This is a genomic window from Trinickia sp. (genome assembly GCF_051953405.1).
Lineage (GTDB): Bacteria > Pseudomonadota > Gammaproteobacteria > Burkholderiales > Burkholderiaceae > Trinickia.
The window spans coordinates 1-57,671 of record NZ_JBQCIV010000152.1; the positions used below are offsets into that span (position 1 = coordinate 1).

At 62.0% G+C, this 57,671-nt stretch carries 46 protein-coding genes (1 of these 46 running past the window's edge); 21 read left to right on the forward strand and 25 right to left on the reverse strand.

Annotated features, from left to right (window positions below):
• Positions 1-40 precede the first annotated feature (40 nt).
• Together ACTHN9_RS27370 and ACTHN9_RS27375 are read left to right on the forward strand one after the other, a co-directional pair.
• A complete protein-coding gene (locus ACTHN9_RS27370; protein ID WP_440540048.1) occupies positions 41-1,147 on the forward strand; it encodes an aromatic ring-hydroxylating oxygenase subunit alpha in 1,107 nt (368 codons plus the stop codon).
• 184 nt (positions 1,148-1,331) lie between these two features.
• Positions 1,332-2,204: a sulfurtransferase gene (locus tag ACTHN9_RS27375; protein ID WP_440539963.1), complete on the forward strand. Its 873-nt coding sequence runs from the start codon at positions 1,332-1,334 to the stop codon at positions 2,202-2,204.
• Between the two features lie 122 nt (positions 2,205-2,326).
• Here the strand turns inward: ACTHN9_RS27375 and ACTHN9_RS27380 are convergent, their stop codons facing one another.
• The 3 genes from ACTHN9_RS27380 to polA form a co-directional block, all read right to left on the reverse strand.
• A complete protein-coding gene (locus ACTHN9_RS27380) occupies positions 2,327-2,878 on the reverse strand; it encodes a hypothetical protein (protein WP_440539964.1) in 552 nt (183 codons plus the stop codon).
• 209 nt (positions 2,879-3,087) lie between these two features.
• Positions 3,088-4,434, reverse strand: a complete 1,347-nt coding sequence (locus tag ACTHN9_RS27385; RefSeq protein ID WP_440539965.1) for an NAD(P)/FAD-dependent oxidoreductase — start codon at positions 4,432-4,434, stop codon at positions 3,088-3,090.
• 160 nt (positions 4,435-4,594) lie between these two features.
• Positions 4,595-7,372, reverse strand: coding sequence for a DNA polymerase I (gene polA / locus ACTHN9_RS27390; protein WP_440539966.1), 2,778 nt, complete (start codon positions 7,370-7,372; stop codon positions 4,595-4,597).
• Position 7,373: 1 nt separating this feature from the next.
• On the opposite strand from polA, the gene ACTHN9_RS27395 reads away from it, so the two are divergent.
• From ACTHN9_RS27395 to ACTHN9_RS27410, 4 genes are all read left to right on the forward strand, one after another.
• On the forward strand, positions 7,374-8,117 hold the full coding sequence (locus ACTHN9_RS27395; RefSeq protein ID WP_440539967.1) for a TIGR00730 family Rossman fold protein: 744 nt from the start codon (positions 7,374-7,376) through the stop codon (positions 8,115-8,117).
• A gap of 245 nt (positions 8,118-8,362) precedes the next feature.
• Positions 8,363-8,824: a mobile mystery protein A gene (locus ACTHN9_RS27400; RefSeq protein ID WP_440539968.1), complete on the forward strand. Its 462-nt coding sequence runs from the start codon at positions 8,363-8,365 to the stop codon at positions 8,822-8,824.
• Positions 8,825-9,030: 206 nt separating this feature from the next.
• Positions 9,031-10,053 carry a DUF2167 domain-containing protein gene (locus tag ACTHN9_RS27405; protein ID WP_440539969.1) on the forward strand — a complete coding sequence of 341 codons (1,023 nt, stop codon included), beginning with the start codon at positions 9,031-9,033 and terminating at the stop codon, positions 10,051-10,053.
• Positions 10,046-10,774, forward strand: coding sequence for a site-2 protease family protein (locus ACTHN9_RS27410; RefSeq protein ID WP_440539970.1), 729 nt, complete (start codon positions 10,046-10,048; stop codon positions 10,772-10,774). Before ACTHN9_RS27405 ends, ACTHN9_RS27410 begins: the two co-directional genes overlap by 8 nt.
• Positions 10,775-10,828: 54 nt before the next feature.
• On the opposite strand, the gene ACTHN9_RS27415 is transcribed toward ACTHN9_RS27410, so the two are convergent.
• Positions 10,829-11,869, reverse strand: coding sequence for a LacI family DNA-binding transcriptional regulator (locus ACTHN9_RS27415; RefSeq protein ID WP_440539971.1), 1,041 nt, complete (start codon positions 11,867-11,869; stop codon positions 10,829-10,831).
• Positions 11,870-12,056: 187 nt separating this feature from the next.
• Between ACTHN9_RS27415 and ACTHN9_RS27420 the strand changes: the two genes are divergently transcribed.
• The 5 genes from ACTHN9_RS27420 to ACTHN9_RS27440 all read left to right on the forward strand — a co-directional run bounded on the left by ACTHN9_RS27420 (position 12,057) and on the right by ACTHN9_RS27440 (position 18,485).
• Entirely contained in the window at positions 12,057-13,220 is a 1,164-nt protein-coding gene (locus ACTHN9_RS27420; protein ID WP_440539972.1) for an ABC transporter ATP-binding protein, read from the forward strand.
• A 25-nt stretch (positions 13,221-13,245) separates the two neighbouring features.
• Positions 13,246-15,282, forward strand: a complete 2,037-nt coding sequence (locus ACTHN9_RS27425; RefSeq protein WP_440539973.1) for a beta-galactosidase — start codon at positions 13,246-13,248, stop codon at positions 15,280-15,282.
• Between the two features lie 63 nt (positions 15,283-15,345).
• Positions 15,346-16,599 carry an ABC transporter substrate-binding protein gene (locus ACTHN9_RS27430; protein WP_440539974.1) on the forward strand — a complete coding sequence of 418 codons (1,254 nt, stop codon included), beginning with the start codon at positions 15,346-15,348 and terminating at the stop codon, positions 16,597-16,599.
• Positions 16,600-16,709: 110 nt separating this feature from the next.
• Complete coding sequence (locus tag ACTHN9_RS27435; RefSeq protein WP_440540049.1) at positions 16,710-17,621, forward strand: carbohydrate ABC transporter permease; 912 nt, start codon at positions 16,710-16,712, stop codon at positions 17,619-17,621.
• Positions 17,622-17,633: 12 nt separating this feature from the next.
• A complete protein-coding gene (locus tag ACTHN9_RS27440) occupies positions 17,634-18,485 on the forward strand; it encodes a carbohydrate ABC transporter permease (RefSeq protein WP_440539975.1) in 852 nt (283 codons plus the stop codon).
• Positions 18,486-18,533: 48 nt separating this feature from the next.
• Here the strand turns inward: ACTHN9_RS27440 and ACTHN9_RS27445 are convergent, their stop codons facing one another.
• Together ACTHN9_RS27445 and ACTHN9_RS27450 are read right to left on the reverse strand one after the other, a co-directional pair.
• Positions 18,534-19,169, reverse strand: a complete 636-nt coding sequence (locus ACTHN9_RS27445; RefSeq protein WP_440539976.1) for a hypothetical protein — start codon at positions 19,167-19,169, stop codon at positions 18,534-18,536.
• A 258-nt stretch (positions 19,170-19,427) separates the two neighbouring features.
• The gene (locus tag ACTHN9_RS27450) at positions 19,428-19,976 is read right to left on the reverse strand and encodes a putative glycolipid-binding domain-containing protein (protein WP_440539977.1); all 549 of its coding nucleotides are present in this window, start codon (positions 19,974-19,976) and stop codon (positions 19,428-19,430) included.
• A 111-nt stretch (positions 19,977-20,087) separates the two neighbouring features.
• Between ACTHN9_RS27450 and ACTHN9_RS27455 the strand changes: the two genes are divergently transcribed.
• Together ACTHN9_RS27455 and ACTHN9_RS27460 are read left to right on the forward strand one after the other, a co-directional pair.
• Positions 20,088-20,453, forward strand: a complete 366-nt coding sequence (locus tag ACTHN9_RS27455) for a hypothetical protein (protein WP_440539978.1) — start codon at positions 20,088-20,090, stop codon at positions 20,451-20,453.
• Positions 20,454-20,543: 90 nt separating this feature from the next.
• Positions 20,544-21,251 carry a hypothetical protein gene (locus tag ACTHN9_RS27460; protein ID WP_440539979.1) on the forward strand — a complete coding sequence of 236 codons (708 nt, stop codon included), beginning with the start codon at positions 20,544-20,546 and terminating at the stop codon, positions 21,249-21,251.
• A gap of 8 nt (positions 21,252-21,259) precedes the next feature.
• Here the strand turns inward: ACTHN9_RS27460 and ACTHN9_RS27465 are convergent, their stop codons facing one another.
• Positions 21,260-21,628 (reverse strand): VOC family protein, encoded by a 369-nt coding sequence (locus ACTHN9_RS27465; RefSeq protein ID WP_440539980.1) that lies wholly within the window; start codon positions 21,626-21,628, stop codon positions 21,260-21,262.
• Positions 21,629-21,737: 109 nt separating this feature from the next.
• On the opposite strand from ACTHN9_RS27465, the gene ACTHN9_RS27470 reads away from it, so the two are divergent.
• Entirely contained in the window at positions 21,738-22,043 is a 306-nt protein-coding gene (locus ACTHN9_RS27470; protein WP_440539981.1) for an NIPSNAP family protein, read from the forward strand.
• Positions 22,044-22,122: 79 nt separating this feature from the next.
• Here ACTHN9_RS27470 and ppk2 read toward each other — a convergent pair whose 3' ends face one another.
• Positions 22,123-23,049, reverse strand: a complete 927-nt coding sequence (gene ppk2 / locus ACTHN9_RS27475) for a polyphosphate kinase 2 (protein ID WP_440539982.1) — start codon at positions 23,047-23,049, stop codon at positions 22,123-22,125.
• Between the two features lie 181 nt (positions 23,050-23,230).
• Positions 23,231-24,118: a helix-turn-helix transcriptional regulator gene (locus ACTHN9_RS27480; protein WP_440539983.1), complete on the reverse strand. Its 888-nt coding sequence runs from the start codon at positions 24,116-24,118 to the stop codon at positions 23,231-23,233.
• A 177-nt stretch (positions 24,119-24,295) separates the two neighbouring features.
• On the opposite strand from ACTHN9_RS27480, the gene ACTHN9_RS27485 reads away from it, so the two are divergent.
• On the forward strand, positions 24,296-25,195 hold the full coding sequence (locus tag ACTHN9_RS27485) for an NmrA family NAD(P)-binding protein (RefSeq protein ID WP_440539984.1): 900 nt from the start codon (positions 24,296-24,298) through the stop codon (positions 25,193-25,195).
• Here the strand turns inward: ACTHN9_RS27485 and tssJ are convergent.
• The 13 genes from tssJ to tssB form a co-directional block, all read right to left on the reverse strand.
• Entirely contained in the window at positions 25,170-25,685 is a 516-nt protein-coding gene (gene tssJ, locus ACTHN9_RS27490; RefSeq protein ID WP_440539985.1) for a type VI secretion system lipoprotein TssJ, read from the reverse strand. The two genes, ACTHN9_RS27485 and tssJ, sit on opposite strands and share 26 nt — an antisense overlap.
• Before the next feature lie 13 nt (positions 25,686-25,698).
• Complete coding sequence (gene tssG / locus ACTHN9_RS27495) at positions 25,699-26,805, reverse strand: type VI secretion system baseplate subunit TssG (protein WP_440539986.1); 1,107 nt, start codon at positions 26,803-26,805, stop codon at positions 25,699-25,701.
• On the reverse strand, positions 26,802-28,616 hold the full coding sequence (tssF, locus tag ACTHN9_RS27500) for a type VI secretion system baseplate subunit TssF (RefSeq protein ID WP_440539987.1): 1,815 nt from the start codon (positions 28,614-28,616) through the stop codon (positions 26,802-26,804). Before tssF ends, tssG begins: the two co-directional genes overlap by 4 nt.
• Before the next feature lie 27 nt (positions 28,617-28,643).
• The gene (tssA, locus tag ACTHN9_RS27505; protein WP_440539988.1) at positions 28,644-30,230 is read right to left on the reverse strand and encodes a type VI secretion system protein TssA; all 1,587 of its coding nucleotides are present in this window, start codon (positions 30,228-30,230) and stop codon (positions 28,644-28,646) included.
• Complete coding sequence (locus ACTHN9_RS27510) at positions 30,227-33,847, reverse strand: ImcF-related family protein (RefSeq protein WP_440539989.1); 3,621 nt, start codon at positions 33,845-33,847, stop codon at positions 30,227-30,229. The genes tssA and ACTHN9_RS27510 overlap by 4 nt, the downstream gene beginning before the upstream one ends.
• Complete coding sequence (locus ACTHN9_RS27515; protein ID WP_440539990.1) at positions 33,844-35,082, reverse strand: hypothetical protein; 1,239 nt, start codon at positions 35,080-35,082, stop codon at positions 33,844-33,846. The genes ACTHN9_RS27510 and ACTHN9_RS27515 overlap by 4 nt, the downstream gene beginning before the upstream one ends.
• 3 nt (positions 35,083-35,085) lie before the next feature.
• Complete coding sequence (locus tag ACTHN9_RS27520; protein WP_440539991.1) at positions 35,086-35,343, reverse strand: PAAR domain-containing protein; 258 nt, start codon at positions 35,341-35,343, stop codon at positions 35,086-35,088.
• Positions 35,344-36,159: 816 nt separating this feature from the next.
• Positions 36,160-37,047, reverse strand: a complete 888-nt coding sequence (locus ACTHN9_RS27525; RefSeq protein WP_440539992.1) for a tetratricopeptide repeat protein — start codon at positions 37,045-37,047, stop codon at positions 36,160-36,162.
• A 19-nt stretch (positions 37,048-37,066) separates the two neighbouring features.
• A complete protein-coding gene (locus ACTHN9_RS27530) occupies positions 37,067-37,873 on the reverse strand; it encodes a hypothetical protein (protein WP_440539993.1) in 807 nt (268 codons plus the stop codon).
• Positions 37,866-40,535 (reverse strand): glycoside hydrolase family 19 protein, encoded by a 2,670-nt coding sequence (locus ACTHN9_RS27535; RefSeq protein ID WP_440539994.1) that lies wholly within the window; start codon positions 40,533-40,535, stop codon positions 37,866-37,868. Before ACTHN9_RS27535 ends, ACTHN9_RS27530 begins: the two co-directional genes overlap by 8 nt.
• Positions 40,536-40,543: 8 nt before the next feature.
• Positions 40,544-42,883, reverse strand: coding sequence for a type VI secretion system Vgr family protein (locus ACTHN9_RS27540; RefSeq protein ID WP_440539995.1), 2,340 nt, complete (start codon positions 42,881-42,883; stop codon positions 40,544-40,546).
• An 87-nt stretch (positions 42,884-42,970) separates the two neighbouring features.
• Positions 42,971-44,503: a type VI secretion system contractile sheath large subunit gene (tssC, locus tag ACTHN9_RS27545; RefSeq protein ID WP_440539996.1), complete on the reverse strand. Its 1,533-nt coding sequence runs from the start codon at positions 44,501-44,503 to the stop codon at positions 42,971-42,973.
• A 73-nt stretch (positions 44,504-44,576) separates the two neighbouring features.
• Complete coding sequence (gene tssB / locus ACTHN9_RS27550; RefSeq protein ID WP_440539997.1) at positions 44,577-45,089, reverse strand: type VI secretion system contractile sheath small subunit; 513 nt, start codon at positions 45,087-45,089, stop codon at positions 44,577-44,579.
• A 600-nt stretch (positions 45,090-45,689) separates the two neighbouring features.
• On the opposite strand from tssB, the gene tssK reads away from it, so the two are divergent.
• From tssK to tssE, 6 genes are all read left to right on the forward strand, one after another.
• Positions 45,690-47,042: a type VI secretion system baseplate subunit TssK gene (gene tssK / locus ACTHN9_RS27555; protein ID WP_440539998.1), complete on the forward strand. Its 1,353-nt coding sequence runs from the start codon at positions 45,690-45,692 to the stop codon at positions 47,040-47,042.
• Positions 47,039-47,770: a DotU family type IV/VI secretion system protein gene (locus ACTHN9_RS27560; protein WP_440539999.1), complete on the forward strand. Its 732-nt coding sequence runs from the start codon at positions 47,039-47,041 to the stop codon at positions 47,768-47,770. Before tssK ends, ACTHN9_RS27560 begins: the two co-directional genes overlap by 4 nt.
• Positions 47,767-49,587, forward strand: coding sequence for an OmpA family protein (locus ACTHN9_RS27565; protein ID WP_440540000.1), 1,821 nt, complete (start codon positions 47,767-47,769; stop codon positions 49,585-49,587). The genes ACTHN9_RS27560 and ACTHN9_RS27565 overlap by 4 nt, the downstream gene beginning before the upstream one ends.
• A 95-nt stretch (positions 49,588-49,682) precedes the next feature.
• Positions 49,683-50,168, forward strand: coding sequence for an Hcp family type VI secretion system effector (locus ACTHN9_RS27570; RefSeq protein WP_440540001.1), 486 nt, complete (start codon positions 49,683-49,685; stop codon positions 50,166-50,168).
• Between the two features lie 137 nt (positions 50,169-50,305).
• Entirely contained in the window at positions 50,306-53,008 is a 2,703-nt protein-coding gene (gene tssH / locus ACTHN9_RS27575; RefSeq protein WP_440540002.1) for a type VI secretion system ATPase TssH, read from the forward strand.
• 12 nt (positions 53,009-53,020) lie between these two features.
• Positions 53,021-53,455: a type VI secretion system baseplate subunit TssE gene (gene tssE / locus ACTHN9_RS27580; RefSeq protein ID WP_440540003.1), complete on the forward strand. Its 435-nt coding sequence runs from the start codon at positions 53,021-53,023 to the stop codon at positions 53,453-53,455.
• Between the two features lie 8 nt (positions 53,456-53,463).
• Here the strand turns inward: tssE and ACTHN9_RS27585 are convergent, their stop codons facing one another.
• The 3 genes in view from ACTHN9_RS27585 to ACTHN9_RS27595 are tightly spaced (at most 45 nt apart) and all read right to left on the reverse strand, a layout consistent with a single transcriptional unit that may run on beyond the window.
• Complete coding sequence (locus ACTHN9_RS27585) at positions 53,464-54,807, reverse strand: sugar efflux transporter (RefSeq protein ID WP_440540004.1); 1,344 nt, start codon at positions 54,805-54,807, stop codon at positions 53,464-53,466.
• A gap of 9 nt (positions 54,808-54,816) precedes the next feature.
• The gene (locus tag ACTHN9_RS27590) at positions 54,817-56,787 is read right to left on the reverse strand and encodes a beta-galactosidase (protein WP_440540005.1); all 1,971 of its coding nucleotides are present in this window, start codon (positions 56,785-56,787) and stop codon (positions 54,817-54,819) included.
• A gap of 45 nt (positions 56,788-56,832) precedes the next feature.
• On the reverse strand, positions 56,833-57,671 hold the 3' portion of the coding sequence (locus ACTHN9_RS27595; protein WP_440540006.1) for a carbohydrate ABC transporter permease. Its footprint extends 13 nt past the window's final position; only the last 839 of its 852 coding nucleotides appear in the window; the start codon falls outside the window, past its right edge; the stop codon is at positions 56,833-56,835.

The following is a 57,671-nucleotide window of genomic DNA, read 5'->3' on the forward strand; positions in this document are numbered from 1 at the left end:
TGGGTTGTTCGCTGCTTTCACGTTTTCATCGGGAGTGGGAATGTCCAATCTGAGCACTGCATTGCAGCTCAAGGCCATTTCGAGCCAGCTGCCGGTCACGGCTTACTTCGACGAAGCGCTCCTCGCGCGAGAAATCGAAACACTTTTCAAGAAGGGTCCTCGCTACGTCGGGCATGATTTGATGGTGCCGGAGGCGGGGAATTATTTCGCGCTGCCAAGCGAGAACGAAGGGCGCGTGCTCGTGCGCAACCCACGTTCGCAGGTAGAGCTGCTGTCGAATGTCTGCCGTCATCGCCAGGCGATCATGCTGAACGGGCGCGGCCAGGCGGAGAACATCGTCTGCCCGTTGCACCGCTGGACGTACAATCTCGACGGCGAATTGCTCGGCGCACCGCACTTCGCCGATAACCCTTGCCTGAACCTTAGCGCCACCGCGCTGCAAAACTGGCACGGCCTGCTGTTCGAGGCGCAGGGGCGCGACGTCGCGAAAGATCTCGCGAAACTCGGCACGCAGCGGCACTTCGACTTCTCCGATTACATGTTCGACCATGTCGAAGTCCACGAGTGCAACTACAACTGGAAGACGTTCATCGAGGTCTATCTCGAGGACTATCACGTCGTGCCGTTCCATCCGGGCCTCGGCAGCTTCGTCAACTGCGACGATCTGACCTGGGAATTCGGCGAGTGGTATAGCGTGCAGACAGTCGGCGTGCACAACGGCTTGGCTAAGGCCGGCAGCCCGATCTACCGCAAGTGGCACGACGAGGTGCTGCGCATGCGCGACGGCGAGCCGCCCGAATATGGCGCCATCTGGATGGTGTACTACCCGGGGCTCATGATCGAGTGGTACCCGCACGTGCTCGTTGTCTCGTGGCTCATTCCGCGCGGCCCACGGAAAACGACGAACATCGTCGAGTTCTATTACCCCGAGGAAATCGCGCTGTTCGAACGCGAATTCGTCGAGGCCGAACGCGCCGCCTATATGGAAACGGCGCGCGAAGACGACGAAATCGCCGAACGCATGGACGCGGGCCGTCTGGCATTGCTCCAACGTGGAGAATCGCAGGTAGGACCGTACCAAAGCCCGATGGAAGACGGCATGCAACATTTCCACGAGTTCCTGCGGCGCGAACTCGGCGAAATCTGACGATGCCGATGCGGGTACAGGCAGCCGGCGCCGGCCGTCCGGCCTAGGACACGGCCGCCCCCCCCGAAACACCTCCGGTCGCGAGACGGGCAAGATGGCGAACGTGCCTCTTGCCCGTCTTTTTGTTTAGACTGCAATCATTCGCCGTCCGCGCGCGAGCGCGCTCGCCAACGAGGAGTCCATCATGCCGCACACGCACTACACCACGCTGATTTCGGCCGACAATCTCGCCGAACGCCTGTCCAATGCGCCGGGCAGCGTACTCGTCTTCGATTGCAGTTTCGACCTAACCGATCCGAGTGCCGGAGAACAGGCCTATGCGGCAGGCCATATCCCCGGCGCCCGCTACTTGCATCTCGACCGCGACCTCTCTGGAGCGAAGACGGGCAAGAACGGACGCCATCCGCTACCCGCACGCGATGCCATAGTTGCGGCCCTTGCGAAGCATGGGTTGAAGCAGCATCAGCAGGTGGTCGCCTATGACGCACAGGGCGGCGCCTATGCCGCCCGGCTCTGGTGGCTGTTGCGCTGGCTCGGACACGACTCCGTGGCCGTGCTCGACGGCGGCCTGCAAGCGTGGCAAGCCGCGGGGCAAACGCTCGACACCGCCACGCCGGCCGCGCCGGCGCCGGGCAACTTCAAAGCTGCCGCGCCGCTGGCCGTCACCGTCGACGCACAACACGTGCTCGCCAACATCGATGGTGGCGAGCAGTTGGTCGTCGATGCCCGTTCTCCCGATCGGTATCGCGGCGAGAACGAAACGATCGACCCTGTCGGCGGCCACATCCCGGGCGCCCGCAACCGTTTCTTCAAAGACAACCTGACCGCCGACGGGCGCTTCAAATCCGCCCATACGCTGCGCGACGAGTTCGGCGCGGCGATCGGGCAAAAGCAACCCGAGCAAGTGATCCTGCAATGCGGCTCCGGCGTCACGGCCTGCCACAACGCGCTCGCGATGGAAGTGGCCGGGCTGCATGGCGCGGCACTATACGCCGGTTCGTGGAGCGAGTGGTGCGCCGACGCCTCACGGCCGGTCGCTACCGGGCCGAATCCGTAGCCCCCTCCCGAGCGGGCACGCCCACATCGCTTGGTCGGCGAGCGGGCACCGTTCGGGTGTCCGCTCGCTAGCGCTTACCCCCTTGCGCAGCGAGCCGACGCCCCTTGCATCGTTGCACTTCGTCACCCGCCCGGCGTGTCTTTGAGAAACGTCACCCGGGCCGAAGACTGGCTGACGATCGACGACTGCGATCCATACAGGCCATTTTTGAACCTATCGCCGGGATTGCTCAGATTAACGATCTCCACGGCGGATCCGGCCGGCAGCGCGCACTGCCAGGGCCCTAGCGGCTCGACGGCGAGGATATTGCCGATCAGCGCCGAAGCGCATCCATAGTGAAGCGCGACACCGGCAGACGAGTGCTGCGTATCGAGCGTACGGATCGTCACGATGTCTTGCGCCACCCGCTGCAGCAAGCGTCGCGGCAGCCTGCTCGTGGTGGACGTTTCCCCGTCGAGAACATGGAGGCATTCCGGCTGGCCCGCGACCTTCAGCCATTTGACGACGACTTTCGTTCCCCTCAGTACCCATCGCGACCATGCCGGGCCGAGCGGTGTCAAGGTGATGGTGCGCTCGGGGTGCACGGATAGACTCGTGCAATAGCCGAGCGCATTGTTGCCCCGTTTGCCGTCGGGCAACGAGACCATGTGGGTGGCTAAAGGAGGATGGCTCATCGTTTCGGACACTGTGCCGGGCGCCCGCCATTCGGCGGACGACCGACATTCGATTGAAAACGAAGAGCCTATCCGGTCTATGCGGGACAGCTCACCCGGAACACTAGAATTCGGACCGAATGAATGCCCTGGCGATGCAGCCACCGGGCGGCGGCGCCTCGGCGGGCAGCCGCGACCGCCGCGCCGCTGCACCGATGCAGCTCATACAGCTAGTGCAATTTCACGCGGGGCAGCGTCGTGCGCCGCAGCCAATGCGCAACGGTATCGAGCATCATCCGCGGGTAGCCATGCAACGCCGCCACGTGCAGCCGGTACAGCGACATATACATGAAGCGGGCGAACAAGCCTTCGATCAGCATGCTCCCGCCGATAACCCCGCCCATGAGATTGCCCACGGCGCTGAAGTGCCCAAGCGACACGAGCGAACCGAAGTCGCGGTACGTAAACTCCGGCAGCGGCTTGCCGTCGAGCCGCTTCGAGAAGGCCCTCAGCAGAAAGCTCGCTTGCTGATGCGCGGCCTGGGCGCGGGGCGGAACATTGCGTTCGGTGCCGGGCCACGGACAGGCCGCGCAATCGCCGAGCGCGAAGATGTCGTCGTCGACCTCCGTCTGCAACGTTCGGCGCACGCACAATTGGCCCATTCGATTGACGGTCAGGCCATCGAGCTGGCCGAGCACCGGCGGGGCCTTGATCCCGGCCGCCCACACCGTCAGATCGGCACGCACGACTTTGCCGCTAGCGGTACGCACGATGCCCGGCGCCACCTCCGCCACCGTTTCGCCGATCATCAGCTTCACCCCGAGCTTGCGCAGCAGCTCGGCCGTCGCGCTCGATACCCGCTCTTGCAGCGCCGGCAAAATACGCGGCCCGGCTTCGACGAGGACGATGCCGATATCGTGCCGAGGATCTAGCTTGTGCAGGCCGTAGGCCGACAACACCTGCGCCGTATTGCGCAGCTCGGCCGACAACTCGACGCCCGTCGCACCGCCGCCGACGATCGCCACTTGGATACGCGGCTCGCTTTCGGGCGACGTTCCCGGCCCCGACTCGACCGTCTCGTGCGGCCGATGCTCGGCACGCATGCATGCCGCGATGAGCCGCTTGCGAAACCGGTCGGCCTGGGCCACGGTATCGAGCGCGATCGAATGCTCGGCTGCGCCGTTCACGCCGAAGAAATGCGTCGTGCTGCCGATCGCGATAACGAGCGTGTCGTACTCGAGTTCGCGTTGCGGCAAAATTTCCGCGCCGTCGGCATCGATGACCGGCGCGATCGTGATTCGCTTGGCCGCTCGGTTCAGGTTCGACAGCTCGCCCTGCTGAAACTCGAAGCCATGCCAGCGAGCTTGTGCCGGATACTCGAGTTCCTGCGTAAAGGGATCGAGACTGCCGGCCGCCACCTCGTGCAACAACGGTTTCCAGATATGCGTCGGATAACGGTCGACGAGCGTCACGAGCGCGCGTGCTTGACGGCCCTCGCGCGCGCCGTAGCGATCTCCGAGGCGCGTGGCTAACTCGAGCCCGCCCGCGCCTCCTCCCACGACAATGAAACGATGCATGCCGATTCTCCCTATGCCGTTGATAATGCGGTTCGGTCGCGCTCGCAAGGGCGGCGCGAGCGCAAGCTCGGTCCATTGTCCGCGAAGCAGCACGCTCGCGCGAGGCCGATACGGCTTATTGAAGCCATACCGGCGCGAGCATGAACGCGGGCTCAGCGCATCAGTGCGCCTCCTCCCAATTCGCGCCGACGCCCACTTCCGCCACGAGCGGCACCTTCAGTGCCGCCACGCCGCACATCAATTGCGGCAGCTTTTCGCGGACGACGGACAGTTCGTCGTCGGGCACTTCGAGAACGAGTTCGTCATGCACTTGCATGATCATGCGGCTCTTGGCCTGCTCTCGTTCGAGCCATGCCTGCACCGCGATCATCGACAGCTTGATGAGGTCGGCCGCGGTGCCCTGCATCGGCGCGTTGATCGCCGCGCGTTCGGCCGCTTGCCGGCGCGGGCCGTTGCCGCCGTTGATCTCGGGCAGCCAAAGCCGGCGGCCGAAGACGGTTTCGACGTAGCCTTTAACCTTCGCGCTCGCGCGCGTGTCGTCCATATAGCGGGCGACGCCCGGATATCGTGCGAAGTAGCGATCGATATACAGCTTGGCCGCATCGCGCGTAATGCCGAGATTCGAGGCTAACCCGAACGAACTCATGCCGTAGATCAAGCCGAAGTTGATGACCTTCGCGATGCGCCGCTGATCGTTCGAGACTTCGAGCGGTGTGACGCCGAATACTTCGGCCGCCGTGGCACGGTGGATGTCTTCGCCATGGGCGAAGGCACGCAGCAGCGATTCGTCGCCGGAGATGTGCGCCATGATGCGCAGCTCGATTTGCGAGTAATCGGCCGAGACGATCTTGCTGCCCTCGGGCGCAACGAACGCCTCGCGGATCCGGCGCCCTTCGCCCGTGCGCACGGGGATGTTCTGCAGATTCGGTTCGTTCGAGGCCAGCCGCCCCGTCACCGCAACAGCCTGCGCGTAGTTCGTGTGCACCCGCCCCGTCTTCGGATTGACCATGCGCGGCAGTTTGTCCGTATAGGTCGACTTCAGCTTCGACAAGCCGCGATGTTCGAGCAGCAGCTTCGGCAGCGGGTAATCTTCGGCGAGCTTTTGCAAGACTTCTTCATCGGTCGAAGGCGCCCCGCTCGGGGTCTTCTTGACGACGGGCAACTGCAGCCGCTCGAAAAAGATCTGCCCGATCTGCTTCGGCGAGCCGAGGTTGAACTCGCCGCCGGCCAGCACGTACGCTTCGGTTTCCAATTCGATGAGCCGCGCGGCGATCTCGTTGCTTTGCTTGCGCAAGCGTTCGCTGTCGATCAGCACCCCGTTGCGCTCCATCTTGCGCAGCACGCGCGCCGTCGGCAGCTCGATGTCGCGGTAGACGTGCAGCAAGCCTGCTTCGCGTTCGATTTGCGGAAACAGCGACTCATGCAATTGGAACGTGATGTCGGCATCCTCGGCCGCATATTCGGCCGCCTTGTCGAGCGGTACTTCGTCAAAGCCGATCTGCGCTGCGCCCTTGCCGGCCACATCTTCGTATTTGATCGTCTTGACGCCGAGATGTCGCGACGCCAGGCTATCCATGTCATGCGGACGGTGCGATTCCAGCACGTACGATTCGAGCAGCGTATCGTGCTCGACGCCGTTCAGCGCGATGCCGTGATTGGCGAGCACTTGCTCGTCGTATTTCAGGTGTTGTCCCACCTTCTTCTTGTCGCTGCTTTCGAGCCAGGGTTTGAGCTTCGCCAGCACTTCGTCGCGCGGCAATTGCACGGGCGCATCGGGCCCGCGGTGGGCAACCGGAAGGTAGGCGGCGCAGCCGGCGCCGACCGAAAACGAGAGGCCGACGATCTCGGCCGTCATCGGATCGAGCGATGTCGTTTCCGTATCGAACGACGTCAAGGCAGCCGCATCGATCTTGGCCAACCAAGCGTCGAGATGCTCCCAGGTCTGCACCGTCTCGTAGCAACGCTCGGGTGCGATGGTCGGCGCGGGTTCCGCGGCGAGCACACCCGAGGGCTCCGTTGCGCCCGCTTGGGCTTGGGCGTCCTGCGCGCCTTCGATCAGCGCTTCGACCTCGCGCAGCCAGGTTTTGAACCCGTGCCGCATGAATAGATCGCGCAATTCGAGCGGCGATTCGGGACGAGCCGGCAAAGTATCTTCGATCGAGGCGACGTGCTCGGTCAGATCGCAGGCCCGCTCGACCGTCACGAGCTTTTTGGCGAGCGGCAGGAAATCGAGCGCACGGCGCAAGTTGTCGCCCACGACGCCCTTGATCTCGTCCGCGTGCTCGACCACGCCGTCGAGCGTTTCATATTGCGCGAGCCACTTGACGGCCGTCTTCGGCCCGCACTTTTCGACGCCCGGCACGTTATCGACCGTATCGCCGATCAACGAGAGGTAATCGACGATGCGCTCAGGCGGCACGCCGAACTTCGCGATCACGCCGTCGCGGTCGAGCGTTTCGTTCGTCATCGTGTTGACGAGCTTGACGCGATCGCTCACGAGTTGGGCCAAATCTTTATCGCCCGTGGAGACAACCACGTTCATGCCCTCGCGTTCGGCGGCGGCGGCCAGCGTGCCGATGACGTCGTCGGCCTCGACGCCGTCCACCATCAGCAGCGGCCAGCCGAGCGCGCGCACGGCGAAATGGATGGGCTCGATCTGTTTGGAAAGATCCTCGGGCATCGAGGGACGATGCGCCTTGTACTCGGGGTACCAATCGTCGCGGAACGTCTTGCCCTTGGCGTCGAAGACGCACGCGCTATACTCTGCCGTGACGTCTTTGCGCATGCGGCGCAACATGTTGATGAATCCGTAGATGGCCCCGGTCGGCTCGCCGTCCGGGCCGCGCAAGTCAGGCATCGCATGGTAGGCCCGATACAGATAGCTTGATCCATCGACCAAAACGAGGGTCTTACCTTTCAGGTTCCGTTCTGCAGGCATTATGAACAAGAGAAAAGTGATTCCGAGTCTGCGATCGCTCGCAGATCAAGAACGTGCGACGGCCAAGAAGGCCCGCGCGTCGTGGCAGATGTTCACGATTATGGCAGAGTTCATCGAGGCGACCGAGTACCTCTCGGAGATCCGCCCTGCCGTGAGCATTTATGGTTCGGCCCGTTTGAAGCCGAGTTCGCCGCACTATAAATTGGCGACTCAGATCGCCCGCAAGCTGTCGGACGCCGGCTTCGCCGTCATCTCCGGCGGCGGCCCCGGCATCATGGAAGCCGCGAACAAGGGCGCGCATGCGGGCAAAGCCCCCTCGGTTGGGTTGAACATCGAATTGCCCCATGAGCAATCGGGCAACCAGTGGCAAGACATTTCGCTGCGTTTCCGCCACTTCTTCACGCGCAAGGTCACGTTCGTCAAGAACTCCGATGCCGTGATCGTCATGCCGGGCGGCTTCGGCACGCTCGACGAACTAGCCGAAGTGCTGACGCTGATCCAAACGAAGAAGTCGCGGCACGTGCCGATCATTCTCGTCGGCAGCGAGTTCTGGAAGGGGCTGCTGCATTGGTTCGAGACGGCCCTGTTGCCAATGGGGCTCATCAATCCCGAAGACATGAACCTCATGAAGGTAATCGACGACCCCGACCAAGTGCTGGAGGCCGTACTCGCCTTCTACGAAGATCGCGGGGAAGCCGAGCCGCATGCGGCCAAGTCCGACGAGGATCGGATGTTCTATTTGTAAGAAGCCGTGCCGAAGGGCCTGCGTGGCCCGTCCGCGTAACCGAGGCTGAGTCACGCTGAGACCCGCGCTCGAAAGAGGCGGGTCTGTTTTATTGGAGCCTTTCGCCTTCTTGCGTGAAGCACTTCGCTTCGCTACAGCAACGCACAATATTGCAATCCGCTTCCTTTTAGTGAAGCAAAAATTTGAATGTCGCGTCATTATAGGCTATCGTCACCATCAACTTTGATAGCCTATAGGCAAGCGCAATGGATTCTAGAACGCGGCAGCTACGCCTCGAGGAGATCCAAGCGTCGGTCGCGGCGTATTCGGATTTGACCAGCCGTCGGCCCCCGCCGCGCGGATGGCTAAAAGCCATCCGCGAGTCGTTGGGCCTTACCGAGCGCCAGCAGGCGGAAAGATTAGGCATTACCGGTTCGACACTACACAAGTCGGAGTCGGCGGAAGCCGAAGGGAGAATCACGCTCGGCCAATTGCGCAAGTTGGCCGACGGGCTGGACTGCGAGTTGGTCTATGCCCTAGTGCCCAGAACACCGCTCACTCAGGTGGTGGAAGATCGGGCGCGCTCGATCGCCCTGCAGGAGGTGAGCGGCGTTGCCCACACCATGAGTCTGGAAGACCAGCGTCCGGCAGCCGACCGACTTCGCAAACAGGTTGATCAGCGAACGGCGGAACTGCTCCGGGGCCGCTGGTCCGACCTGTGGCGATAGATCTACCGAACATGACGACCAGACACCGCTCGATCCTGACGAGCTTGCGGGTCCGATAGCCGTGGTGGGCCCCATGCGCTAACCTGCCGCCAAACCATGGCGACAAGCCCAATTAAAGAGTCCAACTCGCGTGCCGTTAGCCAGAGAAGCTCGGCGCTGTTCGAGCGGGGCAATACCGCCATCCGACAAAAAGCACAAAAATCACCATGAGAGCGTTCGTTACATTCCTGATTGGGCTGTTCATCATTGCGGCAAGCGGGGCTTGTGTCGCGCAAACCCAGGCAACGAAAGACGAACTGCAAGCCGCCGTTAAAGAAGCGAATGCGGCAATGATCAAAGGCCCCCGGAAAATCGCCGTCGTCGACGAAGCCGATTTCGCCCTGCCGGCCGACGCCGCCTTTGTTCCGGCGCCGGCGGCCATTCGGTATCTGCGCGCGCTAGGCAACGTCGTCGACGAAAAATCGCTCGTGGGCTTGATCGTGCCCGAAGCGGACGGCCAGCATTGGCTCGCCTTGCTCACGTACGAAAAGGGCGGCTATGTCCGCGACGACGACGCGAAGCATTGGGACCCGGACGGGATCCTGAAGAGCCTGCGCGACGGCACCGAGCAGGCGAACGCCTCACGCAAGGAGCGTGGGCTGCCGGAAGTCGAAGTCGCCGGTTGGGCCGAGCCGCCGGCCTACGACGCGAACACGCATCGACTGGTTTGGTCGGCGATCGTACGATCCAAGGGACAATCCGACGCCACGCAAGATGACGTCAATTACCGGACCCTCGCCCTCGGGCGGGACGGCTACCTCTCGTTGACGATGGTCAGCCAGCTATCGGCGCTCGCAGCCAATAAGCCGACGGCCAATGCATTGCTCGCGGATATCGCTTATCGGGATGGTAAGCGCTATGCCGATTTCAACGCATCCACAGACCATATCGCCGAATACGGGCTCGCGGCGCTCATCGCGGGCGTCGCCGTGAAAAAGCTCGGCTTGTTCGCGATCATTGCCGCCTTCGCCGTGAAGTTCTTCAAAGTCGGACTCATTGCGCTGCTAGCGTTCAGCACGAAGATCAAACGGCTGTTCACGCGCAAACCGAAGGCTGCGCCACCACCGTCGACGGACACGGAATTCCTTCCTCCAGCGTCGTTCGGCGACGTGGCAGGCGACGCTCACGGCGGGCAGCCTCCCGGCGATTCGGCGCAGCAACAAGGCAGCGATTCGACGCACCATGGCTAAGTTGTTGATCTTGCTGCTGAGCGGGCTGAAGCTTGGCAAGGTGCTGGCGACGACGGGCACCATGCTGCTCTCGATCGCCGTCTACGCGCTCTTCTACGGGTGGCGGTTCGCGGTGGGGTTCGTGCTGTTGCTGTTCGTGCACGAGGCCGGGCATTACGTCGCCGCCCGCAAACGCGGCCTCGACGTGGGCCTACCGACGTTCGTGCCGTTCGTGGGTGCGTGGGTTCAAATGAAGCAGATGCCGCACGATGCGGAAACGGAAGCTTATGTTGGCCTGGCCGGACCGTTCGCGGGAACGCTGGCCTCCCTCGCATGCTATTTTTTCGCGCGTCGCTTCGATAGCGGGTGGATGCTCGCACTCAGCTATGCCGGCTTCTTCCTCAATCTGTTCAATATGATCCCGCTGTCGCCGTTCGACGGCGGTCGGATCACAGCCGTGCTTTCTCCACGCATCTGGTTCGTGGGCGTGCCCGTGCTCGTCGGGCTGTTCGTCATGCATCCCTCCCCGCTGTTGATCGTCATGGCCATTTTGGCGCTGCCGCAACTTCAGCGTGCCTGGCACTATGATGCGAGCCGCCCCGAAAACAGGCGCTATTACGGGATCGCGCCGTCGGTAAAGCTCGCCTACACGTTCTACTACTTGGCGCTACTGGCCTTCCTCGCATCGATGACGTTCGGCGTCCACGATATGCTGGGATCCGTGCGCGCAGGCATGGGCTGATCCGCGAATCCGCGGATTCGCTGGTCAACCGCTTCGCCGCGCGCGCCTGCCGCCCTAGTCCTTCTTCGCCGGCCCCGTCGAAGCACGGACAACCAGGTACGGCGCCGACGTCACGCCCACGCGCGCCCGCCGGGCGCCGTCGCCCTGCGCGCTCGCGCCCGCCGTTTCGATCAACTCGAGCAACAGCGCCACCGCCAGCTCGGCCGCTTCGACCGTCGGGACGGCCACCGTCGTCAACGCGGGGCGCGATTCCCGCGCAAGTTCGATATCCGTGATTCCGACCACGGACAACTCGCGCGGCACGTCCAGGCCAAGGTCCGCGGCCGCCTGCATCGCCCCGAGCGCCGGCAAGTCGTTCGACGTGAACAGCGCAGTCAGATCCGGATGCGCCTTCAGCAACTCCAACGCCGCGCAATAGCCGCCCTGCGTCGTATCGGGTGCGTATCGCACGGGCGCCGCGGCGCCGTCGAGCCCGGCCGCCCGCATCGCGTCGATGAACCCGTCGTAACGCGCCGCATGAATCCCATACACCTTGCTGCCGACGATGGCGCCGATACGCCGATGCCCAAGCTCGAGCAGGTGCCGCGCCGCCAGCTCGCCCGCCAACCGAAAATCCACGGCCACGCAGGGCAACCCCGGCGGATCGAGCGGCCGTTCCCACATGCACAGCACGACCGGCGCACCACGCACCTCGGTCATCCGCAAGTCTTCGAAATCGAGGTTTGCATTCATCACCAGCACGCCCTCGGATAGCGTCCCGGCAATCTGATCGAGATACGCGCGGCCCGTTTGCGGATCGCCCGCCGTATTGCAGATGATCAGGAACTGCCCCTTTCGTCGCAAGGCGTTTTCCACCGCCAGCGCGAACTCGGGATAGAACGGGTTCGCGATGCTCGACACCATCAGCGCAATCGTCGGTGCCCGCCCCTCGGCCAGCGCACGCGCCGGCAAATGCGGCCGATAGCCCAAGGCCGAAATCGCCTCGAGCACCCGCTGGCGCGTCGCCTCGCCCACTCGTCCTTTGTTGCGCAGGACATTCGAGACGGTGGCAGGCGTCACGCCCGCCCGGGCAGCCACTTCATTCAGCGTCGGCATGATTTCTCAATAAATGGGATGGTCATTCAACATTTGCGCGATCGGCAAGAGCACGGCAACATGGGCTGCATAAACACGACGAACATTCGGAGACGCAGCGCCGGTCGCATCGCGATCGATTTTTTAGGGCGCAATGATTAAGCGCTTAATCAACGATTGGCGCTGATTAGAACACGGAGACAGCACGATGGCGAGCATTTCGTTACGCGGTGTGCAAAAGGCTTACGGCGATGGCCCCGCGGTCATCCGGGACGTCGATCTCGAAATCGGCAAGAACGAGTTTTGCGTCTTTCTCGGCCCGTCGGGCTGCGGCAAATCGACATTGCTGCGCATGATCGCGGGCCTCGAAGACGTCACCGAGGGGGATCTGTCGATCGGCGGCAAGCTCGTCAATGACATCCCGGCCGCCCAGCGCGGCGTCGCCATGGTGTTCCAGAGCTACGCCCTCTTTCCGCACATGACCGTCTACGAGAACATGGCCTTCGGCCTAAAGCTCGCGAAGACGCCCAAGACCGAGATCGATCGAAAAGTGCGCGACGCGGCGCGCATCCTGCAGCTCGATGCACTGCTCGATCGGCATCCGAAAGCGCTATCGGGCGGCCAGCGCCAGCGCGTGGCGATCGGCCGTGCCATCGTGCGCGAGCCCGGCGTGTTCTTGTTCGACGAGCCGCTCTCGAACCTCGATGCCACGCTGCGCGGGCAAACCCGCGTCGAGATCGCGCGCCTTCACCGACAGTTCGCCGACGCAAGCGTCGTCTATGTCACGCACGACCAAATCGAAGCGATGACGCTCGCCGACAAAATCGTGCTGCTGCACGCCGGCAAGGACACCGAACGATTCGGCAGCATCGCCCAGATCGGCGCCCCGCTCGACCTCTATCACCGGCCCAAGAGCCAATTCGTGGCCGGCTTCATCGGCTCGCCGCGCATGAATTTTCTGCCGGCGAAGGTCGCGGCGGTCGAATCGACGGGCGTGACCGTCACGCTCGACGGTACCGGCGAGTCCGTTCGCTTGCCGTTGCAGGGCGAGCGCCTAGCCGTCGGAGCCCCCGTCACATTCGGCGTACGTCCAGAACATCTCGAACCGGCCGATGGCGATCCATCGGCAGCCGGCGAACAAGGCGGCGTCGCGCTTTCACGCACGATCACGCTCGTCGAAGCGCTCGGCGAACACAGCTACGTGCATCTCGATCAACCGGGCGGGGCGGTGCTCATCGCCAAGGCGCCCGGAGACGCGCGCCTTAAGCCAGGCGATCGCGCGCGCTTGCTCGCACCGGCCGCCGCCTGCCATCTATTCGCGCAGGACGGCTTCGCCATCGCCCCGCTCGATGCCGTCGAACAACACGCCTGAGCGACAACGACAAGAGGACACTGGAATGCGTCTAGGAGTTTGCTACTACCCGGAGCACTGGCCCGAAGCCATGTGGAAAGAAGACGCCGCGCGCATGCGTGCGCTCGGCATTCGGCAAGTGCGCATCGCGGAATTTGCGTGGAGCCGCATCGAACCGTCGCCGGGCGAGTTCGACTGGGGCTGGCTCGATCGCGCCATCGATACGCTTGCGGCCGAAGGCCTCGAAGTCGTCATGTGCACCCCGACGGCCACACCGCCCAAGTGGCTCATCGATCGCCACCCGGACATCCTGCCCGTCGGCGCCGATGGTCGCGTACGCGCATTCGGATCGCGCCGCCATTACGACTTTTCGTCGCCCGCCTATTTCGAAGCCTCGCAAGCGATATGCGAGGCCGTGGCTTCCCGCTATGGCCGGCACCCCGCCGTCGCGTATTGGCAGACCGATAACGAATACGGTTGCCACCAAACCGTGGTCAGCTATTCGCCCGCTGCACTCGCGCGCTTCCGCGAATGGCTGAAGGCCCGCTACGGCAGTATCGATGCATTGAACCGCGCCTGGGGCACGGTGTTTTGGAGCATGGAGTACCGCAGCTTCGAGGAGATCGATGCGCCCATCGGCACCGTGACGGAAGCGCATCCGTCGCATCGGCTCGACTACCGTCGCTTCGCATCGGACGAAGTGGCCCGCTACAACCGTATGCAGGTCGAGATCATCCGCCGGCATTCGCCGGACCGCCCGATCGCGCATAACTTCATGCAGCTGTTCACCGAATTCGATCACTACAAAGTGGCCGACGATCTCGACGTGGCAGCCTGGGATAGCTACCCGCTCGGTGCATTGGAGGAGCAGTGGTACGAGCCCGAGGTGAAGGCGAAATACCTGCGCACCGGCCACCCCGATTTCGCATCGTTCAATCACGATCTCTATCGCGGCATGTCCAAGCTGCCGTTTTGGGTCATGGAGCAGCAGCCGGGCCCCGTCAATTGGGCGAAGTGGAATCCTGCCCCCTTGCCCGGCATGGTCAGGCTCTGGAGTTGGGAAGCGTTCGCGCACGGCGCCGGCTGCGTCTCGTATTTCCGCTGGCGGCAAGCGCCGTTTGCGCAGGAGCAGATGCATGCGGGATTGCACACGCCCGACAACCGGCTCGACGTCGGCGGCAGCGAGGCCGAGCGCGTCGCGCAAGAGCTTCGTGCGTTGGCCGATGCGGCAGGCGATACCGATACCGACGGCAAGGTCGAAACGAGCGTCGCGCTGGTGTTCGACTACGAGGCGAAATGGCTGTTCGAAGTCCAGCCGCAAGGCATCGATTTTCACTATCCCCGTTTTGCCGTCGAATATTACTCGGCGCTGCGCGCGCTAGGCTTCGACGTCGACATCGTTTCGACGCACGCACCGCTCGACGGCTATAAGCTCATCGTCGTTCCCCCGTTGCCCGTGCTCTCCGAGGATCTCGTGCGGCGGCTCGAAAGCTCGCTCGCCCATGTCGTCGTCGGGCCGCGTACGGGATCGAAGACATCCGATCTGCAAATCCCGTCCAACCTCCCGCCCGGCCCGCTCGCCTCGCTCATTCCGCTACGCGTCTGGCGCGTGGAATCGATGCGGCCTAACGTGAACCCGCGCGTGACCTTCAGCGGCAGTGCGCCGCAAGGGTGCGCACGCCACTGGCGCGACCTGCTCGACGTCGATTCGCGCGACGGCAGCCGCGAGTCGATGCAAATCCGTGCCGTTTTCGGCGATGGCCACCCCGCCTACGTGAAGTACGGCGCCGTGCATTACCTCGCGAGCTTGTTCGACGAGGCATCCACACAGGCGCTGTTCGCCCGCATTGCCCAGGAAGCGGGGCTCGCCCCGACGCAACTCGGCGACAGCATCCGCGTCAGCCGGCGCGGCGGGCTGACGTGGGTCTTCAACTACGGCGCCCAAGTACACACGCTGCCCGCCGACCTACCGAGCGACGCGTTCGTGATCGGCTCGCACGATGTCGAGCCCCAGGGCGTCGTCGCCTATCGAACGAAGGGCACAACGAGCACGAAGGGCATGAAGAGCACGATGCCAGGTTGAACCTTGCATGGCATATCGAATCCGATGCAGCACCCACAACAACGTAGCAACTAGGAGACAGGCATGACGAACCCACCCCGCACTATGCTCGCCGCCGTCGCGCTTGCGTCGGCTTTCGCCATGGGCACGCTCGCCACCCCGGCGCAGGCCGGTACGCTCGAGATCAACATCGCGTTCAAGGGCGCTAGCCAGCGCGCCGTGTGGACGCAGGTGGTCGACGAGTTCAAGCAGACCCACCCCGGCACCGACGTCAAAGTCGCCTTCATCGACGAAGAAGCGTATAAGGTGCAATTGCCCGGCTGGCTCACGACGGCGCCGCCCGATATCGTGAACTGGCACGATGGCGAGCGCATGGCCTACTACGCCAAGCGCGGGTTGTTCGCAGACCTCTCGTCCGACTGGGCGAAAAACGGCTGGGATAAAACGTATGCATCGACGAAAGAAGCGTCGTCGTACGGCGGCAAGCAGTACGCCGCGCCCACCGTCTACTACTCGTGGGGCATGTTCTATCGTAAAGACTTGTTCCAAAAGGTCGGCATTGCAAACGAGCCGAAAACCTGGAACGACTTCCTCGACGATTGCAAGAAGCTGAAGGCCGCCGGCATTACGCCGATCGCCGTCGCCGGACGCGATGCGTGGACGCTGGCGGGCTGGTTCGACTACCTCGATCTGCGCTTGAACGGTAACGCATTCCATCAAAAGCTGATGGCCGGCGACGTGCCCTACACCGACGCGCGCGTGAAGAAGGTCTATACGACGTGGAAGCAACTGCTCGATGCGGGCTACTTCATCGACAATTCGCTGTCGTACGACCTCGACGCCGCGCAGCCGTTCCTGTTCCAAGGCAAGGCCGCGATGATGCTGATGGGCACCTTCATCACGGGCGGATTCTCGCCGACCGTCAAAACGGAGATGGGCTACTTCCAGTTCCCGATCATCGACCCGAACGTGCCGACCGCCGAAGACGGCCCCGTCGAAACGCTCAATATCCCGGCGAAAGCGAAGAACAAGGCGGACGCACGCGCGTTCCTCGCGTTCACGGAATCGCCGAAAATCGGCGCACAACTCGCCGTGGGGCTTGGCTCGCTGTCGGCGAACAGCCAGTCGCCGGAGCCCGAGGATCCCATTTCGAAGATCGGCTTCCAGATTCTGTCGAACACCAAGGGCGGCATCGCGCAGTTCTACGATCGCGACATGACGAAGGAAATGGCCGACGAAGGGATGAAGGGCATGCAGCAGTTCGTGTCCGATCCGACGCAGATCGATTCGATCCTCGCGCATCTCGAACAAGCACGTCAGCGGATCTATAAGAAGTAACCGAAGGGACGGCGCGCGGCCGCGCCCATCGACGCTGCCGCGCGCGCAAGGAGTTCGTTCAGGAGGTTGTCGTGTCTCAGTTCATTACTCAGCGGGCCGATGGCGACGGTATTCAGGCGCCGGCTGCACCCGCCAATCGACACAGCGCACGGGGGCGTCGCCGCGCATCGCCGACCGCCCGCCGCCAGCGCCGCGCCGCGTGCTTGTTTCTCGCGCCCGCCTGCATCATGGTGGCGATCTATGTGGTTTGGCCCGTGCTGTCGACCATCCGCCTCAGCTTCTACAACTGGGACGGGATGTCCGACGCAACGTTCGTCGGCTTCGCGAATTACGTCGAACTCTTTCACGCGCAGACCTTCTACACGGCCCTCAAGAACAACGTCATCTGGCTCGTCATGTTCTTGCTGGCGCCGCCGATGGGGCTCGCGATCGCGCTGTACCTGAATCAAGCCGTGGCGGGCATCCGTATCGTCAAGTCGCTTTTCTTCGCGCCGTTCGTGCTCTCCGGCGTCGTGGTGGGCCTCATCTTTTCTTGGTTCTACGATCCGACCTTCGGCCTGCTCGCCTTGATCCTCGGACACGGCATTCCGGTACTCGGCAATCCCCACTATGCGACGCCCGGCATCATCCTCGCCGCGCTATGGCCGCAAACCGCGTACTGCATGATTCTTTACCTGACGGGCTTGACGACCCTCAGCAGCGAGCAGATCGAAGCCGCACGCATGGAAGGCGCCAAGGGGTGGTCGCTGCTCTGGCACGTGATCCTGCCGCAATTGCGCCCGACGACGTTCATGGCGATCGTCGTGACGGTTATCGGCGCGCTGCGCAGCTTCGATTTGATTTCGGTCATGACCGGCGGCGGCCCGTTCGAGAGTTCGACCGTGCTCGCCTATTACATGTACGACCAAGCGATCAAGTACTACCGGCTCGGTTACTCCGCCGCGATCGCCGTCGTCCTGTTCGCGATCATGTTGATCTACATCGTCTATCAGTTGCGCCGCTTGCTGCGGACCGAGCAATAAGGAGTCCCGACTATGTTTCCCATGCCGGTCGAAAAATGGACGCCTACCGCGCGGCGGGCGTACAAGCTGTCCTTGCCGTTGGCGCTGCTGATATGGCTTCTGCCGATGATCGCCGTCTTGGTGACGTCGGTCAGATCGACGGAAGAACTCAGCGAGGGCAATTACTGGGGATGGCCGAAGCATTTCGCGCTCATCGACAACTACCGCGAAGCGCTCACCACGTCCCCCATGCTGCATTACTTTTGGAACAGCGTGCAAATCACGCTGCCTTCCGTAGCGGGCGCGATCGCACTCGCCGCCATGGCCGGCTTTGCGCTCGCGGTTTATCGGTTTCCGGGCAATTCGACGTTGTTTGCCACGTTCGTCGCCGGCAATTTCGTCCCCATTCAGGTGTTGATGATTCCGGTCAGGGATTTGTCGCTCAAGTTGGGGCTGTATAACACGGTCGACGGCCTCATCCTCTTTCATCTCTCGTTTCAAACCGGGTTTTGCGCGCTCTTCCTACGGAACTTCATCAAGCAGCTGCCGTTCGAGCTGATCGAAGCCGCACGCATCGAAGGGGCCAACGAGTGGACCGTCTTCTTCAAGATCGTGCTGCCGTTGATTCGGCCTGCGTTGGCCGCGCTGGCCATCTTGGTCTTCACGTTCGTCTGGAACGACTACTTCTGGGCGCTGTGTCTGACGCAAGGCGACGACGCCGCGCCGATCACGGTGGGCGTGGCCGCGCTCAAAGGGCAATGGACGACCGCTTGGAATCTCGTCTCGGCCGGGTCTATTCTCGCGGCGATGCCCTCGGTCGCCATGTTCTTCGCCATGCAGAAGCATTTCGTCGCGGGGCTGACCTTCGGGGCGACGAAGGGCTGAGCGCCGGCCGGCCACCCGGGCGGCCGGTCACAGCGACTGCTCGTCAAATCAGGGCCATGCGGTCGCCGCCACGCAATTCGATACGAATTCCTTGCTCGGATCCGAGTTGTCGTTCGGAACGAAAACTTGGATCTCGGCCGATGGCGGATAGCTGATGCCGGTGTCCGGCGGATCGCATTGCGCGCTCTGGCCCGGGCCGATCACGATCTCCGAACCGACTTTCAAGCGGCACTGCGTGACCTGGTCGAGCTTGCTCCATGTCGGACAGATTTCGTTCTGTACGCGGTAGGCATCGCGCGGCCCCGCCGGCGGAGCGAAACTCCACCATTTGCCGAATTGGCTCCACGGTTTGCTGGAATCCCATACCCGATAGACGGTGAGCGGCTGCGTCACCTGATAGACCTCGCCCATGCACAGGCCGCCCTTCCCGGGCGGCTGCACCGTTTTGGCAAGCAAGGCCGGATCGCTGATCACGGTTAGGCCGTAAGGGGGTTGGATTTGGCCGACGCATTGGGTTTGTGTCGAACCTGGCGCCGAGCCGGTGGATTGCTGCGGCGCCCACGACGTGCAACCGCCCAACGCGAGCACGGCAACCGTCAAGCACCCGATCTGCGAAACCCAGCGCTTGTTCGATCGCGCGCGATGACGGCTAGGATACGTCTGCGGCAGAGGATATTCGTTCATGACTTGTGGACCCTTCAGTCGTCGCTCTGAAAATCCGCTCGTTTCCACATCTTAGGAAAGATTGCGACGTATCCACAAATTCAACCGCAAAAAAGTGCAGGGAACGGGCCGGCGCCCGAAGAACGTTTCATCGCTCCCCGCGGTGTCGATTTCGACGCCTCCGGTTCGTCGTCTCGACGTCAGGCTTGGTACCGCAACCCATCGCTTGTCTTTCATTTAGCAAACAGAAATGGCGACTTGCCATGGCGATCCGGAAAATCATGCCGCTCGCCGAAAGAGCGACGGATAGTCTTCGATCAGCCCTTCTTCGTCGACCATTAGTTCGGCCTTGAATTGCCGAAACAAGCCTTCGTAGAGGTACCGACGATTAGGTTCAATGCACGTATAGGCCTGATCCACCGGCTCGACCGTCAGTGCCGGGATCGCGACATACGCTACGCGAATCAGTTGTCGCTGCCCCTGCGAGAGGCCGAGCCGCCGAATGGGCAACGTATTGGTGAAAGGCGTGGCCGACAGATCCACGTCGATACAGCCGTCAAGTGCGCAGATCCGCTCCTGCGTTGCGTCGCGCCATGTCCCAACGCCGTCCGCGAACAATTCGAGCTGGCGGCCGTCGGTCAACGCGATCGAAACGCGGCGCACGGACCAATCGGGCGCAATCTCGATCCGGTAATGCGCCCCGTATGGTGCGTCGAAGCGGTGGCCGACCACGGCAGCTTCGGCAACGTACCGCGGGCCTTCCTGCCTCACGACGAGATGTTCGGCGCCAACGCCCGATTCGGGAATCCACTGTACGACGCTTGCCATAGCCCACCTCCTGAGATCAAATGTGGAGTCGCACAACGACTCCAAGCATAGCAATTCCGTGCAAGATCGCAGCGAAGTCAAGATGGATGACGACAACCCAAGGAGCCTTTATTGAGCTACGACCTAGGATTTTTTGCGCATCGACAGGGTTTGACGTTGGAAGACGTGCGTAAGGCCTACCGACAAGCGTGCGCGGGCGAGTTGCCCGACGAAGGCGCAGACGATGCGACGCTCGCGCAGTTCACGGCAGCGCTCGAGAGTCGCTACCCGCAACTGTCGGCTCTGCGCGACGACCAAATCGACGATAGCCCGTGGTCGGGCGACTTCGATTTCGGTGCTCGTCATTTGATCGTGTCTATGAGTTTTAGCAGAGCCGAAGAGGTTGGCGCGTACATTCTTCAACTACTGAATACGCACGCGCTCGTGCTGTACGATCCTCAGTCGGATCAAGCATTCCTCGGTGATCGGGCGCTGTAACCGGCCGAATGAAAGAGGTGTTCGAATACGCGGCGATGCCCAGTTGCCGCTAGCCGGCGTCCCCCCCTCAATTGGAGAACAATAAACACGATGAAGGTTTTCGGGCTGAGTTTATCGATTTGCCTGCTGTCGGCCGGATTGAGTTGCAGCGCGCTCGCGCAAACCGCTGCTGTTCCTTTCGTGGGCTGCGTGTCCGACGGACAGATGGGCCTTACCCCAGCGCCCAAGCCGTCCGAAACCCCTCGGCTGCCAGTGGCCATGGCTTCGCGGCTGGCGTGGTACAGCTCGGGCGAACTCGCGGCCCTCGCCCCGCGCGGATGGCACTGCCTCGGCCTCGAAGGCTCGAATGGGTCGATGCTGCTGATCGTACCGGGCGACGCACGCAAGTACCGCACCGGCCGCGAGACAGCTATCAAAGGGCAAGGGATTCAACTCAGCTTTTCCTACGGAGAGACATCGGGCCGCTTCGAAGCCGCGAAGATCGCCGCTCGGCTATTCCCGAATCGGCAGGCGTTCGTCGATGACGTTGCGAACGAAGGCATCCTGCCCAAAGACATGTTCAAGCGCGGGCCTTTCCCCCATGATCGCATTCGTCGTCTGGGCCCCGATCAGGTGTCGTTCGAAACGCCGGCCAACATGGACGGAGCCGGCACCATGAGCCGGCTCGTGAAATCCGAGGATCCGATCCAGGGCGTGGCGAAGATGGATGACGACAACGATGCCACGCAGTTGGTCGTGCGGTTGAACGCGGGACTGCGGGACCTCGCGCCGACGATTTTGGGTATGAAGTTGCCATAGGCGGTGCGTTACGCCCGTGTCTGATGGCAAACCATTTCGACGTTGTGCCCATCCGGATCGATCACGAACGCCGCGTAGTAGTTGGCGTGATATCGCGGCCGAAGGCCGGGCGCCCCGTTATCTTTGCCTCCCGCCTCTAGCGCCGCGCGGTAGAACTCATCCACTTGTTCTCGGGTGTCGCCCCTGAACGCCAAATGAAGACGCGCGGGCTTTTCCTCGGTTTGGAACAGGCACAACGAAGTCTTGCCGTCCGCGCTAAGCTCGATGCCGAGCGGCCCTTCTAATACAATCGAGAGACCGATTGGCGCCAGCGCCTTGAGGTAAAACGTTTTGCTCGCTTCGTAGTTGCTGACGCCGAATACAACGTGGTCGAACATAAGTGCTCCTTCAATGGTGGCCGAACGATCCCACACGTTGTTATAGAACTTACGCTGACGCAGCGCATCACGACAATCCGCTCGCGACCGAGCCATCAAACGACACATTATGATCACTTGCCACGTCCGCTACATCATCGACGCAAACCTAGTCTCCGAGTTCGAAACCTACGCAAAAATGTGGATCCCGCTCGTCGAGCGGTTCGGCGGAACGCACCACGGCTACTTCCTTCCCGGCGAAGGCGCCAATAACGTGGCCTTAGCGTTATTCTCCTTCCCGAGCCTAGCCGCTTACGAAACGTACCGCGCCGAATCCCAGCAGGACCCCGAATGCCAAGCCGCGTTCGCCTATGCGGCAAAAACGCGATGCATCGTCAGTTACGAACGCAGTTTCTTCCGGCCCGTGTTGCGTTGATGAAATCGATAGCGGGCGAGCGATGCCGTCGCAGCGCCGCCCCCGCCGCGAGGCAGGCGCTGCGCATGACGCCCGCGTATCAGTAGATCTCCGGGACGATCATCTCGGCCGGAACCGGCTGACGAATGTAATCTTCGTTATGAACACGCTCCGGCAACGAGATGGTCGGATGTTCGACTTCCTGGTACGGCACCTGGCTCAGCAGGTGATGAATACAGTTCAAGCGCGCCCGCTTCTTGTCGACCGCCTGCACGACCCACCACGGCGCGTCGCTATGATGCGAGCGCTGCAACATCACTTCCTTCGTTTGCGTATAAGCTTCCCAGCGACGGCGGCTCTCGAGATCCATCGGGCTCAGCTTCCACTGCTTGAGCGGATCGTGAATACGTGCCTGGAAGCGAATCTCTTGCTCCTCGTCCGTAATCGAAAACCAGTATTTCACGATCTGAATGCCGCTACGAACGAGCATTTTTTCGAATTCGGGCACCGAACGGAAGAATTCTTCGTATTCGTCGTCCGTACAGAACCCCATCACACGCTCGACGCCCGCCCGGTTATACCAGCTTCGATCGAACAGCACCATTTCGCCCCCGGCGGGCAGGTGCGCCACATAACGTTGAAAATACCACTGGGTTCGCTCGCGATTGCTGGGCGCCGGCAGCGCGGCGACACGGCAGACGCGCGGATTGAGCCGTTGGGTGATCCGCTTGATCGCGCCGCCTTTTCCCGCAGCGTCGCGCCCTTCGAAGATGACGACAAGCCGGTGACCCGTCTGCACAATCCAGTCCTGCAGCTTGACGAGTTCGCCTTGCAGGCGAAATAGCTCGCGGAAGTAGTGTCTGCGTAGGTTGCGCGCTTCAGGCGTAAAAGCGTCGGAGCCGTCGAGCAAGCGGTCGTCCACTTCCATCTCGAGTTCTTCGTCGTATGCGTCGATGAGGTCTTCCTCGAAACGGCGTTGCCGCTCGGCAAAGAACTCGGCGTCGGCCCTTGGATCCGGCTTGTCCATCGCGTGCTCCCTGAAAGTAAAGGTGCTTCGCGGCCCCGCCCGCTCACGCGCTGAATCCAGCGGTCGCACCTTCTGCCATTATCGCCGGTGGGCGGTGTCAGCCATATTACCGCCGCGTTGCACACTTCATTCCCGCTCGCCACGCTCGGGCCTGTTCATGCTAATTCCGCAGCGGATTCGCTCAATTCGATTTCGACACTCGCCCGGATTTGGACTTCACGATATCGCTCGGGCCAATGCCGAGAAGCCGAGTCATCCATTGCGCCATGTGGCTTTGATGAGCGAAGCCCGCTTCGAGCGCAGCTTGCGCGGTACTGAAGCGCCCCGTCGATAGAAGCGCCTGCGCGCGTTCGACGCGGCGCTGCACAATATATCGATGAACGGGCATGCCAAACGTTTCGCGAAACAGCACCTTGAAATGCGGCACGCTGATATCGAGCAGCGCGGCCAAATCCGCTAGCGTCAGACGCTGATCCAAGCTGCTCTCGATATGATCGATCACGCGCGCGGCCGCGGTCGGCGCAAGCGCCTTTCGCCGGCCTTCCAGAGAAGGGACGTCCCCGAGCAAGCGAACGAGCATCGCGCTACAGAGGCTTTCCGCAAAAACGGGATCGCCCGTGTTCCCGGCTTGCAGTTCGTCATGCAACGCCCAAGCCAGATGTTGAAATCGGGAATCGCGCATTTGCAACCGCGTTCGGAACTCGGTGCGCGCGCGGCTCGGTTCCAGCCGCTCATAGAACGATGTGGCGAAATCGTTGTCGATCCAGATACGTAGAACGGTGCAATCGGATTGATCGACCCATTCGCCATCGACACCGGCGGCAACGACGTCCGCATCGCCGTGCGCTTGAAGCCGAGCGTACCGCTTGCCGTCGCACATGCAGTTCGCCCTGACCGGCTTACCCATGTGGACGCCGATGCGATGTTGCTTTCCGCCCGGGATTCGATGCGCGCCGGCCGAAATCCGAAGCAGTTCGGCGCCGAATCCATTCCATCCTCGCCCCGCGCTCGATAGCAAACCGATGCGGGTCCCCTCGGTTAAAGCGGAACGTGAAACTAAGGCGTTCATGACGTTCGATCCTCGGCGATTGGCAGCGCTGCGACGAGTCTACTGGATGCCGATCCGGCTTGCAGGGAAGGAAGCGCGCGGCCAATCATCCATTCGTGCTCCTTCGATCCATTCTTGATCGCGCCGCACGCGGCCGGCGCGTAGCATGGCGTCGCACGCATCGATGAGGAGCAACACATGTACGTGATATTCGGAGCGTCAGGAAAAGTAGGCAGCGTGACGGCGGCCGCCTTGCGCCACGCCGGCAAAGCCGTTCGCGCGGTGGTACGGGACGAGCGACAGGCACAACGATTCGCAGCGATCGGGTGTGAAACCGTCATGGCGGATCTAACCGATTCGCAGGCGGTCCGATCGGCGATCGAAGGCGCATATGCAGTGCAGATTCTTTGTCCGGTACCCGCGACAGACACGGACCCGGAGGCAACAATGCGCTACGTGATCGACGTGGCGGCAGACGCATTGCATGCGTCGCCTCCCGTCGCGGTATTGGCGCTTTCCGACTACGGCGCCGAGGTGCCCGAAGGCACCGGCATCACGCTGCTCTATCGCTATCTGGAGGCGCGTCTAACACCGCTTCGCACGCGTCTGACGCTGCTTCGCTCCGCCGAGCATATGGAAAACTGGGCCCGTGTCATCCCCGCAGCGCTCGCGAGAGGTGTCTTGCCGAGTCTGCATCATCCGCTGACTAAAACCTTCCCCACCGTGGCGGCTCGCGACGTCGGCACGATCGCGGCGCAATTGCTGCTCGATGGCGACGATAGCGACGATGCCGATGAAATGCGATCGGATCGGCCCCGAATCGTGAGCGCGGAAGGCCCGCAGCGCATCAGCGCAATCGATGTCGCCCAAGTGTTGAGCGATGTCGCCAAACACACTGTGACCGCACTCGCGCTCCCTCGCGGCGAATGGAACGCAACCTTGCGTCATGCCGGATTGACCGAAAACCACACGCGTTTGATTGCGGAGCTATACGACGCGCACAACGCCGGAAAGATCGACGTCGAAGCGGGACAAACCGAACGCCGATTTGGCGCAACGCCACTCAGTGAAGCTATCGCGTCGATGCTGTCGGGATAAGGAGTTGGTCGACCAGCTCGAGCTGCAACGGCTTATCGGCGTCGAGCTTTTTCTTCTCGATGACGTATTTCCAGCCGCCGCCGTTGCCCGGATTCCGATAGAACGCAGCGATCGCCACATACTTCGTGCCGGGCTGCATCGGCTGCCTAAGACTCGCCGATGCCCCGGGGTTCAACACGGCGGCCATGCTCGATTGAAGATCCTGCGCAAGCAGCGTTGCGTCGTGCTTCAGCAGATCCTCGTATGAAGCGCTATCGAAGCATTCTCGGCCTTTGAGCTGGTACACGCGCACGGCGACGGAGGTTGCACGGCCGGTGTCATCGGGATTCAACGCCTCGCGGGCCGACAGATCGATGTCGAGCACCTTGACCTGCTTGAACAAAACCGCGCGATAAGCACTCGATGAGGCGTCCGAAACGGATTGCCACGCGCCGCAAGCGGACAGCAGCGTCACGGCTGCGAGGGTTGAGAGAGTGAAACGGATGGGCATCGATACTCCTCGATCAGGCCGATCGTATTGTCAGATAGGGATTGGGGCCGGGCGCGGGAAACACCTCGCAGACACCGAGTGCGATGTCGATCGAGCGCTCGTCTTCGGCAGGGAGTACGGTCGTCCAGCCAAGGCGCGGCGCCGGTTCCATCGACACTTGGCCGATGATAGGCGCGGGCGCATACCGGGAGGAAATCCGCATACGCAGGTGCACGTCGGCTCTTGTACCCACATAGAGCCGCACGAATGCCAGCAGCTCGCGATGCAGCCAACCGCCGGGCAAGAGGTCGTGGGCTTGCCGCGCATCGGCCGGCCGCAGCGTCACGCGCGCCGCGCGGCTGCGATAGGCGAGGCGTTGGCCGAGCACATAGCCGCGTCCGAGCCCCCGACGCGCGCCGCCTTGCGAAGCCGCGGCAGCACCTGCGGAGGTTAGCGGCTGCGGGCGCCCTGCGCGTGTCACTACCGGAAAGAATTCGTCGACGCGCACGTGGACGCCGGGCACGGCCAGCGCGATGACGCCGGCGAGACCCTCGCGCGTGCGCGTGCGCAGGCACAACAGCCCGAGCAACGCGAGCATGCGCGAGTCCGAAAGGCCGGCGCGCCGCGGCTTGTCGCCGCATCCGAAACCGACCAAAGACAATAGATAGCTCGAATGGACGTCGCTACCGCCCGCGCGGAAGCTCTCCGGATAGCGATACTTCTTCCAGGCACGGTAGAGCAGCGTGACGAAGTTGTGATTGAACTGATCGAGAAACGCCTGGACCGCCTCGTGCCCTTCCTCGCGCAGCACGATCTCGTCGATCATGTACGAGGGCACCGCCGCGTCGACACCGTATAGCCCCATGAACGTCGTGCGCACCGTAGGCGCCGCCGCGGGCCCCATGTTATCCGTCCCATCGTCGAAGTCGACCGCGGCAATCTCGCCAGCGGGAAAGCCCGTGCGCGGTTGTGGGGCGAAGCGAACCGGCTCATGTTCGCGCGTATCTTGCATGCCGAACCCCGGATGTGCCGGGAAACGCACTTCGAGCAACCGGCATAGCTGCATGAAGTTCATCTTCGGCGCACGAGCCAGCAGCGACGCGACGAGCGGATCGAGATTCGCCAACTCGGGCGGGTTCATAACGGAGCCCGTTGCGCCTTGCTGCGCGGCCAGTCCGTGCGAGTCTGCGACGGCAGGCTCACGAGCGAGAGCTTCGTGAAGAGGTTGATCTCGGCATATTCCGCGAAGAAGCGGTGCAACAGCTCGCCGAACAACATCACGTCGCCCTCGCCCGCGAATGCATGGGAATCGAGCGTGACCTCAATCAGCACGCCGCGTTCGACCGATCCGCCCGACACCTCTTCCAGCAACGTCTCGGACACCCACCGGATGCCGCCGAGCCGCCGTCGGTTGAGTTCGTCGTTCGTCCAGTCGTATAGCCCAAGGGCGCTGGTCAGCAGCTCCACATTCAACATCGACAGAAAATTCGGCGCGAGGTGGGACAGCACCCGCCACTGGAACCGGTCGTCGGTGGGCGGATAGAGCGGCAGGGTCGGTGCGGCGAGATTCCTCACACCGGCGACGTTCGGCGTGCTGGCCGCAAGCTCGGCAATGCTTGCTTCGCGCAGCCCCTTACGCGGCAACAGGCCGTTCGTGCCCGTCACGCGTAGCGAGAGGGTTTCTTGCGGCAGCGCGTCCGTGCTCTCCCATGCATGGCCGCCGAGCGTGATCCAGGTCTCGCGCAAGCCGGAGACGCCCGGCCGGACGCGGGCGTGGAAGTAGCGTTCAGGGGCGTCGTGGCGCAGCATGCCCCCGCGATGCCGGAACGTGGCGAACGGCACGTATTCGTGTCGCCCGGCCGATCCGTGGTCGAACGTTTCGATCGCATCGACCGAATACGTTTCGACGTGCTCGCCTCGATGCCCAGCCGGCACCACCCGATACTCCGTCTCGTGGTGATCGACCTCGATCGGCTCGGCATCGAGTTCGAACAGATTGATAACCGGTGTGCAGAAGAGCCGTATGTTGTCCGCGGTGAAGCGCTGATCGGACGGATACGTTTGCTTCAGCGCGATCTCGAGTTCGAAGCGGGTCGATGTCTGCGGCAGCTTCTCGATGTCGAGCCCGCACAGGTCGACGAAAAGAAATTTCTCGCGAAACGAAAAGTACTCGAGCAGCATTTGATAGCCTGAAAACGCCGCCTCGGCCTTCGGCCATAACCGCTCTTCGGTCGTGAAGCCGGCAGGCTCGAGCGTGACGCCCGCAAGCGGTACCGCTTCCCCATCGCGCACTTCCGGGATGCGCCACGCGATCGAATCCACCTGGCGCGTGAGCGCCAAATGCATCGCGAACGCGGTCGGCAGATCCGCATTCAGGTGCAAACGCAACCGCGACAAATCGGTTTCGCGACGGAGCGCCGCCGCATCGAGCGCGAACGCAAGCCGGATCGCCGAGCGGCCGTCCTGACGTACGATCGGGCCCGCGTGCGTGATGGCAAGCGGTTGCAGCGTAACGGGCTGAGTGGTGCGGTAAAGGCACTGCACGGTCTTCGGCGTCGTGCCCTCGGCGCCTTCGGCCGGGGGCACGGCGATCGGCCCGGAACGCACGGGCACGCCTGCCGGTACGACTACGGTTTTCTGGATCGCTTCCGTCCGTGCAATGAGTTCGACGACGGATAGCGACGGGATCATCCTCAAGTAATGCGGCCATAGCAGGCTCACTAGCCCTTCGGTCAGTTCGGGGAGTTCGTCGTCGAGTTTCTGCCGGAGCCGTCCTGTCAGAAACGCAAAGCCCTCATAGAGGCGCTCGACATACGGATCGCGATCGCCCACGCGATCGAGGTTGAGCAAGCGTGCCCGGTCGGGATGCACGTTCGCGAACTCCTTGCCGGATTCGCGCAGATAGCGCATTTGGGCTTCGTAATAGCGCAGGACGGGATCGTCGTTTTCCATTGGCGTTTCGATTTTTCGAATTTCGATTTATGAAAGAGCGAGTGCACGCGCCGGGTCGAGTACGGTCAACTCGGCCTGCAGCTCGCCGATGCGGCGCGCGAGCGCCGGCTTGTCGGCGTCCTTACGGTTGCTCATGGCCTTCAGTGCTCGGACCAGTTGCTGCTTCACCTCGAAAACAAGCGCCGGCTCCCAACGCATGAGCGGCAACGAATGCGCGCTCGTATCGAGTTCGGCGAGCAGCGCCAGCGCCGCATCCGCACGCCCCGCGTGAGCGGCCAAGCGCGCCATGACCAGGCGTTGCAGATAACGATGGCGGTCGGTCCGCAAGCCCGGCAACGCTTCGAGCCAGCCGAAAGCGGCCTCGACGCCTTCGCGCCCGGCCAGCTCCCGCGCCTGCGCCTCGATTTCGGGCCAATCGCCTGCCGCCCCGTCGTCGCCGCCGGCCGACACTGCCAGCGGCGCCATGCCCTCTCCCGCTTCCAGATTGCGCACTACCGCGTGGCGCGCGATCCATTCGAGCGTTGTATCGTCGGCAAACGGCGTGCCGTCATCGAAGGCCAACCGCTCGATGCCCGGGAGACGTTCGAGGAATAGCGCGAAGTCGGCGCGCAACAGCTCGCGCCATGCGTTGTACGGTGCGCCCACATGATCGAGCGCCACGTGCTGGAAATACTGCAGGTCGAACCACAAGTGATTGACGCCCTCCATGAACGCACGTTCTATCCGTTCCAGCAGCTCGTGCCATTGCTTTTGCAGCACAAGCCGCTTCATCTGTTGCCGCAGTTCGCCGCGCGGCGGAGCCAAACGCGTGCGGCCAGTCGCGTCGGCCGGCGACACGTCGTGCAGCGTGTCCCAGCGCACGCTGCGCACGAGCCGCACCGAGGGCAGATAGCCGTTCTCTTGATCGCGCAACCACAACGCCATCGCGCGCGTCTGTTCGAGCAACGTCAGCGCCGATCCGATCGGACCGGACGCCTTGGCCGGCCAAGACGGCAGCGAAGGCACAACGGCGTCCTGCTCCACGCCGCGTACGGGTTCGTCTTTCCGTTCGAAACGCGAAACGAGCGGCTGCAGGTTCGGACGCGCGGCTTCGCCCCACTTGCCCGTGCGTTCGATCAGCACATCGAGTGCGGCCAGCGCACGTTCGAGATCGCCGGGCCCGAACGCGGCGCGCGCTTCCAGCAACTCGATCATGCGGGCGGTAGCCAGCATTTCGAGTGCGCCCTTCCTCGCTTCCGCGCGCCCGGGCAAGACGGCTTCACCGAATCGGTCGACGAGTGCGGCCGCCAACTCCAGGCCATCGGCGAAACCCGCGGGACCGTCCTGCCGCAGCCGCGCGAACGCGTAGTAGCCGGCCACGCGCAGGTCCTTTCCGGTTTCCTTCAGCAACTGCTCGCAGGAACGGACGATCAGCGTGTCGTCGATGTCGGAGAGCTTTTGGGTTTCTTCCCGCACTTCGAAAAACGTGTCCTCATAGCCGGGATCGCGGCCGACACCGGCATCGCCGGGCAGCGGCTGAAGCCAGTCGTTCCATGCATCGAGCCGCGAACGCGCGAGTTGCTCGGCGTCGTCGCGCGCCGGGAAAAGGCTCTTGAACAATCCGCCCAGCATCATTCGACCTCCGGTAAAACACGCTCCTCCAAGAAGCCTTGCTTCGTGGCGGGCGGCAGCGGGACGGCGGCATGTCTGGCCGCCTCGATCGCGGAAAGCGGCAGCGGCGGAGGACCGATAGCCGAGTTCGTCGGCCCTGCCTCTACGCTCCCCGTGACAAAGACGCGCGTCGGCAGCGAGAAGTGGCGCAGTGGCAGAACGTCGAGCGGACCGGCCCCTGCCTCGCTGCGAAGTTGCACCCTGAGTTCGGTGCCCAGGCTCGTGTCGGGCGTCCATGCCAGCAGATAGCGCGCGCTGTCCTGCTGCGACACCTTCGCGCGCTCGAGCAACCGGATGAGGCCAAACCGGCCCTGCGCATCGAGCGCCGTACGCAGGCCGCCCTGCTCCGTCTGCCATTCGATGTGCGACAGATTCTCCAGCGACTGGCCGGGCCACTCGAATGGCATCCATTCTTGCTTCTGGTTGAAGTAGTGCAATTCGCGTCCAGCGAGGATGAATTTCATATCGGTGACGCCAGGGGTCAGCACGGCTTGCAGGTCGTACCGCACGTGTGCATCGCCGGAAGGGAACAGCACGGTCGAGATGCGCGTGAGCTTGTTCAAGCTCGCGAGGAACGCGGGATCGATCGTCAACGCGCCATGGTCGGCGCCCTGCGCGGCGACCCACCGATCGCCCTGCCGTTCGACCACGCCCGCGAGCTGCGTCGACGCGAATTGCGCGATCACGCCGTTGTCCGGACGCATGAAGTGCGCCATTTCAGGCAACGACGCATCGTTCTCGGAATCGGCGAACGGGTATCGACCGCCGAAGGCCCTATTCCAATCCGCCACGATGGCCGTACGCCAGATCTCGTTCAGGCTCGACGCGGCCGGCTGCACAATCACTTGCCAAGCCTGATCGAACGGCGCCCGGAACAGCTCGCCGAAACCCGACCACTGCTCGCCCAAGCTCGCGGCCAGACGGCTCGCATAGTCACGGCTATCGGCGATGTCGGACGATTTGCCTTGCAGGACAGCCTGCGCGGCCAGGCGCGCCATGGCGTCCGGGTCCGCGCCGGAGACGATCTGCGACGCTTTTAGACGCATGGCCGTGACCCGCTCGAGATAGCGCGCGAGACTCAAGTCCCCTGTCGCCGCGAGTAGCGCGGAGGCCTTGTCGTGCCCTGGCGCACCGGAAAGCAAGTCGCTGCTTGTCAGACGCAGAATCGGGCCGAATGCAGGAGCCAGTGGTGCAATCTGCGGTTGGGCCTGCTTCGACGGGTCTGTTTCACGGGTGCCGACGATCCGTTGCGCCTTGCTGATTAGCGCGTCGGACAGCGACTGCATGTTCGCACCCGCGCTTGCCTGATAGACGATCGCGTTCATGAGGGCGACGAGCGGCGAGCGCTGCGGATCGCCCAGCAACGTCAGTTGATCGGCTGTCGCGGATAACGTCGACGCGCGCTGCCAACGCAGGCTATTGAGGAACAGCGCCCACGCGCGTGCGTAATCGTCGAAGTAGCGCTGGCGGAGTTGGTCCTTCAGCGTCGACGGTGCCGCCTTGGTCGCCTTCGCGCCGGAATCCTTAGGGGGATTTTCGTCGGGGCGCAGCACCCAGTCTGCCGCCATGTTGCGTTGTTCGCCTGCGTCGTCGATCGCCTTCGAGATGCGCTCGTCCCATGCCGCGCGGGTGAAGACGCCCGGTACGGTCGCCGCCGTGTTGAATAGGCCCCGGCCGGTCGTATCTCCCAGAAGCGTTGTGAGCGACACCGGCGGATACTTGGCTTTGGCTTCATCGAGCATCTGCTCGTAGAGCGCATCGGTCGAATTCTGAATGCCACGCACACCGATGACCGTCTGGCGTGCCGACGCAACTAGGCCGAGATCCGGCGACACGACGGGTACGCGGCCACGACCTAGATGATCCGCAAAGAATGCGATCGTGTGCTGCCGTAGGTCTTCCCAGGTGCCGGGCGGCAAGCGAGCGTTCGCGGGACGGTCGGGCGCGGCAGTCGCGAGCAGTTGCGGTGTCAGGAAGGCGGCGACGGCGCGTTCGGGCATCGAGAGCATCAAATAGGTCTTCAGTGTGTCGTAGGCGGCCTGCACTTGCGCCTCGCCGCCGCTGGCGATTTCGGCATCCGAGAGGGAGGCGAGCCGGCGCAGACGTTCTTCGAGCTTCTGGCGAATCGGGGCGACGAGGATGCGGCCCGCCACGTTCGCGTAGCTCGGCCACAGCGCCGTCAGCAACGCGTCGTCTCGGTTCAGGCCGAAGCGCGTCAGCCAGGGTGCGCCGTCGCGCTGGTGCGCTTCGAGCGTGTCGATCTGCCGGTCTAGATCGTCGAGCGCCTGCAGAGCGTCGCTGCGGTTCTGCGCGGCATTCAAGGTTGCGATCGTGCTTGTCGCGCTTCGGAGAGTGGCGCGGTTGACGAATCCGGAGATCACGGTGCCGGCGATCCAGCAAACGATCAGGCCCGTTGTGACCCACGCAGCGGAGGTCGACCATGAGAAGCCGACACGTCGGCCGTGGATCTTGCGGCTGTGGCCGGCGACGGTCTGCCAGATCGCGAGAGGCGATGGGGTTACGGCGGGGTCGTTATCGTCGGCGTGGGCGTTGTCGTTGGTGTTGGCCGCGCCATCGGCCGGCGGCGTTGGCGTCCGCTCGCTCGCCAGCGGTGCGAACAAGAGCCCGTGGACCGCATGCCGCCAGATGCGGGACCGGGTGGTTTGCAAAACCAAGCCCGCCAGCGCGCGATGTAGATTCGAAATGTGCTGCGACAGCTCGGCGGGATAGCGGTCTTTCACGTCCTTCGTCAGCCGCACGACGCCGGCATCCGCTAGGTTGTAGGCGAGGTCTTGCAGCGAAGCGTCGAGTTCGGCTGCGGTCACGCGCGAGTTGGCCCATGTGAAACCGATCGCTTCGTCGGGGCTCGACGTTTCGCTGTCGAAATCGGTGACGTTGAGGAGATAGGCGGGGGCGGCCCAGTGCAAGGCACGGGCGTGGCGCGCGAGCTGCCGGCCGAGGGCGTCGGTGTCGAATGGCGTCGTGGCCGAGGGGCGGTGATGGGCAACCGCGACAATCGCGTCGATCGGCCGGCGGCGGCGAAGACGGCGGATATGGGTGAGCCATTCGGTGTCTAGCGTGTCGCGAGCTTGCCGCGCATACAGCAAGATCATGTCGCTCGCGATCAGATACCCAGCATCCACAAGTCCCGGCGCTAGGCGGTCGATCAACGAAACGTCGCCCGCGACCATCACCCAGCGTTCGCGGTAGCGCCAGCGCCAACCGTGGCGGTCGCGCAGTCCATTGCGAAGCGCTGCAGCCCTATCGGCTGGACCTGGTGGTTGCGCCTGATCCTCGACGGACACGGACTGTTTGCCCGTATCGTATTGAGAAAACCAGCGAGAAGCTCTCAGCGACGCGATTCCGAGCAGGACCCATTCGAAATGCTTGACCAACAGGATCACCACCAACCAGGCCGCAAAGAGGCAAACCTCGATGAGGATCCGATGATCGCGGGACCACCCGTAACTAGGCCCCATCGCCCATAAAGCGATACCGAGGGCGAGGAAGACGATGCCCGCCGCGATCCCAATGAACAGGCCAGCGGGTCGAGTCTTGTGTTCGTGCTTGTTGTCGTTCATGTCTGCTTTCTGCATACGAGGGCGATCAGGTCGTCCCCTTCGCCACTCAGCACCATTTGCGGGTCGCCAGTCGTGCGGGCGCTTTCTGCGGCGAAGGCGGCAGCCAACCACGGCCCGGCTCCCGAACAATCACCCACTGACGCCTCGAGCACATTCCACTGCGCCTCTTGCGCAAGCGAGGCGGGTTGCCGAAGCGCGCTCAAGCTGTCACCGGTCAGCCCATGCGTCCACACCGTGGGCATACGATCGCGCGAAGCGTGCCCCCAACGCGCCGCCAACCCGAGCGTTCGGGCGGCATCATCGAGTCTCGCATTCGCAGGACGATGCACCAGGACCCGGGTGGAATCGCCTGGCAATGCGGAACGCGGGCGGGCGACGAGCAGGGCAACGCCCGCCTCCGAAACGCCATCAGAGAGGACCGCGCTGATTGCATTGCGAAGCTCTATAGCGACCAGCAGGTGCGCGATGTTCGCGTCGCGATCGTCGAGCCAAGCGTCTATGCGCAACAGAGAGTGCGGATGCTCGGCCGACGCCGTGCGCAGCTTCAAGGCGGGGACTCGTTCAGCAATCAGGTCCCGTATGCGGGTTTCGAATGCATCGGATTGCAGCTTGGACTGCTGATAGAGTTCCAGTTGCAGGGTCGTTTGCGGCGGAAGCGCCTTGAGCGGCGGCACGAGCCGGTCGATCAATCGTCCGAGCAGCCATTTACACAATTCGCGATGGCGAAAGGTTTCGGAAAGCCCATTACCGGGATAAAAGGGCATATCGGGGATGTTGAGCCATCGTGCATTGACATCCTTATCCGGCCACGCGGCACTCGGCCGAAGTTTCGGGGAATCGACGCTCCTCAGTACACCTTCAAGTGAGTTTTCCGACTCGTCCGCCGCGACACACCAAGCATGACCGAGTATCGCCAGCGGTCGGCTGGCTGCCGTGTGACACGCCTGCTCCGCGCCATCGCCGACGCGGTTCGTCGCAATCGCCTCGTTGCGACGGATGTACCCGAACCCGAGCCAGGCGGACAGCAAAAAGCCCCAGGCCAGCACCGGATAACCAGCGACACAGAACCAGAACCACAGGGTGTTGGTAGAACTGCCCGCCGGCCAAAGGACGGTGGTCAGTCCCACACCGGCTGCGGTCATGAGCGCAAGTACGATTGTCCAGACGAACCATGAGACCTGGGGAGGAGGCGGCACCTCCGCACGCGGCGGCACGCGATCGAAATCGATGGGCATTGCTCAGCGAACCTGTGCTTCGCCGGAAGACGCAATGAGTACGGCGCCACACTGCGTGTGATCGCCACCGCGCGATAGCGCTCTTGCGCCATCCATCATCCTGTCGCTTCCTTCGACGATCTCGTTATCGCCGTGGATTGGGCACGACACTCTGTCGCCTATGCGGGCGGCACGGCGGCCCTTCACCTTGACGCGGTCCGAGCCAGTCAGAATCGTGCCGCCGTGGCTCGTTGCGTCACCTTCGTAGACGAGATTTTTCATTGGTTGTTCATGCTAAAGCGGTTGTTGCAGCAAGTCTCGCCGAAATATCTTCAATTGGGTTTCGTAGCCCGTCGAACTAGGACCAAGTTACGCATACTTGAGGATCGGCGTTATTTCAAAATTGCGTCTGAAGACGCCTCTTTGCGCATCTCGATATGCAGAGGACTGTAGTAATCTCCACCCTCGGGACGTTTTATGACATCCCATATAAATCACTTATCGTCAACAGTAATTTTCGTCACTCCACCAGTGGCACCAAAGAACGAGTAGAAGTTAACGATAGCAATGCCTTTACCACGTTCAGGCTCGGCCACTTACATTCAACTCTTGATCCGAGCCGCAATCAATCCTATTTCCGTAATGCGTGATGAAACAGTACGCACCATGCACATTACCCATTTCGTCCTCATTAAGAAAAATCAAGAACGTGGAATGCGGCCTCCCCCGGTCATCATCACGCCCCATCGAATCCCATTTACCAGCGAATGGAAAATCTTTCGCGAAAGCAGAGACCGAGGCCATCAATGAGAACATACCGATTACGCACCAACAATTTCATAACCGCACCAACCCCGATCCCGAACCGATACCTATCCATCATTTTGATCAAGCCCATCAACCGAATCTTCCGCCAAATGCTCTATTCCGTGTCGCATGGCGTCATCAGATGGGTACATATGCACCACCTTTCCAAATCCCATAAAAAACAATCCTTCCGCCCTCTGCCGCGTAGACTTCGCCGGGCACGAGCGCATTTGAAACCACGTGCACATATCGTCCGGGCGTAAATTTCAATCAAAAAACAGCTTCCTCAACTTATTTCATGCGAACAAACGCTCTGTCTGGAATCTTTTGCTTGAGATTGATGGCCGACATTTCTCGATAATATTCCCCATAAAGCGTCGCCGCCTCCTTCTCGAAGCTGCTGTCCCAGTAGGCATCTGCCAAATTAAGCTTTGCAACCACTCTCCCAGGAAACATCTCGACGATCTTTTCGAGCAACGGAATGGCGTCCAATGATCTTCCATCTTCTGAAAGATAGAATGCAAGATCGTTGATATCCTCGACATTACTAGGATTGATGTACCCCACCAACTCCGCGGCATCATACGATCTAATTGAATTCAAATATTGACTCAATATTTTCCGCTCACCTGAAGAATTTCTAAATTTCTTCAATTCAACGGCGATACTCTTAGTCGTCTCGACAAGCGATTCGTAGGAATATGGTCCTACCACACCCAGGACAGGACAGTCCTTCACGCGAGAAACGCGCTCAGACGGCGCAATTCGCCCCAACGCAGGGTCAGGTCTCTCGCCAGTTATCTCTCTAATAAGGCACCAATCCCCCATTCCGGGATTCCACTCATAGACGTATTCATATATTTGACCACCTCGACTAGAGCAGTTCCCATCAACAACAATCTTATTGTTGTAGGGCATTCCATACATTGTCATAGTGCTGCACTCATCGAATTTGTCAACACTATAAGTCAACGTTTTATTTAATGAAGGCGAGTAATAGTTGATCACAAGCCGCGCCCCATCCTCGCTATTCCGATACTGGAATTTCCCTGGAATTGCACCGTCTTCAAAATATCCTGCGACGACAGAATCGTCTCCGATCATCGCAGCATAAGCAAACCCGACAAACGCAGCGACAGTGCCGATCACCAAACTTGATATGAAATGCAAAATTTTCAATCTTTACCTTCGATACAACCTATCTCACGTTGGCGTTCGTTTTCCGTGCCCGCTCATCGACATAAAGCGCGTCGCACGTCAACCACATATGCACCGGCTTTGCGCGCCCGGAATAACCGACCTTACACCACCCAGCCGTCATCCTTTCGAGCATCGCACGGTCGCCTGCGATCAGGTATTTTCTGGTTTTACCCGTAATGTCTGGCTCGTCAAAGAGATGGGTTTTAGATTTTAATCGGACCGGAATGCTAGCCTCATCAAACATCAACGATGCAAAAGGGGAATCCACTGCTCGTCGAACGTCCTTTTTGGATTGATAAGGAAATTTGTAAACCACCTTCTTCCCGTCGGATAGCCAACTGTAGCCAACACCAAACCAATCGGAGGAACGTTCGTCCTGATACAGAGCGCCGTTATAAGAATAAAAAACGGAAACAGAATAAAATTTTCCGGACGAATTCTTTTCAACCAATGAATTTCTCACTTCGAAGGAATGGATCACAAAGATTTTTTCTTTACGATCACAACCAACATTCATGGAAAAAGCATCGATAATTTCTCCTGGCGTCTCATCGTACAGCAGCCCTCTGCCTTTCGCCCGTACCGGCAGACTTCCATTATCGATATAGTACAATGAGATCCCACTGAGACGAGTGGGTACATTGGTCTCATCGTCCAATATTTCCTCCTGAACAAAACAAATCGATCCACCTTTGACGCTCAATGGCGGATGATTTTGTTCACCTGGAACCTCAGCACACGTAGTCTTCGCACACACCGGACCACATAGATAAGCAAGCAGTAGAAAGCCAAAAATCTTAATCATCGGAGCATCCGGACGAATAACATTGATCGAACACAATTGATATTTCCCGTTTAAACTGCTGCCGCTCCGAGAGACCCATATATCCAGCATTTATCGGACGAGTGACTTTCTTTACACCTTCATCCCCGAGTGCCGCGGGGTTGTCAGCAATCAGACCAATTTTCCTATCGCTCCAGAACCACAAGGCTGTTTCTACGATTATAAAAGGATCGCTTTCAACCAACTCTGGCTGACTATCAATCGGGCAGTCAATCGCATGCGCGCAGCGTTTGTAGGTCTCGTAATGGGTCAAATGAAGCATGCCGCGTCCACGGAAGTCTTTTCCGGGTTGTTCATTTGCACCAAAACAGTGCTCGCCGTACGCGGCGTCATTCGCAATCAGATGCTTTTGGATCCATGCATACTTTTCCGCTTTTGTTTGAAATTTCATCCCCTTGCGAGCAAACCCTTCATTAATTGCCGTGGGCGCCATCCGATACAAACTTTCCCCGGTATACCTTTTATAATAGAGCGACTCTCTAAACTCTGAAAAACGCTGGGTTTCGTGCTTAGCTTGGGCCAAAAAATGTTTAATTTGACGGCAAGTGCTAACACCATATTTCGGAAAAATAACAACAGATGCGCGGATCAGTGCATGAACAATGTCCTCGCCAGCGTTTGGGGCGATTTTTTTCAAGAAATCCTTGGTCAGGGTGATTATTGAGCCGCAATGCATGCAGACGAGTTTTTCGCTGGCGAAGTTTTCTACTAGGGCGAGGGGGTTTAGATGATGCACACCAGGAAGGGGGAAGCTCGGTATTCCCGCCTTCACCTCCTCCCACCACGCCAGCTTCTCAATCCGCTTCCGCTCTTCCTCATGCTGCGGCTTAGCCCCCGTCTGCTTCTCCAACTCAGCGATCAGCTGCGTCCACTTTGAAGGATTCGCCCACTCGCTTTCATGCTTGACGATCAGCCGGGACGCTGCCTGCATCAACCACGGGTACCCGTCACGTTCAGTGTGCGTAAGCGTGCACAATTCGTCAGCCGCTTGCTTGCCATCGCCTTTCTCGAACAATGCGTCGTACACGCCGAGCATCAACGGACTGAGATTCGTTCGCGCAGCAACGTCCGCCACGTTCGCGCCAGTCACGTAGTCCAACCACTTATCAGTGGTCGCAAAGATCGTATGCGCAGGATCATGGGCGCCGGACACGCACTCGAAGTCCACCCAGTTCTGCGCGAACTCTCGCGTCACCCGCCCGCCAGCGAAGTTGGCGTCACGCACCCAGCCATCGATCGGTTGACCCAATGCATTCACGGCGTCAACGTGCCACCAACTCACCGGGTGCCCCGGATCCGGATTCGGTTTCGGCTCGGAGACTCGTCGTTTCGGGTCGCGCGCCAGTTCGGCGAGCGAGTACACCTGAACCCTGTCTACCTTTCTCGATTGCGGCTCGGCACCCGGGACAAACTTCTTATCCTGTTGTTGATACAACACCGTGCCAGGCTCGATTCGGAGAATCGTCGGTTCGGACGGCAAGCCGAGCCCCGCCCATGCCTCCTTCTGCTGACCGTTCCGCTCGATCCATGTACGCCCCTGTTCGAGGAACGACTCGATGCCGTCGTCGCAGAAAACTTCGATGTGCGCCATTCGCGTTCCAGACGTGCATTGGCTCACCGGGTCGTAGCGACCAAGGTGGCCGATCAGATCCCCTGCCTTGATCGGAATGCCACCGCCACCGCCACCGCCACCGCCACCGCCACCGCCACCGCCACCGCCACCGCCACCGCCTTGAGCATCGTCCTCCGAGCCCATCTGATCCGTCGTCACGATCACCCGGTCGAACATCGAGTCCAAGATGACCTCCTCGACGACCGGGCCACCGTTTTCCTGGCCCACGTACACCCAACAGCCAATGGCAAGGGCCGGCTCGACGTAGCCACCCGCATTGGGGGGATACAGCGACGCCCCATGCAGGTCCGTCACTTGGCCCCAGTCACCTTCCTTCTTGCCGATGGTGACGCTCGCTCCTTGCGGCACAATGCCAACGATGTCTCCGTGCTTCGGCCGTTTGCGAACGCGCAGCCCCTGCTGGCCGTCCGCCATTTGCCCGGTTCGACTCGGCCCGGGCTTGTCCCGCGCGTACTGAGTGACCGTCCATTGCCGTGTCCAGTACGACGGCTTGTCGCGCTTCGGGAAATTCGCGTAGTCGTCGCACGACATGAGGTGCATATACAGGCTGTAGAACGTCAGCTTCGTGCCTGGCGGAAACTCCATCGTATGGCGCACCAGCGCGAAAGCCGTGCTATACAGCGCCTCGAACGGTGCTCCGGTAGGCATCGAGCTGTCGCTAATCAGGTAGCGCTTGTTTGCGCGAAACGCAATCAGCACGCCATCGGCGATGCAACGCAGCCCTGCGTCGAGATCCAACGATTGACCGGCACCCGCCTCCGTGACGTGAATGCCGCCGTGCCACATCCCCTTGCGGCTCACGAGATATGCGCCCGATGGCTCGCGTTGGGCCAGCAGGCGGTAGAGTTCGCGCTCGTCGGCGAATTGCGCGGAAGCATCGGACTTGCCCCGTCCCTTTCGCAGAAACGGAAACGCGAACGGCAGCGGTTTCAACTTGGCGGGGGCAGGCGTAGGCGCTTGCGGCTTCTTCGGTGGGGTTCGAGTTGTCATGGCTGTGCTTACTCCGAAAATCCGAAGGTCGTTGCTTCCTTTAGGTCGTTCAGTGGCGCCTTGGCGAACGTGGGGAAACTGAAACTGCCGCCCTCCGCGTCGTCCACTTTCACGTTCCCCTTGAGTTCGATTTCGCCGGCCGGACTACCGAGGACGATCTTGCCGCCCGAGAGCTTGATGTAGGCACCGGCCCCATCGCCGATCGTGACGCCCTTACGGCCCGTGACGATGACTTCGCCATCCGATGAACTGGCTGTCATGTCTTGCGCCGAAAGCAGTTCCATCGCGCCGGATTGCGCCTGAATCTGGACTTTGCCGTTCGCGGCGAAGATTCGGATGCCAAGCCGCGCCGCAAAAAATGAAATCGCGTCGCCCGCGGCGATGGCTATGCGCTTCATGACGCCGATGTCCATTCCGTCGCCTGCCGTAATGAACATTTGCTTTCTGGACGCCAGTTGCATCTGGCCGCCGGTCGCGAGGCCAACGCCGTCGGGAGCGGTAGCCACAATGACCGGTTTCTGCAGTCCCTTCAGCTTTTGCCGAATCAGCACGCGTTGTTGGTCGATGTCGGCCAGCAGCGCTTTCGCGGCGCTCGCCGAGTCGTTCAGCGCAAGCAGAATCTGTTCGGCGTGCTCGAGCGTCACGTCAGCATCTTGCATGGCGCGTTGCTCGCCCGCCGCGCTCGGCTGTTCTTCCGCGGTAACGAGCACGCCCCTCCCACCCCGCACCGCGACATGCCCATCCGTCCGAAGCTCCGCCCCCCTACCTCGCTCCTTCCGGCTCCCATCGACCATATGCCCGAGATTCAGCTCGCTCGCCTGGAACGGCGTGGTCAAATGAACGTGCTCGACGCCTTCCTTATCCTCCATCCGCAGTTCGTTCTGCGCCGCCGTGCGAACGATGTTGCGCGTGTGATTGAGGTTGTTGACGAGGTCGGCATGCAAACTGTCGTGCATCGCGCCGATAATCACGGGCCGATCGGGATGACCATCCGTAAAGACGATCGCCACCTCCGCCCCGTCGATCAGCGGGAAGTGGTGCCCATAGTTACGGCCGCTGTATGGCTTCGCAAACCGCACCGGCCGGCTCGTGCCGCCCGGGCTCCATTCGTCGAGATCGAACGGGAGCTTGATCACGTAGCAGCCCTGCTCGGTCAGGTACGCGTACTTGTAGCTACCCGGCGACGTAATGCGAGCAGGCAGGATGCCGTCGATCGACGGCCGCTCGATCGAACTTATCGGCGTACGCCAAACCCGGTCCGACGGAATGCCCTCGAAGCTCACCCAGTACGACTCGCGTCGGCCGCCACTCGATTCCACCGACGTGACGAAAATGCCGTGCTTGGCGTCGGCCGGATTCGGCTCCACGCGCATCACTTCGCCCGCTTCGAGCCAGAACGGATTGCCCGTCCCCTTAAACGTGATCCGCTTCGCCAGATATTCCGCGTGACGCAGGCTCGCCACGCGCTTGCCCTCTTCCGGCGTCTCGTAGTGCTCGCCCCAGCGATAATCGATTCCGCTCGTCGTCTTGTCGTCACGCGCGGCGTTTTCCTCGACAAGCAGCGACACGTCGGCCGCCCGGTGGTTGTAGTCGTGCAACCGCACCGCCTCGGGCACGCGTCGAGTCCTCTTTTCCAGCGTCTTGATGGCATCCTTGCCCGCACTCTCGAGCCCCGAGTCGCGCCGATACGGCACCGTCCGCTGCTTGCGCGCGTAGGCGTCGAGATCGTCGCCGAACACGATCGCAGCGTGGTGCTTTTTCTGCTCCCAGCGGAACCAGATTCCTTCCTGCGCGCAAATGCGCTGGATGAAGGCAAACGTTGTCTCGCGGTATTGCGTGACATACTCGTGCCGCTTGTACGCGTGGCGCAATTGAAATTGGAAGTCGACGCCCGCGCGGTAGCCGTAATGGCGCAGCGTGCCCGTAATGATTTCCTCGACCGACTGCATCTGAAACAAGCGGCTCGTCACGCCCCGATTCAGATCGGCAAGCGCAGGTTCGAGCCGCACCCGATAGTGCGTCTCGTCGGCAGACGTCGCGTACTCATCGAACTCGGTGATCACGCCATGGATCGTGTAGGCGGGCGGCATCTCGCTGAACTGTTCGGCGTTCTCGCCGAACATCTTGCGCAGATAGCCCATGTTCGGATCGACGGGAGCGACGATGAACCTCGCCGGGCGCCCAATCACCGCATCCATCGGGATGCCGGAAACAGTGCTCGTCAATTCGATGTCGTACCGGTACAGCTCGCTCACGGCATCCCGGCCGCTGAATTTGAGCACCGAGATCGGCGCCGGATGCGGTGCCAGCTTCAACTCGTACGCCTGGGTAGGCAGGATCGACGACATGCGAAAACTCCGTAGCGCGAGCGCGAGAGTGGGGCGACACCGCCACAGCCACGACGGCTGCGGCAGTCGACGCGAGGAAATAACCGATTAGCTCTTCGCCTTCGGCATCTGCGACACGAGCGACAGCCCGATGTCCATCCCTTCGACCTGGAAGTGCGGGATGATGAAGAGCTTGATGCGGAAGAAGCCCGGGTTATCCTCGATGTCTTCCACCGTGACCTTCGCATCGCGCAATGGGTGCGACGCCTGCAGTTCGTCGCCCGGGTCCTTCATTTCGGTGACGAGGCCCTTGATCCAGTTGTTTAGCTCGAGTTCCAACAAACGCCGGTCCTTCGTGGTGCCGATGTTCTCGCGCTGGATCAGCTTGAGGTAATGCGCGATACGCGAGAGGAGGAAGATGTAGGGAAGGCGCGCATTGATGCGGCTGTTGGCCGTCGCCTCCTTCGTCTCGTACAGGGCGGGCTTTTGCGTCGAATTGGCCGAGAAGAAGCACGCGAAGTCGTGGTTCTTGTAGAACGACAACGGAATGAACCCGAGATTCGCGAAGTCGAATTCGCGCGTCTCCGGAATCAGCACTTCGGTCGGAATCTTCGGTTGCACGCCGGTGCCGAGGTCGTACAAGTGCACCGGTAGGTCATCCACCTTGCCGCCGGCCTGCGGCCCGCGGATCTGCACGCACCAGCCGTTGTTCACGAAGCTGCGCGTCATGTTGGCCGCAAACGCGAACGATGCATTCATCCACAGATACTTGTCGTGGTCCGGGCCCTTCACCGCTTCCTCGTAGTTGAACGTGCGCACCGGCACGGTGTCCTTGCCGTAGGGCAAGCGGCCGAGCACGCGCGGCATCGTCAGCCCGACGTAGCGTGCATCGTCCGTGTCGCGGAAGCTCTTCCACTTGATGTACTCGGCGCGGTCGAAGTAGTTGCCGATGTCCTGAATAGCGGCTACTTCTTCCATCGATTGCTTGCCGAAGAACGCTGCACCCACCGAGCCGATGAACGGCATGTGCGCGGCTGCCGCCACCTTCGAGATGTTGCGCAGCAGAGCGATGTCGATCGGCGAGTTCGCGAACTCGAAGTCGCTGATCATCGCGCTGATCGGTTGGCCGCCCGGCGTGTCGTATTCCTCGATGTACGTGAGGCGGTACAGGCCGCTCTGAATCAGCTCCGGCGTGTCTTCGAAATCGCGCTGCAGCGCATCCTTCGATACGTCGAGCACTTCGATCCTCGCGTTTCGGCGGAAATCCGTGCGCGACACGAGCATCTTCAAACCGCGCCAACGGCCTTCGAGCGCTTGGAATTCGGCCGTGTGCATGACGGCGTCGAGCTGACGGCCGATCTGCCGGTCGAGCTGGCCGATGTAGAAATCGAGCAGCGATTTGTCGAGCCGGTCGACGGGCTTGCTTCCCTTCGCGATCAGGTTGAGCAGCGCGTCCATGCCGCGCGCGACACGCTCGTCGGCCGATGCCTCCGACAATGTGTCGTTGTCGCGGAACGCTTCTAACGGACGCGCCTCGGCGACGGCTTTCAGGTTCAGTTTGTTGCACAGCAAAGCGTAAACGCTGTCGTTCTCGAGCACGACCGTTTCTGTTGCGCTCTTGCGGGATTCGTTCTGTTTCATGGTTCTCTCAGTGTCGATTCGTCCGGCGACGTCTTGGCGGGAGGTGGCCATCGCCGCGTTCGGCCACCCGCGCTCAGGCGTGGCCTTCGGGCTGGGTCGCCGCCGTTGCGATCTGCGCCAATTCGCCGCGCAGCTTGTCGGATAGACCCTTGTCCTTCAAAACCTTCTCGAATTCGCGGCGGAACGTCACGTTGTCGAGCAAGTTGCTTTTGAGATCGCGCAGCAGATTGCGCATCGCCAGCATGGCCTGCATCTCGGGAATCTGGCGCGCGACCTGCTCGGGCTCGAAGTCCTTCATCGATCGGAACGAGAGGTTGACCGCCAGATCCGAACCATCGCCGGCCAAGGTGTTCTCCGCCGCGATCTTCAAATCCGGCGCGTAATCGGCCAGCACGGCATCGAAGTTGTTCTTGTCGATATTGACCTTCTTGCGCTCGGCGAGCGGCGCCTGTTCGCGGCCCGCGCTGAAGTCGCCCGCGACGAGCAGCTTCAGCGGCAGCTCGACTTTCTTCTGGGCGCCGCCCGTATGCAGATCCAACGTAATGGAGACGCGACTTTTTGGAATTTCGCGCTGGAAGCTGTCCATAGGTTTCCTCATCTATTCCAGGTTCAAAACATCCGCAGAACTTGCCAGGTGCAATGCGGTGACACCCTTGGCGCACATTGCGCACACGCGCTTGCACGACACTCAAAGGAATACGGCCAGCACCTCATTGCGCGGCTTTCATTCGTGCGACTTTAATGCCGAGCCGTATTAGACAGGTTTACATGGAGAGCGTCAAAATCCATTCGATATCGGACGATTTCCGAGAAACACAAAATTATTTTGAGATGAAATATCTCAAAAACATAAAAGCCATCTTTCGCCATGTATGACGGGCCCGTTGAGCACGCGTATGCACTTTCACAGCGCCGTCAACCACACCCATTTCGCATCAAATCATGATGTTTTTACGGCATCACGAAGTCGATCTCATTTATTGAGATACCACTATTTCTGAGATAAATCGCCTCAGGAATCGAAAACTTCGATACGCGACGCGCCCCCACTCAAACGCAACTCATTGATTACCAACAATTCACAAACAAATTCCATCGAACGAACAAAGAATTTGTATACGACGGGCAAACGCGTTCATAGAATCGCCAATCCGAATCAATCAACCGGCAGCCGTACATCACACTTATGCGGATCGACAAACCGCTTTGGCATGAGGGCTTGATCCTCACGCAGCAGCACTTCCAGCAACAGGACCGCTGGGCCGGCTTCGCGATGCAGCAGTTCGCCACCGCCGCGCTCGCCGAACCTTGGGGCGCCGTTAGCGTTGAGCTCGACAATGAGGCCCTGGCCTCGGGGCGCCTGAAGCTCACGCGACTAAGGCTTCGCTTTCCGGACGGCACACCGGTGGATACGACGCTGTCCGATGCCATTCCACCGGCTCGCGATCTGACGCAAGGCGTGCCTGCCGATCGTCAAACCGTCGTAGTGCTCGCGGCCCTCGCGTTACCCGATGCAAACGGCGAAAACTGCCGCTTCGACGAAGCCTCGCTCGCCCGCCCGCGTCGTGCGTTCCGGGAGTTCGTCAAGGTAACGGACCTCTACGGCACCGGCGAATCGGAGATCGCCGCCGAACGTCATGCGGTGCGGTTGCTGTTCGATTTCGAATCGCATGACGACGATACGGTCTGCATCGTCGCCCGGCTCACCCGTGCGACAAGCGGCCAATTCGAGGTCGATCCCCGATTCGTGCCGCCCTGTCTGACGCTTGCTGGCCATCCGCTGCATCTCGAACGCATCCATCGCGTTGCCGAGATCCTGCAGGCCAAAAGCCTAGCGCTCGGCGCACGCCGCAGCGAACGTATCGAGCAGGTTGCCGAATACGGCGTGGCCGATGTCCAGCTGTTTTGGCTTCTGCACTGTATTCACGCGGCTTGGCCGCAACTTCGGCTGTATGCAACGCACCCGAATCGATCGCCCGAGCAGTTGTACGTGACGCTGGCCCAGCTTGCGAGCGCGCTCATGACGTTTTCGACCGAGGCGCAACTCACCGAGCTGCCGGCGTACGACCATGTCCGTGCCGACGAAGTGTTCGCGACGCTCGAATCGATGATCCTGGATCGGCTCAATGCCATCATTCCGTCGCGCGTCGTGTCGATCGGTCTGACGCGCAAGAGCCCGACCATGTGGACCGGGCACTTCCTCGACGAGCGCATCGCCGGCGATGCGGCCGACTGGTATCTATCGATCAACGCACCGATGCCGGCATTCGAACTCGTCGAACAGTTCCCGCGCCTGTGCAAGATCGGCGCCCCCGACGACGTCGAGCACATCGTCAATTCCGCATTGCTGGGTATCCCGCTCAAGGCGGTGCAGCGTGTGCCGGCCGCGATCCCCGTGCGCCTCGACAATCAATACTTCGCGCTCGATTCGTCCAGCGACGCGCACGCAAAAATGCTCGCCGCGCACGCCTGCCAGATCTATCTGCCCGCGTCGGTGCCCGATGCCTCGCTCGAACTCTATGCGGTGCTGCGCTCATGAAAGCCCTAACTCCACGCCCCCAAGAACTCGCCCTGCTCGACAACGTTCCCGGCGTCGGCGGTGCGCCGCGCGACGGTATGCGCGATCTGCTCAGAGATACGGCGGCGCTGGTCACGTCGCTCGGCGCCGGTGGCGCGGTAAAGGATGCGAACGGATTGCGCAACCGATGCCGCCAACTGATCGAGCACTTCTCGGAAGCTTTGGAACGTCGCGGCTTTCCTGACGACGTGCGCCGAGAAGCGCTGATCGCCCAATGCGGGTTGTTGGACGAATCCGCGTTGCGCTCGCTACCGCCTCGAATGCGCGCCGGCTGGGAACTGAAGCCGTTACAGATCGAGCAGTTCAATGTGCACGACGCGGGCGAGACCGTGTTCGACCGGCTCGAAGCGCGCATGCGCGAGCCATCGCCGCGTGTCGACCTGCTCGAGTGCTATTCGGCGATACTCGGCATGGGGCTTATCGGTCGTTATGCGCGCGAGGGCGAGACGAAACGCACGGCGCTGATCGATGCGCTGAATGCGCAATTGGAGAAACTTCGTCCGTCGTCGGCGCGCCCGTTTGTCGCAGACCGTCCCGGACGGCGCCTGTTTGACTGGTTTCACCGGCACTCTCCCTGGGCCATCGCGGGCCTCGCGTGCGTAGGCGCGGCGATCGTCTGGGCAATAGGGGCGACGGCGCTCGATATGCAACTCGCGCACTTGGCGGCTGCGAAAGGCGTCCGCCCGTGAAATCCGCGCCGCCTATCCCGTCCGCCGCGTCGGCGCACGGGCCCGATCTTGGTCACGAGGGGCTCGGCTATCCGCTTCGCGCGATACTGCTCCTCGCGACCGCTCTAACGCTTGCAACGATCTGGCTCGTCTTGCCCATCGGGCGCGGCATGATCTGGACGTTCACGACGGTGGTCGGGGCAGTCGCGTTCGCATTGGTAGCGTGGCGTACCCGCGTGCTGGCACGCGCTCGCCAACAGAGCATGCATGTGCTGGCCGCACTAGGCGCGGCGACGGCGGACATTCCCGTGAAGCTGCGCACGCGCATGCCCCTCGTGCTCGTGATCGGCGACGGGCTGCCCGCATTGTTCGACCGGGCGGGCGAAGCGAGTTATGCCTACGTAGGCGACGGGGGCATCTGGCTGCGCGTCGATCGCGCGCAAGACCTGCCGCGGCTCGCCGTTGCAGTCAGGCAATGGCGCGACGGGCGAGCGCCCGACGGCGTGGTGCTATCGGTTGTACCCGCTGAGCACGCCGGGGAGGATGCCCTCACGCAGCACCTGCGTGTGGTGCGGCAAGCCGCGGCGGATGCGTCCCGCATGCTCAGTAGACGATTGCCCGGGTACGTCGCGGTGTATCAGCGGCTCACGACCGGCTCGTCGGATACCGCCAGGCCGCAGTGGTACGGTGTCTCGTCCAGTTCGCGTCTATTGGATGCCGGCCGCTTCGAATCGGCGATCCAAGCGGCTGAAAGCGAGGTGCGGCGCGCGGGCGGCGATGCTAACGCCGCATTGCGCGCCGCCTCCCTGGCATCGATCGTCGGATGGACCCAGCGGGTCGTCATCGGCACGCTATCCGACCGGCAGCAACCGGCTACGCCGTGGGCGCTGTTCGGTGCCGGCTGGATCGATTGCGGTCCCGCGAGCGCACCGGATAACCCGTGGGCACGCGACATGGAGATGCACACCCACGTGACGCGCCCAGAGGTCGCGGCCTCCGCACTGCCGTGGCCGTTGCCGCAGCCGCTGATCGAAGCGATGCCCCGGCGATACTGGATATCGCCGCGCATGACGGCCTTCGCCCATGCGCTCGCGCTCGTCGCGTGTGCAGCCGCCGTGGCGTTCTGCGCGTCGGCAAAGAACAACGCGGCGCTGCTCACCCGCATCGGCTCGGACCTCAGCCGCTATTCGGCCATTCCCGCCTCGCAAGACGCCGCGAGACGCGACGCGTTGCAGGCGCTCGTGGCCGATCGCGATGAGCTTGACCGATATGCGCGCAGAGGCCTGCCGCTTCGCCTGTCGTTCGGCATGTACCGGGGGGCGCAGCTCATACCCGCATTGAACGACGCCATCGCCTCGTATGCACCGCCGCCCCCGCCGCCGTCCGTGGTGACGCTCGACAGCATGTCGCTGTTCGACAGCGGCCGCGCACAACTGAAGCCGGGCTCCACGCGCGCGATGGTCGGTGCGCTCGAGATGATCAAAGCCCATTTTGCCAAGGGGCCCGCTTCGGGCGCGCCGGGCATACGGATTCTCGTGGCCGGCTACACCGATAACGTGGGCAATGCCCAACGAAACTTGGCGCTATCGATCGCGCGCGCGCAGGCCGTGCGCGATTGGCTGATCGAGGTGTCGGCCATCCCGGCCACACAGTTTGCCATCCAGGGCTACGGCGATACGCGGCCGATTGCGACCAACGACACGCCGGCCGGACGCGCCAGAAACCGTCGCGTGGAAATTACGCTGGTACCGGACGCGCCGAAACGCACCTCGCGCGCCGGGCAACCTCTCCCCGATCGATCGAATGCCGTGGGCACGCGACGCACGGCAAGCGAATGAACAATGGTTTGCCCCCGAAGCAATTCGCATCGGGTTTCTGAGGCCCGGCGCCAGATGCCGGGCGGTTGTTGCAGTACATAAAAAGGAGTGAAGCAATGGCGATTCCGGCTTATATGTGGCTCAAGGACGATGGCGGTGCCGACATCAAGGGGTCGGTGACGGTTCAGGAACGCGAAGGCAGCGTCGAACTCGTCGCATTCGATCACGGCGTACATATCCCCACGGACGGCAACACGGGCAAGCTCACCGGCACGCGCGTGCACAAGCCGATCAAGCTGACGAAGGAAACCGACGCGTCGACGCCTTACCTGTACAAGGCGGTGACCAGCGGCCAGACGCTGAAGTCGGTCGAGATCAAGTGGTACAAGATCGACGACGCGGGCAAGGAGAAGGAGTACTTCAACACGAAGCTCGATAACGTCAAGGTCGTGGCGGTGAACCCGGTGATGTACGACATCAAGAACCCGGACTACGAGAAGCACAACCATCTCGAGAACATCGAACTGCGCTACGAGACGATCACCTGGTCGTACAAGGACGGCAACATCATCCACAAGGACACGTGGAACGAGCGTTCCTGATCGCCGCGCTGCTTAGGTGAAACCGGCGCGCTCCTGCTGCCGGTTCTGTGGCCAGTCCGAGTTCGGGCTGGTCTCTCGCTACCCGGGAGCCGGCGCGACCGATCGCGTCCTCCCGCTTCCTTCTCGACTGCTCTGTCATGACCTTGCGCGATACCACCCACCTGCTCCGCCGGCTCAACCCGCACTGCGCGAAAGCGCTCGAGGCGGCCGCAAGTCTTTGCCAGGGACGGCTGACAGACGAAATTACCGTCGAGCACTGGCTGCTCAAGCTGATCGAAGCCGGCGACGGCGACATTCCCGCGATCGTGAGGCACTACGGGATCGACGTCGATGCACTCTGGGATACGCTGCTCGCTGCGATCGAGCACTTGCCCCGCAACCTGCGCGGCAAGCCGACCCTGTCCGTGCAAGCGGCGACGGTATTGCAAGAGGCCTGGCTTCGCGCTGCGTCCGACGGCGAAGATGTTTCGATTCGATCGGGCCACCTGCTGCAAGCCATTGTGGGTGCGCCCCACGTGCTGCGTGCGCAGAACGCGTGGCCGCTATTGTCGATCCGTAGCGCGCAGATCGAAAGAATGCTTCCGCGCCTCGCTCATCGTTCTTGCGAAAGCGACCGCGAGGAACCCGAGGCGCAAGCAAGCGAACCCGCCGCCAACGCGCCAGGCGATGAAAGATCGGACAGCGCGCCGGCATCCGTACCGGCGTTACCGCAGGCGCGTGCTGGCTCGCACAAGACGGAGGGCGAAGCGCTCGCCCGCTTTGCGATCGATCTGACCGACAAGGCCCGCAACGGCCATATCGATCCGGTATTCGGCCGCGACCGCGAAATCCAGCAAATGGTGGATGTGCTCGCGCGCCGGCGCAAGAACAACCCGATTCTAGTGGGTGAACCCGGCGTCGGTAAAACGGCGCTCGTCGAAGGTCTCGCACTGCGGGTGGTCGAGGCAAGTGTGCCGAACGCGATCCGTGACGTTCGCATTCTGACACTCGATCTGGGCCTGCTGCAGGCCGGCGCGGGCGTGAAAGGAGAGTTCGAACAACGGCTGAAGCAGGTGATCGACGAGGTACAGGCGTCGCCCACGCCGATCCTGCTTTTTATCGACGAAGCGCATACGCTGATCGGTGCAGGCAACGCAGCCGGCGGTGCCGACGCCGCGAACCTGCTCAAACCCGCGCTCGCGCGCGGCGAATTGCGCACGATCGCGGCCACCACCTGGTCGGAATACAAGGAATTCTTCGAGCGAGACGCCGCGCTCGAACGGCGTTTTCAGCTCATCAAGGTCGACGAACCCGACGACGAGGCTGCGTGCCTCATGCTACGGGGTCTAAAGAGCCGCTACGCGGCGTATCACCAGGTCCACATCCGCGACGAGGCGCTGATCGCCGCGGTGAGACTCTCGCGTCGGTACATTCCCGCGCGCCATCTGCCCGACAAGGCGGTCGACCTGATCGATACCGCAGCGGCACGGGTACGGATGGGCCGCGAATCGCCGCCGGCGGAACTGCAACGCGCGCAGGCCGCCGTGGCGGCGCTCGCGCTCGAGTATGCGACGCTGGAAGACGATGCGCGCGTGGGCATCACGGACACGCAGGCGCGCCGCACCGCGCTCGAAACCGCACGCGTGCATGCGCAATCGGAGCTGGCGGCGCTGCAGGCGCGCTACGAACACGAACGCGCGCTCGTTCAAGCGCTGCACGAACGGCGACAGCTCGAGCCGTGCGGACGCGATGGCGCCGCATTGGCTCAGGCGCAGCAAGCGCTGGCTGGCGCACAAGGCAAAGCCCCGCTGATTTTTGCCGACGTCGACGCGCAAGCCGTCGCACGCGTTGTCGCCGAATGGACCGGCGTGCCCGTCGGCAATCTGCTCGAGGACGAGTTGCTGGGCCTGCTTACGCTCGAGGCGCAGCTAGCGACGCGCGTGGTCGCTCAAGATGACGCGCTCACCGCGCTTGCCGAAAGTCTTCGCACCGCGAAGGCGGGGCTCAAGCGCGAGCATGCGCCGCTCGGGGTGTTCCTGCTGACCGGGCCGTCGGGCGTAGGCAAGACAGAAACTGCTCTGGCGCTCGCCGACCTGCTGTTCGGCGGCGAAGCGGCGCTCACCACGATCAATATGTCGGAATACCAGGAATCCCACACAGTATCGCAGCTGAAGGGCTCGCCGCCCGGCTATGTCGGGTATGGCAGGGGCGGCATCTTGACCGAGGCGGTGCGCCAGCGTCCCTATAGCGTCGTGCTGCTCGACGAAATCGAAAAAGCCCATCGCGACGTGCTGGACATCTTCTATCAGGTCTTCGATCGCGGCACGATGCGCGATGGCGAAGGACGCGAGATCGACTTCCGCAACTGCGTGATCGTCATGACGTCCAACCTCGGCAGCGCAACGATCGACGAAGCCACCGCGGACAACCCCGCCATTGCGCAGCCGGCGCTGCTCGAGGCCATCCAACCGGAACTCCTCGCGCACTTCCAGCCAGCGCTGCTCGCTCGCTTCCAAACCCTCGCCTATCGTCCGCTCGATGCAACCGCACTAGCTTCCATCGTCCGCCAGAAACTCGCGAAGGTCGCCGACCGCCTGCTGCGTCAGCACGGCGTCGAACTGAGCTGCGACGATTCGCTGATCGGTACGATGGCCGAGCTGTGCCTCGCGCGCGCATCCGGCGCGCGTAACGTCGATGCGTTCCTCAATCAGCGCATTCTGCCGACGCTGTCGCGAGAGCTGTTGGCGCGCATGGCAAACGGGGCCGCGCCCGCTAGGATTGCCGTCTCGCGTTCGGAAGCAGGCAACGTAACGATCGACTTCATCGAGCGCGACGAGGCGCCGGTGCCCGCCGACGCGTAACAGGAGCCCCCGATGCCGGCCGGCCCTTCCCTCTATGACATGCTGCTCGGCCAGATTGGCGGCGAGCCGCTCAACGCGCACGAGGACCGGACGCTCGAATGTCTGAGTGTGCAGCAGAACGTGCGGCGCATCCTCAACGCGCGCGCGGGAGCGCTGAAACATCTGCCCGACTACGGCCTGCCGGATCTGACCCACATCTACAAGGCATTGCCGGCGTCTGCGCATCTGCTCAAGCAGCAAATGGAGACGACATTGCTCAAGTACGAGCCGCGGATTCGGTCGATCGACGTCGCGATCATCGAGAATGACGACCCCGGCGTGCTCGTGAGCTTCGAGATGACGTGCCATTTGAAGAAGGCGGGGCTGGTGCGGTTTTGTACGTACTTCGAGCCACCCGGGCGCATGCGCTTGCGACGCATGCAGCCGTCCACATCGACCGGTCGATAGGCGGCAATTCACGCACGCCGCACCCCGGCGCGAAACCGCTTTCCATCCGCCCGCACCACGTCGAGAGACAGCAGCACGAATGCGCAAACGGCAAGTCCCGCGCACAGCAAAAACGCCGCTTGGTAGCCCAACGCGCCGACGATCGTTCCCGCCAACACGCCCGACAAAATCGACCCCACGCGCGAAGCGTTGAAAAACAGCGCCGTCGCCGCGCCCAGTTCTCCAGGCATGAGGTCCTGGAGATAAGTCATGCCGAGGCACGAGGTAATCGCGACGACCGTCGCGGGCAGAATTTGCAGCGGCACGACGGCGAGTGGCTGCCCGACCGCGGCCAACGCAACGAAGTAGACAGCGTGCACGGCCGCCGATGCCGCCAACCAATTCGGCTTTCTCAACTGCGACGACTTCGCGCCCAGCCACAACATCATCGGGATTTCGAGAAACGCCCCTGTCCCGAGTGCCGCCGATACGGTTAGGCGAGTGCCGTGCAAGGCGTGCACGAGGTACAGCGGCAGCAAGATCATCGTCGCGTTGGCCGCCAAGCCAATCAACGTCAGCGCCAGCAAAATGCGCGGGATCGCTTTGCGAGCACCGGCCGCAGCCGCTATCGCCACTGCATTCGATCCGCAATCCGCGCTCGTCGCATCCACGGAACCGGGTACGGAATCATGTCGGACGTTCTCTTCCGATCTCGTTGCCGACGCCTCCGATTTGGCCGTCGTTCGCGATGGTTGCGCTGTCCCAACGATCGGCCAACGATTAGCGTCTTTCGTCTCCGTCATGCACATCGCGATCGCGGCGCTCGCGGCGAAGCTCGCGGCCGCGAACCCGAACAATCCTTTGAATCCAGCTTGCGATAAGATCAACGCGCCGACGGCGGGACCGAATACCCAGGCAGCGGACAACAACGTGCGCAGTGTCGCCGATGCAAATTCCGCCTGCCCCGCATCGTCGATCGCCAACGCCGCGCGCGCGTAGGAGAATATCTGCGACAGCGAGGCGGCACCCGGCCCAAGCAAGACCACGCCCACGACGACAAGTCCCGCATAGCCGTGCACGAAGCCCAAGCTCGCGTAGCCCAGCACGGCAGCAATCAGCGAGACGATCAGCGATGTGCGATGGCGGCCGCTGCGATCCGACCATCGGGCAACAACCGTGCTTGCCCATACGCCGCTCGCCGAAACCAGCGTCATGAAGACGCCGAGCCGCAACGGCGACATCGATGCCTCTTCCACGCCGAACAGCGATAGATAAGGCGCCGTGAACGACAAAGCAACGCCGAGCAGCAACGTCGTGACCGCAAGCGGCACGAAGTGCTTCGTCCGAACGAGATCGACAAAACGCGTAGGCACCGTTTAGTCTCAGTCTTCTTCGATCCATGCGGCAACGTCGATCGCGCCAACGACTGGGCCGCCCAAGACGAACCGCGCGCCGGCCGGCGCCGGCACACGCTGCGGTCGATCGCCATAGTTGACGGCGAATCGCCAAGGCCCACGTCGACGCAATCTCAGCCCTTCCGGTAACGGCTGCGTCTCGACACCTGCCTCGTGAATGCAGCGTCGCAACGCGGCGAGCAAGACCGGCCGATCGAAGCAAGCCGCCATATAAGTCACCCGCTCGCGCTGGATAAGCGCCGGTAAGCCGTCGTCGAACCGAGCGATCGCTTCCGCCCCGTCGCCCAGTTCAACATGCTCGCGCCAGCGCAGTGCGACACCCTCGACGTCGCCTACGCGCACTGCCGGTCTGATCGACGGTCTCAACGATTCGACTTGCGCGACGCGAACCGGCAACACCGCCTGCAGCGGCCCCGGCGGCAATTGCGGAACGATCGCCAACGTGTCGGACTTGGAGCCGGTACGTGGCCCGAACACCCATCGATTGGCGCCGCGCCGAATCTGCTCGACGACGCGCTCGGGCAAGATCGGCAGCGTCGGCACCGCAACGAGCCGATAGGCGCCGATATCGGCGAGCGACGAAACGATATCGACGTCTAGCCCGAGTTCGCGCAGCGCGCTATACCATTCGAACACGATGTGCTGGTAATCGAAATCGGCGCCGTGCCGCTGTGTTTCGATCACCCACTGCGCTTCGTAGTCGAACAGCAGCGCGACCGAGGCGGGTTGAGCCGGCAATGCGCGAGCGTCGATGCGCGAACCGAGCAAGCGCAACTCCTCGCCCACGCGCGCGACTTCTTGGCCACCCGGCGAACGCTCGTCGCTTGGCGTATGGAGCCCCGAATGCATTTGCTCCTGCGCAAACGGGCATTGCCGCCAACGAAAGTAGGAAACGAGTTCGGCACCGTGCGCAAAGGCCTCCCATGTCCATAGACGAACCGCGCCCGGCTCCGGCACCGGATTCCAGGGCGCCCAATTGACCGGACCGGCTTGTTGCTCCATCACCCACATGCGTCCATTGCCCACGCCGCGATAGAGATCGTGACTGAACGCCGAGACATCCGGGTGTCCCGTTCTCGCCCAACGGTGCTTGTCCGACTCCGGCAGCGGCAGGACTTCAGTACGCGGGATGGGATAGCTGTCCCAGGCAGCAACGTCGAGCCCGTGGCGCGCAAAGGCGTGATGATCGAACTCGGCGTAAAACCCCATAAAGTTGTGCAGCACATCGCGTCCCGGCGAATGCGTTCGAATCAAATCGGCCTGCAATGCATGAAAGCTCGCCACCTCATCGGATTGGAAGCGGCGAAAGTCCAGCACATGCGACGGATTCGCGTCCGTCGGCGTGCGATGCGGCAATTCGATTTCGTCGAAGCCCCGGTATTCCATGCTCCAAAATACGTTGCCCCACGCCGCGTTGAGCGCGTCGATCGTTTTGTAACGCGCGGCAAGCCAGCGACGAAACCCCTGAAGTGCGGCCTCCGTATAGCTCGGCAACGTATTGTGGCAACCGAATTCGTTGTCGGTTTGCCACGCCACAACAGCGTCATGCCGACCGTAACGTTTTGTCATCTCGCCCACGATACGCGCGCAGTGCGCGCGATAGACCGCGCTCGAGATGTCGTAGTGTCGACGCGAACCGAACTGCATCGCCATACCGTCTCGCATGACGGGCAGGATGTCCGGATGGGCGTCCACCAGCCATTTCGGCGGTGAAGCCGTCGGCGTGCCGATCACGACCTCGAGCCCATGACGGGCTAGCGTCGACAAAGCCCGGTCGAGCCAAGACCAGTTGTAGCGCGCAGGCTCCGGCTCGATTCTCGACCACGCGAATTCGGCAATACGCACGCGTGCGATCCCCATTTCCGCCATCCGTCTCGCATCGCTTTCCCATTGGTGTTCCGGCCAATGTTCGGGGTAGTAACAAACACCGAGCTGCATCGAAAATTTCCCTTAATTCCGTCAATGAGGTCGCGCAATCCAACGTCAACCCTTCGTCGCACCGAACGTCAGCCCGGCCACGAAATGCTTTTGCATCGCGAAGAACATCGCTACCGAGGGCAAAGCCGCAAGCACCGAGCCCGCCGAGACGAGGTTCCAAGCGGTCGTCCACTGGCCCCTGAGCGCCGCCACACCGACCGTGATCGGCGCCGCATCGTCGCCTTGTGTCAGGCATAGCGCCCAGAAGTAGTCGTTCCATACGAACGTGAACACGAGCACGGCCAGCGCCGCCAATGCCGGCCGCACGAGCGGCAGCACGACACGCAGGTAGATCGCCCACTCGCTTGCCCCTTCGATCCGCGCCGCCTCGATCAACTCATAGGGCAGTTCCCGGATAAAGTTTCGCAAGAACAACGTGCAGAACCCCGTTTGAAAAGCCGCATGAAAAACGACGAGCGCCCACACCGTGTTGTACAGATTCAGGCTCGCCATCAATTCGCGAACGGGGATCATGAGAATCTGAATGGGCACGAAGTTGCCCGCCACGAACAGCCCCAATAGCACCGTGTTGCCGCGGAACCGGTAGTTGGCCAGTGCGTGCCCCGCCATCGACGCAAGAAAGATCGAGATCGCCACCGCGGGCAACGTAATCAGGCAGCTATTGGCAAAGTAATGCAGCATCGGCGTCTGCGTGAGCGCCGTGCCGTAATTCTCGATAAGCGCAAAATGCTTCGGCCACCCCCAGTAGTCGCCGTTCAGCAATTCGTCGCTCGAACGCACCGACGTCACGAGCACAGCCAGCAAGGGTACGAGCCACACGAGCAGCGCCACGGGTAAAGACAGTCGATACACGGCTCTCGGCAACGGGCGCCAACGCTGAACGG

Excerpts from the sequence above, each read along its gene's own strand:
- ACTHN9_RS27485 (WP_440539984.1), top strand. The coding sequence starts at position 24,296 with ATGTACGTGATATTCGGAGCGTCAGGAAAAGTAGGCAGCGTGACGGCG.
- ACTHN9_RS27590 (WP_440540005.1), bottom strand. The coding sequence starts at position 56,787 with ATGCAGCTCGGTGTTTGTTACTACCCCGAACATTGGCCGGAACACCAA.
- ACTHN9_RS27460 (WP_440539979.1), top strand. The coding sequence starts at position 20,544 with ATGAAGGTTTTCGGGCTGAGTTTATCGATTTGCCTGCTGTCGGCCGGA.
- ACTHN9_RS27415 (WP_440539971.1), bottom strand. The coding sequence starts at position 11,869 with ATGCCGACGCTGAATGAAGTGGCTGCCCGGGCGGGCGTGACGCCTGCC.
- ACTHN9_RS27440 (WP_440539975.1), top strand. The coding sequence starts at position 17,634 with ATGTTTCCCATGCCGGTCGAAAAATGGACGCCTACCGCGCGGCGGGCG.
- ACTHN9_RS27480 (WP_440539983.1), bottom strand. The coding sequence starts at position 24,118 with ATGAACGCCTTAGTTTCACGTTCCGCTTTAACCGAGGGGACCCGCATC.
- ACTHN9_RS27470 (WP_440539981.1), top strand. The coding sequence starts at position 21,738 with ATGATCACTTGCCACGTCCGCTACATCATCGACGCAAACCTAGTCTCC.
- ACTHN9_RS27430 (WP_440539974.1), top strand. The coding sequence starts at position 15,346 with ATGACGAACCCACCCCGCACTATGCTCGCCGCCGTCGCGCTTGCGTCG.
- ACTHN9_RS27405 (WP_440539969.1), top strand. The coding sequence starts at position 9,031 with ATGAGAGCGTTCGTTACATTCCTGATTGGGCTGTTCATCATTGCGGCA.
- polA (WP_440539966.1), bottom strand. The coding sequence starts at position 7,372 with ATGCCTGCAGAACGGAACCTGAAAGGTAAGACCCTCGTTTTGGTCGAT.
- ACTHN9_RS27450 (WP_440539977.1), bottom strand. The coding sequence starts at position 19,976 with ATGGCAAGCGTCGTACAGTGGATTCCCGAATCGGGCGTTGGCGCCGAA.
- ACTHN9_RS27385 (WP_440539965.1), bottom strand. The coding sequence starts at position 4,434 with ATGCATCGTTTCATTGTCGTGGGAGGAGGCGCGGGCGGGCTCGAGTTA.
- ACTHN9_RS27375 (WP_440539963.1), top strand. The coding sequence starts at position 1,332 with ATGCCGCACACGCACTACACCACGCTGATTTCGGCCGACAATCTCGCC.
- tssJ (WP_440539985.1), bottom strand. The coding sequence starts at position 25,685 with ATGCCCATCCGTTTCACTCTCTCAACCCTCGCAGCCGTGACGCTGCTG.
- ACTHN9_RS27540 (WP_440539995.1), bottom strand. The coding sequence starts at position 42,883 with ATGTCGTCGATCCTGCCTACCCAGGCGTACGAGTTGAAGCTGGCACCG.
- ACTHN9_RS27445 (WP_440539976.1), bottom strand. The coding sequence starts at position 19,169 with ATGAACGAATATCCTCTGCCGCAGACGTATCCTAGCCGTCATCGCGCG.
- ACTHN9_RS27410 (WP_440539970.1), top strand. The coding sequence starts at position 10,046 with ATGGCTAAGTTGTTGATCTTGCTGCTGAGCGGGCTGAAGCTTGGCAAG.
- ACTHN9_RS27530 (WP_440539993.1), bottom strand. The coding sequence starts at position 37,873 with ATGATTAAGATTTTTGGCTTTCTACTGCTTGCTTATCTATGTGGTCCG.
- ppk2 (WP_440539982.1), bottom strand. The coding sequence starts at position 23,049 with ATGGACAAGCCGGATCCAAGGGCCGACGCCGAGTTCTTTGCCGAGCGG.
- tssK (WP_440539998.1), top strand. The coding sequence starts at position 45,690 with ATGCGGATCGACAAACCGCTTTGGCATGAGGGCTTGATCCTCACGCAG.
- ACTHN9_RS27380 (WP_440539964.1), bottom strand. The coding sequence starts at position 2,878 with ATGAGCCATCCTCCTTTAGCCACCCACATGGTCTCGTTGCCCGACGGC.
- ACTHN9_RS27425 (WP_440539973.1), top strand. The coding sequence starts at position 13,246 with ATGCGTCTAGGAGTTTGCTACTACCCGGAGCACTGGCCCGAAGCCATG.
- tssC (WP_440539996.1), bottom strand. The coding sequence starts at position 44,503 with ATGAAACAGAACGAATCCCGCAAGAGCGCAACAGAAACGGTCGTGCTC.
- ACTHN9_RS27535 (WP_440539994.1), bottom strand. The coding sequence starts at position 40,535 with ATGACAACTCGAACCCCACCGAAGAAGCCGCAAGCGCCTACGCCTGCC.
- ACTHN9_RS27400 (WP_440539968.1), top strand. The coding sequence starts at position 8,363 with ATGGATTCTAGAACGCGGCAGCTACGCCTCGAGGAGATCCAAGCGTCG.
- ACTHN9_RS27560 (WP_440539999.1), top strand. The coding sequence starts at position 47,039 with ATGAAAGCCCTAACTCCACGCCCCCAAGAACTCGCCCTGCTCGACAAC.
- ACTHN9_RS27570 (WP_440540001.1), top strand. The coding sequence starts at position 49,683 with ATGGCGATTCCGGCTTATATGTGGCTCAAGGACGATGGCGGTGCCGAC.
- tssF (WP_440539987.1), bottom strand. The coding sequence starts at position 28,616 with ATGGAAAACGACGATCCCGTCCTGCGCTATTACGAAGCCCAAATGCGC.
- ACTHN9_RS27515 (WP_440539990.1), bottom strand. The coding sequence starts at position 35,082 with ATGCCCATCGATTTCGATCGCGTGCCGCCGCGTGCGGAGGTGCCGCCT.
- tssE (WP_440540003.1), top strand. The coding sequence starts at position 53,021 with ATGCCGGCCGGCCCTTCCCTCTATGACATGCTGCTCGGCCAGATTGGC.
- ACTHN9_RS27520 (WP_440539991.1), bottom strand. The coding sequence starts at position 35,343 with ATGAAAAATCTCGTCTACGAAGGTGACGCAACGAGCCACGGCGGCACG.
- ACTHN9_RS27395 (WP_440539967.1), top strand. The coding sequence starts at position 7,374 with ATGAACAAGAGAAAAGTGATTCCGAGTCTGCGATCGCTCGCAGATCAA.
- tssB (WP_440539997.1), bottom strand. The coding sequence starts at position 45,089 with ATGGACAGCTTCCAGCGCGAAATTCCAAAAAGTCGCGTCTCCATTACG.
- ACTHN9_RS27510 (WP_440539989.1), bottom strand. The coding sequence starts at position 33,847 with ATGAACGACAACAAGCACGAACACAAGACTCGACCCGCTGGCCTGTTC.
- ACTHN9_RS27370 (WP_440540048.1), top strand. The coding sequence starts at position 41 with ATGTCCAATCTGAGCACTGCATTGCAGCTCAAGGCCATTTCGAGCCAG.
- ACTHN9_RS27420 (WP_440539972.1), top strand. The coding sequence starts at position 12,057 with ATGGCGAGCATTTCGTTACGCGGTGTGCAAAAGGCTTACGGCGATGGC.
- tssH (WP_440540002.1), top strand. The coding sequence starts at position 50,306 with ATGACCTTGCGCGATACCACCCACCTGCTCCGCCGGCTCAACCCGCAC.
- ACTHN9_RS27465 (WP_440539980.1), bottom strand. The coding sequence starts at position 21,628 with ATGTTCGACCACGTTGTATTCGGCGTCAGCAACTACGAAGCGAGCAAA.
- tssG (WP_440539986.1), bottom strand. The coding sequence starts at position 26,805 with ATGAACCCGCCCGAGTTGGCGAATCTCGATCCGCTCGTCGCGTCGCTG.
- tssA (WP_440539988.1), bottom strand. The coding sequence starts at position 30,230 with ATGATGCTGGGCGGATTGTTCAAGAGCCTTTTCCCGGCGCGCGACGAC.